Raw genomic sequence first — 57,671 nt, forward strand, 5'->3', positions numbered from 1 at the left:
TGCCATGTCCGTCGCTCCTTGCCTGCGGCGTACGTTCCGGCCCGGACCTCTGTGGGGGTCAGTAATGCGTCGTATGGACGTCCGGTGAGTCAGTCCGGCGCGCAGGTGTGGCCCAGGACACGGCCCTTCCGTGGCCTGCGCCATTTCGAGGCGGGTGCCGCACGACTACGTTGTGCCACGCGTTCCCCAGTACCCACACGGATGGTCCAGCGTGCTCGCAGATCTCTCCCCGCTCATAGCGGCTACCACCCAGTGGCTGACGCGCGCCTACCCGGCGGGCGGCGGCGCGCTGGACGGCGCCCTCAGCGAGGCGCAGGCCCGGCAGGCCGTCACCGTGGCCGCCTGGCTCCGTTATCCGACTCCGATGGACGCCGCCCTCGTCGGCATGGCCGGCCCCGGTGGCTCCGCCCGCCTCGACTGGATCACCGGCCACGACGAGCCCCCGACCCCCGACGAGTACGCCTGGCGGACCTGGGTCGACGAGGTCGTGGCCAGCTGGGCGGCCTGCCTCCTGGCCGACGCCGACCTGGCCCGCGCCGCCGTGGTCGCCCTCGACGACTCCCCGCACACCGCAGGTCCGGCCACCGCCTTCCGGCGCCTGCTCACCCCGGACGAACTCGACCGGCGGGCCGCCGCACTCCTGCGCCACCCCGACCTCCTCGCGCCCGTCGCGACCCTGCACCACACCGGCCTGCTCGACACGCTGCGGCCGGGCCGGCCCCTGCCGGCCTGAGCCCGGCCGCATCGGACGGGGGCCCGCCCGCATCGGACGGGGGCCCGCCCGCATCGGACGGGGGGTCCGTCCGCATCCGAGAGGGCCGGGCTACCAGCGCAGCGGCAGCCCCGCCAGGTGGGTGTCGAGCAGCCCGGAGATGATCCGGTGGTCTTGGAGCGAGGGATGCCAGTCGCAGCCCAGGAAGTCGAGGCCGGGGTCGTCGTAGTACCAGTGGCTCACCCGGCCGTCGCCCCGCCGGACCCGCTCCTCGACGATCCGCCGGGTGGCCTCCGCCAGCGCCGTGGTGTTCCAGAGGTGGGCGGCGGCCACCACCAGGAACGTCCCCCGGCCGTACCGGGCGCGCAGCTTGTCGAGGAAGCCGTGGTAGGCGCTCTCGTAGTCGGCGACCAGTTCGGCCGTCGTGCCCCAGCGCTCACCGGGGTTCAGGGGCGTCGAGAAGTCGTTGATGCCGAGCCCGACCACCACGACCTGAGGACACCAGCTGCGCGGCTTGAGCCAGACGTCGCCCTCGACATTCAGCAGAGCCCGGTCGTCATAGGTGCGGAAATCGGTTCCGGGCTCGCCGCCGTTGTAATTGCGCACCATGCCGCGCCCGGAGAAGGCGTTGATCTGGAAATCGGCGTTCAGTTTCCGTGCGGTGAGCGCCCCGAAGGCGAGATCGGCATTGCTGTTCCGGTTGACCCCGCCGTTGCCGGAACAGTCCCGGATCTCGGAGACATTTCCATAACCGGCGGTGTACGAGTCGCCGATGAACTCGATCTGCCGGTTCCGCGCCCGGGGTTTCGCGAGGATCCCGCCCCCGGGAGCCGCGACGAACCCGCCGAACCGGCCGACCGCCCACGGGCTCTCCGTGCGCTTCACGACCCGTACGCGATGGGCGCCGGCGGCGAGGCCGTCGACCCAGGAGACGGTACGGCCCGGGGTGACGAGCGTGGCGACGGTCTCCCCGTCGACCTGGACGTCGTAGTCGTTGTCGGCGTCGTCGAGGACCACGCCGACGCCGGTCCCGTGGAACCGGCCCTCGAAGGAGACCCCGGGCCAGCTGTACTGGACGGTCCCGTCGGCAGCTCTCTTGACCCGGCCCACCGTGTGGAACCGCGCCGTACGGGGCTCGGCGGCCCGCGCGGGCGATACGACGGAGGCGACGAGGCCCGCCGCTGCGGCGGTGACCAAGGTCCGTCGGGATAACTGGCGAGGTGTCGTCTGCATGGCCGTCCCTTCGACACGGGGAATGGGAGCGCTCCCATGGTGCGAGCGTTATCGAAGGTGACCGCCCCGTGCGCCACCGTCAACCCTCGTGACGACATCCGTCACGAGGGGGTGGTTTTCGGGGGTGGCTGGGGGGCTTTGTGCCGGGGGGTGAGGGCCGGGGGCCGGGGCTGGGTCGGGGTGGGACCTGAGCCGGGGAGGGGGCGGCGAGGGCGGGCAGCGGGTGATCTCCTCGAAGCGGACGATCCGGCCCTCCGCCATGCCCCGGAGCATCGGCGCCGGCACCAGGGAGCGGCGCGACGGGCCCTCGGCGACGAGCAGCGCGTAGTTCCAGCCGTACTTGATCTGGTCCTCGGTGGCGGCACCGCCCTGCACGGTCAGGGTCGACGTCCCGCTGACGGCGGCGGCGATCAGCTCCGACAGGAGGGACTTCGCCGTCCCCGCTCCCCGACGAGCATGAGCCCGCGATTGGTCGCCGGCGTCACCAGCGCCCGCTCGACCAGCGAGGGGTCTCCATCTGCTGGTGCTCGAAGTCAGGTGAGTGAGCGTAACCATGTATGAGTGAGTGTCGTTGTCGGAGTGTGAACCTGACGGAATGGGCGAAGACGCAGGGCGTGCATCCGCAGACCGCGTATCGCTGGTTCCATGAGGGAACGCTGCCGGTACCGGCTCAGCGGGTCGGGCCACGCACGATCCTGGTGAACATCGACGCGAACGCCAGGCCCGAGGCCATCGGCGGTCTGGGCCTGTATGCCCGCGTCTCCTCGCACGATCAGAAGACCGATCTGGAACGCCAGGTCGCTCGGCTGTCGGCGTGGGCGGCTAAGGCCGGTCACCGAGTCGTTCGCATTGAGGCGGAGATCGCTTCCGGCATGAACGGCTGCCGGTCCAAGGCCCGGCGTCTGCTGACCGACCCGAACGTGACCTGCGTGGTGGTGGAGCACAAGGACCGGCTCGGCCGGATGAACGTCGAGCTTGTCGAGGCCGCCTTGTCCGCGACGGGCCGTCGCCTGCTGGTGCTGGACGACGGCGAGGTCGAAGACGACCTGGTGCGCGACATGGTGGAGATGCTGACCTCGTTCTGCGCCCGCCTGTACGGGCGCAGGTCGGCGAAGATGCGCGCCCGCAAGGCACTGGAGGCCGCCGGACATGGCTGACCTCCGCCCGGTCGCCGCACCGGTCGTCGCCCACGGCCCGTCCGGTGTGGCGGTACGTGACCGCCTCAAGCACCTGACTCCCGAAGACGAGAAGGTGTTGCGTCTGGTCGGTGCGCACCTCGGGTCGCTCGCCTCGAAGGACCTCAAGACCCGCTGCCGTGACGGCTTGGAGCACTCCACGGACACGTGGGCGGCCCGGAAACGGGGGCTGACCGCCGAGTCGTCGTCCAGGTGGGCCGGTGCGATCACAAAGGCCACTCACGACCAGTGGGCGCTTGCCCGGCGCGGCCAGGCCGCGCACGTCCAATCCCTCGAAGCAGGTATCACGACGATTCGGCACCGGCTGTCGCTCCCGGTGGGGGAGAAGGGAAGCAAGCGCGCCCCCGGCGGATACCGCTCCACGCACGAGTGGTTCCACAAGACGCGACGACTGCATGTGCTTGAGGAGCGGCTCGACCAGGTTCAGACCGACAGAGAAGCCGGACGTGTACATGTGGTACGCGGCGGTAAACGTCTGCTGGGCACCCGCCACAACCTCGACACGGCGCAGCTCACCGAGGACGAGTGGCATGAACGCTGGGAAGCCTCACGCTGGTTCCTCCAGGCCGACGGCGAGTCGGGGAAAAGGTTCGGCAACGAGACGATCCGCATCACCCCCGAGGGCGAAGTATCGATCAAGCTCCCCGCCCCGCTCGCCGACCTGTCCAACGCCAGGCATGGCCGGTACGTACTCACCGCGAAGGTACGGTTCCCTCACCGGGCACAGGAGTGGGCCGACCGTGTGGAGGCCAACCGAGCGGTCGCCTACCGCATCCACCATGACGTGCAGCGCGGACGCTGGTACCTGACCGCCTCCTGGCAACACCCGGTCACCAAGACCATCCCCATGGCCACGGCCCTGGCCCAGGGCGTGGTCGGCGTGGACACCAACGCCGACCACCTCGCCGTATGGCGTCTCGACACGCACGGCAACCCGATCGGTCGGCCGCGCCGGTTCTTCTACGACCTGTCCGGCACCGCCCAGCACCGCGACGCCCAGGTACGGCACGCCCTCACGCGGCTTCTGAACTGGACTAAAGCCTGTGGCGTCAAGGCCATTGCGGTCGAAGACCTCGACTTCCAGGACGAGAAAACCAGAGAGAAGTACGGGCACAAGCGCCGCTTCCGGCAGCTCATCTCCGGCATGCCGACCGGCAGGCTCCGCGCCCGGCTGACCTCCATGGCCGACACCACCGGTATCGCGGTCATCGCCGTGGACCCGGCCTACACCAGCAAGTGGGGCGCCCAGCACTGGCAAAAGCCGATGGCCGGCCCCACCCGTAAGACCACCCGGCACGATGCGGCGAGCATCGCGATCGGACGACGCGCCCAGGGACACCCGATCCGGCGACGGACGACACCGCCCCGTGCACACCAGAGCGATGTGCACGGGCATCGGACCGTCCAGGCCGACCGGCGTGCCCCTGGGCGTGAGGGACCCCGCCCCCGCATTCCCGGACCACGGACACGATCCGTGCCGCCGGGTGCGATGAGTACGCGGGCGACCAGGACATCCAAAACCGTTCGGGGTGTCCGCAGTGACCAGGTATCGGTCCAAGACTCACTCCTGCTCACTGAATAGGAACGGTTCCCCACGAACTTCCGGCTGATGCCCGCGTCCTCGTCACCGACCACGAAACGGCGAGCGGCCCTGAGGCTCAGCTCCCAGCCGGGCGGCCGAGGCCCGCTGTCGTCGGCCCGCAGCACCGCCAGGTCGTCGGCGTACCGCACCTCGGCGGGCGGCCGCTGCAACGCCTCCGCCGTCCCGGCCCCCGTCGTCGTCACGGCGCCGTCAACTCCGTCAGGTCGGCCAGCAGTTCGGAGACGGCCACCGGGTCGATCTCCCCGAAGCGGGTGGTGTGGGTGTCGTGCGGCCAGTAGTCGGTGGGGCGGGTGCCGAGCCACAGGTGCTCCACCTTCTGCTGCTCGGCCGGATCGAAGTACCCGACGGCGATACCGTCGTCAGGGGTCAGCACCGCGTACCGGTTCGGGGCGAGCCGCTTCGAGATCCAGCGCTCGACCCCGTTGTCCAACGGCTGGCCGCGCCGCCAGCCGCGCCGCTCCAGCCCGACGAGCCGCCCGGTCGTCACCGTCAGCCCCTCGAAACGCTCCAGGCGCCAGTGGTCGGCCTCCTCCGGGGTCAGCTCGAACACCTGCCGCCCCAGCTGCGGGAACGGCTGGAGGATCTCGTGGTCCGCGAACAGCTCCGCCCAGGCGTCCAGTTCGTCCGGCAGCCGCAACGGGTGCGCGAGCCGCACGGCCGCCGTGTCGGGCAGGTCGAACGTGCTGTCCTCGACGTCGGCGAACGTACGGTCCTCCGCCACCCGGAACGAGGTCGTCGTACCGTCCGTGTCGCTCAGCCAGACCAGCCGCCGGACGAGGTGCCACAGCAGCGGATGCCCCACGAACAGCTCGCGGAACTCCGCCGCCGACCACGAACGGCCCTCCACCATGGCCGACTCCAGCCGCCGCACCTGGTCGGCGGCGACGGTCCGTACGTCCTTCTTCAGCGCCATGAACCGCTTGCGCTCGGCGGGGGCCAGCTCCGCGTCGTCCCGCGCGCCCGGCGGGGGCAGGTCCTTGCGGCGTCTGCCGTCCGGGTCCCGCACGAAGGGGCGCAGCTGTTCGTCGAAGCCGACCGTGAACGAACGGCTGCCGTAGTCGATGACCGTGGTGCCCCGCGGGTCCAGGCCGAAGTCGGGCACCAGCCGGTCGGCGAGCTGCTCACCGGTCAGCCCGAGGCCCTCCGCCAGCTCGGCGATCTTCTCCTGCGCGCGGGCCTTGAGACCCTTGAACTTCACCCGCTGGGCCACGCCGTGCAGATGCATCAGCGCCACCTCGGTGCCGATCGAGGCCAGCACGCCCAGGCCGTCCACCGCCCGCTGGTGCGCACCCTCACCGGGCCAGACCCTGATCAACGGGGTGAGCCGGCGGACCGTCCCGTCGTCGCCGAGCAGCCCCAGCGCGGTCAGCGCCCAGCTCTCCTGGCTCGGCGTCCCGGCGAGCCGCCACTGCTCGAACAGGGCCCAGACGAACTCGGCGAGCGACTGCGGCTCGCACCACTCCCGGACCACGGCCAGCCCCGGGTACGCCTCGTCCGGACGGGACATCGCGAGCATCGTCACCACATGACGGGTGGCCTCGGCGGGCAGCGCGCCCCCGGAGCGGAGCAGGATCTGCGGCAGCAGCAGCGGCTCCGCCCACTCGACGGGCTCGGGCAGCTTCTTCGGCAGCGCCGTCTCCAGCGGATCGGCGGACAGCAGTTCCCCGATCGCGGCCTCGGCCTCGGCGCCGTACCGTTCGGCGGCGGAGCGCACGACCTGCTCCCCGTGCAGGGCCACGATGGTGTGCAGCGCCTGCTCGGCGTACCGGCGGGCCGTGCCCGGCCTGCCCACGGCGTCCGGCACCAGCAGCGGCGCGGCGGCCGCTCCGTGCCGCCGGAACCAGGAACGGGTCGTCCCCCGTGCCGACTTCAGCCGCACCGCCCACTCCGCGACCAGCCGGGCAGCCTGCACGCTCACGAACGGCGAGAGCAGCGGCGCGAGCGCGGCGGGCCACTGCCGCGCGGTGCGCAGCACCACGCCCAGCGCGTCCGTGCCGAACCGGGCGACGACCGGCTTCAGTGTGGCGTCGCTGTCCATGCCCGTCGGGTTCCACTCGTCCAGCAGCGGCCGGACCAGCTCCTCGGGCTTGTCGAGGAAGATCCCCAACGTGCCGACCTTGTTCGCCCGGACCGCGCCCAGCAGCGCCTCCGGATCGTCCGGCCACTCCGAACGCCGGGCCCAGTCGCGCTCCCAGGACGACGCGTCCGCCCACTCCTGCCGCTCTCCCGGCAGCCAGTCGATCCCCGGGTCGTCCTCGGCGACCAGCCCGCTGACCCCGCGGACCTCGACGACCGTACGCGGCCGGGCCCACGGAGGGCTCGTGAACAGGTCGGGCAGGGACGCGGCCGGGGCGTCCGGCACCCGGTCCGGTGTGCTCAGCAGCGGTTCGACGGCGCCCGCCGCCCGCGGCGAGACGGAGGCGAGCGCCTTCTCGGCCAGGTCCGGGTGGGCCGACACATGCACCAGCAGGGCGTACCGCAGGGCGTCGGCGTTCGGTCCGCCCGCCGCGACGGCCTCGGCGAGCATGCGCAGGGCCCGCCGCGGACACCTGCGGGCCGCCTTCGCCACGAAGGGCTGCGTCCGCTTGTCGTCGAGCTGCTCCAGCAGCAGGCCGAACGCCTCGTCGGACGGCAGCTCGACCAGGACCGAGTTGACCTTCTTGACGGTGTCCGAGGTGACGTACGACCTTCGCAAGTGCTCCGCCACCACGGGCACCACCGCCGTGCCGATGCCCTCGGCGACGGTGGCCACCGTCGACATCGACCAGCCCGGATCGGTCAGCGCGGGCGCCCCGCCCAACTTCCGGGCCTGCTCGGGGTTGTCGAAGGAGCAGTACAGCATCGAGCGCAGGACGTGGTCGCGTGGACGGTCGGCCTCGGGGCCGCCCGCGCACTCGTCGAGCCAGGCCGTCTCGGTGGGGACGAGGTACGACACGACCACGCGTCGGCGGGCGCTGCTCCGCACGCCGGCGAGGGCCGCGACCACGGCACGGTAGGTGTCCTCGTCGGTGGCCGCGAGCCGCTCTCGCAGCCGGTCGGCGACACCACGCACCCGCCAGGCGTGCCCCGCGTAGGCGCCGTCCGGGGTGCGCTCCACGTACGGATCGAAGCGGCGGGGCCCGTGCTGGGTGAAGTGCGCCTCGATGTCGAAGAGTTCCACGGTGGCGAGGGCGGCGAACACCGCTCCGTGGGCCTCGACCCAGGCGTCGGCGCAGGACGTGCCCGACCAGGCCGTGTCGGAGGTGACGGCCAGCACGGCCGCGCCCAACGGGTCGGCCGCACCGGCGAGTCGCGCCTCGGCGGCCCGCACCAGGTCCGGGTCGCTCCGGGGGCTGTCGAGGTACTGCCGCACCCAGGTGTCGGCATCGCGCAGCTGCCGCTCGGCCTGCTCGGCGGCTCCCTTGCGCGGGGGCGTCGGCCGACGCGGGACACCCCCGCGCCGCGGATGCACATGGCGGTGCCAGGCCGCGGGCAGCACGAAGGTGTCCTCGTCGAGCACCGGGGCCTCCGACACAGGGGTGTCGCCCTCCTCGTCGGCGATCGCGGTCACGGCCTCGGCCGCAGTCTCGGCGACGACCGCGGTCCCGGCCTCCCGGTACCCCTTGCGCTCCTTGGCGGCGGCGGTCTTCCGCACGTACTCCGCGGCCTCCTCCGCCGAGGCGCACTCCTTGACCTGGGTCCGTCCCTCCGTGCCGATACGCCCGTACCGGACGGTCACCGTGGCGCCGTCCGTCTCGGCCTCCCAGAACTTCGAGGAGCTCCCCTCGGCACACTCCCAGCGGCGCACGCCCCCACCCCTTCCGACCGTGCCGGTTCCCCGGCCCACCCCACGCGGATCAAGCCGCTGACCGGCGGACACCCGCCACATCCAGCGACGACGACCACAGTAGGCGGAGCCACTGACAACGCCGTCGGAGAGCGCCGGCGAAGGCCGGCGGCAGCGGAGTCACCGAACGGTTCGGTGCCCTCGGCGCCGGCCGGCCGCCTCCAGTTCACGGCGCAGCCGCTCCGGGTCCCACGCCTCGCCGACGGCCTGCCGGAGCAGATCGGCCTGGGAGGGCGGGGCGAGCCCGTCGACGGGCGGGTCGCGGTCCAGGTCGGTGGGGAAGGGGTAGCCCTCGGCGGTGGCGGCGACGACTCGGCGCAGCCATGCGTCCGTGGCGCCCTCGGACCTGCGCCGCAGCAGAACGGGGAACACGGCGTTCACCATCGCCTCGCGGTCCACGGTCTCCATGGCCCGGCCGAACGCGGAGGAGATCTGGAGCAGGTTCGCCATGCGCCGGATGTCCGACGAGCGGTTGTGTCCGGCGGCGTGGAAGAGGGCGGGGTTGAAGAAGGCCGCGTCGCCCTTGTCGAGGGGGAGTTGGACGTGGTGCGCGTCGAAGTACGCGATGAACTCCGGCAGTCGCCACGCGAGGTAGCCGGGCTCGTACTTCTGCGAGTGCGGCAGATAGAGGGTGGGGCCCGACTCGACGGGCATGTCGCAGTGGGCGACCGCGCCCTGGAGGGTGAGGACGGGGGAGAGCCGGTGGACGTGCGCCGGGTAGGCGGCGGCCTGCGGCTGGGAGAGGAAGCCGAGGTGGTAGTCGCGGTGCGGGCTCTGGGCGGCGCCGCCGGGGTTGACCACGTTGACCTGTGAAGTGACCTGGTAGGCGGGGCCGAGCCAGGCCTCGGCGACCAGGGCCAGCATGTCGTTGGCGTAGTAGTCGGCGAAGACGTCCGGCGCCCGTACGGCCATCTTGTCCAGGGCGCTCCAGACCCGGTCGTTGGCACCGGGCTTGGCGAAGTGGTCGCCCCGGGCCGTACCCGAGGCGCGTTCCTCCTCGATCAGCTCGCGGAAGGTGGCGGACGCCCGGTCGACGACGGCCGGGTCGGTGAACGCGCCCTTGAACACGACGATTCCGGGGCCGTCCAGGAGCGTGCGCACCAACTCCGCCTGGACCTCCCGGCGGCCCTGGGGTGTGGCCGTCAGGGCGCGGAGCCGGTCGCTGTCGTAGAGCGGCACGTTGCGCTCGACCCGCTCGGCCGAGGGGTGGTCGGCGGGGTCGGTGTCCTGCTCGACGAGCGCCCGGAACGTGTCGAGATCACAGTCCGCCTCGGTCAGCCAGGTCCGTGACACCGCGGAGAGGGGGGACATCGCGGCTCCTTTCGCAGCCCTTGTGTTCCCGCCAGTCTGCGGACCACGGATCCCTCATTCAATGCGCGAAAACCCCTCAAAAACCCATCACGGTCGGTGGGGAGCGCCGGGCGCGAGCCAGTTCCGAGAGGCCGACCCGGGGCCGAGGACCCGGCCCGGGTGGCGTCGTGTCGTTCTCGGGTGGTCGTCGTGGGCGTCATAGCGTGGGCCGCGCTGGTGACGGGCGACCCCGGGGTGGCGGGACGTGCTGGAGTGCGACGGCCGATCTCGTGGCGGGTGCCGGTGCCGCCGCGGTCGGGGTGGCCGGTGTGGTGCTGGCGCGGGACCGACGGGACCTGCGCTTACTGGCAACTGCGGCTATCCGGACTTGCGGAATTGCCTGGATTCGGAATGTCCCTCTGCATGGTGAGGCCAGCTCACTTCGGTCCCACGATGTTGTCTCCTGCGGTCCGCTGCGGACGAGTGCGCTGTCTCGGAGGCATGGCGCCGAAGCACAGCCCGTGCGGCCGACCGGCGGATGGCGTGTGGACTCGATGCCGGAGGAGCGTGGTTCCGCCACCGCACCGGACACCGTCCTCTCGGTGTGCGAGGTGCCCGACGCCGGCTCAGGTCTCGGCGGGCAGATGGATCGAGGCCAGTTTGGCCGGGTCGACGACGATGTGGATGCCGGTGATCCGGCCTTCGGTGACGGTGAAGGCGATGAGGGAGAGAGGTGTTCCGTCGGGGCGCCAGGACATGTGGCCGGGGTTGCCGTTGACCAGCACGGGCCGTTGGCGGGCGACCTCGCCGGAGAACATGCGGGCCCCGGAGGCGACCTTGGTGGCGCCGAGGGTGACGACCACACCGTCGGAAGTGTCGACGGTCAGCTCCACGTTCGGGTCGAGGACACGCAACAGTGCTTCGAAGTCGCCGCTGCGGGCGGCGGCGCCGAATGCCTGGACGACCTCTCGGTGCTCGCGGCCGGAGCCCGCCGGTCGGTCCGTGGCGTGGACCCTGCGGCGGGCGCGGCTGGCGACCATCTTGGTGGCGGCGGTGGACTTGCCCAGGATCCGGGCGATTTCGTGGAACGGGACTGCGAACATGTCGTGCAGGACGAACGCCAGGCGCTCGCTCGGGGTGAGCGAGTCGAGCACGACGAGCAGGGCGAGGCCGACCGAATCTGCCAGCGCCGCCTGCTCGTCCGGCGCGGGGTCATCGTCGGGTATCACCACGAGGTTCGCGAACTCCTGCTCGTAGGCGATTTCGGGGTGGGCTCGGCGGGATCTCAGGAGGTCCAGGCTGATTCGGCCGACCACCGTGGTCAGCCAGCCCGCCAGGTTGCCGATGGTCGCCGCGTCCTGACGGACGAGGCGCATCCAGGCTTCCTGGACCACGTCCTCGGCGTCGGCGTGCGAGCCCAGCACGCGGTACGCGACGGCGCGCAGCCGATCGCGCTGGGCTTCGAACGCCTCGGTCACAAGGCCGGACGGGTGGGCGGTCACGGCTTCCGCTGCTGACGCAGCGAGACCCGGTTGCCGTCCGGGTCCACCGCCTCGATGCGGACCCCGAACGGATAGTCCTCGGGCTCGGACTCGGCGAAGACGACGCCGCGCTGACGCATGATCTCAAAATCCTTTCGCAGATCGTCGGATTCGAGGATCAGCGGACCGGGCGCGCCCGCTTCCCCCGGCTGTCCCGCGGCCGCCGCATGCGACCACAGGATGATCTGCACCGGGCTGTCGGGAACACCGACGGTGAGGAACCGTCCGTCGGGCCCCGGGAAGTCGAGCCGTTTTTCCAGGCCCAGTCCCTCGGTGTAGAACTCCAGTGCGCGGTCCTGATCGGTGACGTAGATCGTCACGTACATGATCTTGTTCAGCATCCTGCTCTCGATTCACTCGTTGATGCGACCGTTCGTATGCGGTCGTCGCTCTCATGACGAGTGCCGACGGGAGAAGGTAACAAGACCGGTCCGCGGGAGCGGAAACGGAACACGCCTCACCGCTGATGCCTGAGGAGCATCGTGCGGGCTTCGTCTCGCTCTGCCGTCCTTTGGGCCGGACAGAGGCCACGTGGCACGGCGGGAAGAGGGCATCAGAAACGCGAACCCACAGGAATTCGCGACGTGCGAAGTCCGCTGCGTAGCCGAGCCGTGTGTTGCCAGCGTCGTGGGACCAGGCCATCGCGCAGGTGATGGAGATGCCCAGTACGTCGCTCAACACCGACGCCGGGATCTGAGCTGCAAGGTCCAGCAGGGCCGTGTTGCGGCTGGCACGAGCGCGGGTGCCGACCCTATTGAGCCGTACTGTCAGGTGGCTTGCGGTCATGGCCTGTCCGGCGCGACCGCCCGGGAAGAGCCACGGCCTGGCTCGTTCTGTCCCAGGACAGCGAAAGCCTGGCGACTGTCGGCGAGTTCGAGGAGCAATGACCCCAGCGGCTCGGGAATCTCCACCGGGCGGGATCCCAGCTGGAGCTGAACCCCTTCAGCGCCAGTAAGGATCTTGTCGGTGGTGAGCCGGGCGATGCGAGATACCGGCTGGCCGTACAGCACGGCGAGGCAGCCGGCCACCCGGTCGGTCAGGGCGAGATCTGCGTAGTGGAGAAGGCGTTTGCTGATACGGCCTTCGCCGCGCTGCCGCTGCTGCTCGGGGCCCACCAGATCGTGGAGTCGGTGGTCTGGTCCTCCGGCGGCGGCAGCGGACCGGCGACCGTCGCGTGGGCCGTCGTCGCCCTGCCGCTGCTGGCCGTGTGGGTGCCGGCGGGCGTGTGGTGCGTGGCCCCGGCGCGGGCCCGCCCCTGGCTGGCCGTCCCGCTCGCCGTCGGGGTCGCGACCGCCGTGCCGCTCGTCCACGCTCTCGCCACCCGCCCGGTGACGGCCGAGATCCGCGGTCGCACCGTCGGCTACATGATCGACCTCGCCCATCCGGCGCTCCTGGTCGCCGGTTATCTGCTCGCCACCGTCGGTTCCCTGCTCCTCTCCGGCGACCGGCGACTGGTCGTGCTCGGCCTCCTGGCCGCCGTCGGAGCCGCGGTCTGCTGGACGCTGTGGCGACTGGAGTTCATCTCCACCTGGTGCGCCTTCGCGGCCCTGTGCTCGGTGGTCCTGCTCGACTGGGTCCGCGCACGCGCCAAGTCGTCCGCACGGCCGCACCAGAACGCCTGAGGCGGCACCGCACAGCCTCGGTGAACCGGCGACGCGTCCCGCCTGGTGAATCAATCATCCATCGAACTGTTGACTTTAGGCTTGGTCAGCCAGAGGATTCGAGAGGTGACACACTCCGCCGCCGGGCCCCTCGGCCCGGTTCTCCCCGCGGCCCTCGACGAGGCAGCGCACCGCTGCCTCGTCGCGGGCTTCGACGGTACGACGACCGTCCCCGACACCCTGAAACGGCTGATCGACCGCGGCCTGGGCGGGGTCATCCTGTTCACCCGCAACATCCGTGACGCCGGCCAGGTCCGCGAACTCACCGCCACCCTGCGGACGTTGCGGCCGGACCTGCTGATCGCCATCGACAACGAGGGCGGCGGCATCGGCCACCTCGTCGCCGCGGGCGCCCCCGAGGTGCCCGGCTCGTGGGCGCTCGGCGTCGCCGACGACCCCGGCCTGACCGCCGCGTGCGCCGACGCCCTCGCCGGCCACCTGCTGTCGCTCGGGATCACCGCCTCCTACGCCCCCGTCGCCGACGTCCAGAGCCGGCCCGAGAACCCGATCGTGCGCACCCGTGCCTTCGGCGGCGACCCCGAGCTGGTCTCCCGGCACCTGCGCGCCTGGATCGAGGCCACCGAGCGGCGTGGCGTGGCCTCCTGCGCCAAGCACTTCCCCGGCCACGGCGGGACCGTCACCGACAGCCACCACGAACTGGCGGTCGACCCGCGGCCGTACGAGGGCCTCGACCTCGCGCCCTTCCGGGCCGCCGTCGAGGCGGGCGTGCCGATGCTGATGAGCGCCCACGTCGTCTTCCCGGCCCTCGACCCGGAGCTGCCCGCCACCCTCAGCCCGCGGATCCTCTCCGGCCTGTTGCGCGGCGAACTCGGCTTCGAGGGCGTCCTCGTCAGCGACGCGCTGGAGATGAAGGCCATCGCCGACCGCTACGGCGAGGCGGCCGGCGCACGCCTCGCGCTCGCCGCCGGAGCCGACCAGGTCATCGTCGCCGTACCGGATCTGGAGGTCACCCTCGCCTGCCGGGACGCCGTGCTCGACGCCCTCGGGACGGGCGACCTCGCGGCGGAGCGGGTCACCGAGGCCGCGGAGCGGGTACGGCGGCTCGCGCTGCGGTACGCGGTGCCGTACCGGCCGGGTCCCGTGGCCGCGTGGGACCCGGGCGCCGGGCCGAGGGCGGCGCGGCGGGCCGTACGGAGCGCAGGGCCGTTGCCGCCACCGGTGCCGGGGGCCCATGTCGTCGACTGCTTCCCGCCCCCGCACCCCGCCCTCAACTGGGGCGGCGAGGACCTGCTGACCGAGATCCGCGCGCTCGACCCGACCGTCACGGGGACGGCGGTCGCCGGGGAACCGGAGGATCTCGCGGCGGTGGCGGGGCAGGCGCTACGGGCTGCTGAGGGGCGGCCGCTGGTCCTCGCCCTGTGCGACGCGGAGCTGTACGTCTGGCAGGGGCGCCTCCGGGACGCCCTGTTCGCGGTGCGACCGGACACGCTGGTGGTCTCGACCGGGCTGCCGGAAGCGGGCGAGGCGCTTGCCGCGCATGGGAGGGGGCGGGTGAATCTGCGGGCCCTCGCCGAGGTCCTGGCGGGGCGGACGGCCTGAGCGAGGCCGGTTCCCGGCGGGGGGTCTCCGGCGCGGCCGGTCGCGGCGGGGTGGTCTCCGCTGTGGACGGGCCTCCGGTCCGTGGGGCTTCTCGCGCAGTTCCCCGCGCCCCTGCAACGTACGGGCTGCGCCCCGTGCGTTGCAGGGGCGCGGGGGCTCATGGCCGTCCGGCACCCCTGCCCCGCCCCTCACTTCCCTTCGATCACCTCTGTGATCCCCCGCGCCGCGAGATACGTCGTGTCCTCCGCGCGCTCCGCCAGGACCACCGCCGGGCGGGCGCCCTCCTGCCGCAGGCGCATCCAGGCGTCGAAGAACGCGCCGCCCGGGCCGGAGACCGAGCGGGTGGACGGGGTGCAGTCCAGGACCAGGGCGGTCGTACGGGGAGCGGGTCGGGCGGCGGCGGAGCGCAGCTCGGCCACGGTCGTGGACAGGGCCTCCGCGATCGGCTTGGGCCGCCCCGTGGAGTCGAACAGGCCGAGCGTGTACTCCAGTTCGGGGAAGTCCGCCAGGGCGCGGTCGACGTCGTGGGAGCACCACCAGGTGACGCCCCACAGAGAGGGGCAGCCCGCCGCGTTCAGCAGCGTCGCGCGGGCGAAGTCGGGAGCGTCGGCCGCCGGGATGTGCGGCTCCGGGGCGCCGGTCTCCTGGACCCAGACCGGGCGGGCCGGGTCGGTGGCGTAGGCGGCGGCCAGCTCCGTGCCGTACTCCGCGAGGTGGTGCACCTCGGGCGAGCGCGGGCCGTAGCGGCGGGCGCAGTTCGCGGAGAAGACCCAGGGGTGGACCGTGGTGAGATCGCCCTTGCGGGCGGAGGCCTCGGGGGTGAACGGGTGGTCGTCGCCGTACCAGGCGGCGTCGTACGCCGAGTGGGTGACCAGGCCGCCCGCCCCGCCGAGTCCGTCCCGCGCGGCGCCGAGGAGGGTGTCGAGGTAGTGGTCGACCTCGACCGGGGTCACCGGGTTGTGTTCGACCAGGTTGTTCAGCTCGTTGCCGAGCTGGAGGCCGATGAGGCGGGGGTGGCCGGCCAGGGCGCGGCCGAGGGTGCGCAGCAGCAGGGCCTGGGCCTCGATCGCCTCGGGGTCGGTGAAGACGTTGCGGTGGTGCCAGCTACGGGTCCACTCGGGGTAGAAGTCGAAGCTCGACAGATGGCCCTGGACGCCGTCCACGAGGACGTCGAGGCCGCACTCGCCCGCCAGGTCCACCAGTCGCACGAGCTGGTCCACCGCCGACGCCCGCACCAGGGCGCGGTTCGGCTGGAGCAGGGGCCACAGGTGGAAGACCCGGACGTGGTCCAGCCCCAGCCCGGCGATCTGGGCCAGGTCCTCGCGCGCGAGCCCGGGGTCGAAGTCGTGCCAGGCGTGGAACCAGCCCCTGCGTGGGGTGTAGTTCACTCCGAAGCGGAGCGCGGGCGCAGGTGAGGGTGGCGTGCTGATGGCGTCCTCCTCGAGAGACGGACCTTGTCTCCGGCGAATGTATCAACCACCATGGACGGCAATGAATAGTGATTTGAACCAAGCTTCTCCGGGCGTCACGGCCCTCCCCGCCTGTGTGGTCGGCATCGACGCGGGTGGCACCCGTACCCGTGCCGTCCTGGCGGAGCTCGACGGGGGGCGGGTCCGGGGCGAGGGCTCGGCGGGGCCGGGCAACGCGCTGACCGTCCCCGGCCCGCTGCTCGCCGACCACCTCGCGGAGGCCGTCGCGCGGGCCGTGCCGGAGGGACTGCGCGGACGGGTGGTGGCCGTGGCGGGCGGATTCGCGGGGGCAGGTCACCGCGGCCAGGGCGCCGACGAGCCCGGTCGGCTGCGGGCGGGCGCCGCCCTGTCGGCCGCGCTCGACCGGCTCGGTGTCACCGTCGCCTCGGTCGGCGTCCACAGCGACATCGAGACGACGTTCGCCGCGGCCCCCGGCCATCCCGCCGACGGACTGGTCCTGGTGGCCGGCACCGGCGCGGTCGCGGCCCGGATCGCCGGACGGGTGCCGGCCGCGACCTCGGGCGGCGACGGCTGGCTCCTCGGGGACGACGGCGGCGGCTTCTGGATCGGCCGCGCGGCCGTACGGGCGGCCCTGCGCGCGGCCGACGGCCGGGGCGCGCCCACCGCGCTCGTCCACGCCGTCGGCCGGGACCTGGGGCTGCCGGAGGAGGTGCTCCCGGCGGAGGGCTACGGAACGACGGGCGCCGCCGAGTGGAGTGCCGAGCGGCGCACCGCCTACCGGGCACGGCTGCTGCCCGCCGTCATGGACCGGTCGCCCGTCCGTCTCGCCGACCACGCGCCCGGGGTGGTGCGCACCGCCGAGGAGCGGGACGCCGTGGCCGCGCGGATCCTCCGGGAGGCCGCGCGGCGTCTGGCGGAGACCGTCGCCGCGCTCACGCCCCGGCCCGGCGAACCCCTCGTCGCGACCGGGGGCCTGCTCGCCCCCGACGGCCCCCTGCTGCCCCCGCTGACCGAACGCCTCGCCCCCCTCGGACTCACCGTCACCCCGGTCGCGGACGGCTCCCCGGGCGCCGTGGCCCTGGCCCGCCTCGCCCACGCCCCGGACGCCTGACCCGACCGGAAACCACCTCTCCCGAGCCACCCGAGCCGCCCGCCTCGCCAAGCCGCCCACGTCGCCCGCCTCCCCGAGCCGCCCACCCATCAGCCGCCCGCCTCCCCGGCCGCTCAGCTCCCCCTCCGCCCCCGCCGCTCGCCCCCGCCGACAAGGACGACCCATGCCCCCTCAGGACCAGCCGGTCGCCCCGGCCGCCGCCCCCGCGCTGCCGCCGTACCGCGACCCGGCCGCCCCGCTCGACATCCGGGTCGCCGACCTCCTCTCCCGTATGACCCGGCGCGAGAAGGTCGGGCAGCTCAACCAGCGGATGTACGGCTGGGACACCTACCGCCGCACCCCGGCCGGGGAGTTCGAGCCGACCGAGGCCCTGTCCGCCGAGACCGAGCGCTTCGCGGGCCTCGGCGCGCTCTACGGTCTGATGCGGGCCGACGCCTGGTCCGGAGTCGACCACGGGGACGGGCCCGGCGCCGAGGACAGCGCCGACCTCGCCGACCTGGTCCAGCGGCACGTCCTGGAGCGCAGCCGGCTCGGGATCCCCGCCCTCTTCGTCGAAGAGGTCCCGCACGGCCACATGGCCCTCGACGGCACGGTCCTGCCCGTCAACCTGGCCGTCGGCGCCACCTGGGACCCCGACCTCCACGAGCGGGCCGCCGCGCACGCCGCCGCCGAACTCCGCGCCCGCGGCGGCCACGTGGCCCTCGTCTCCGCGCTCGACATCGCCCGCGACCCGCGCTGGGGCCGTACCGAGGAGTGCTTCGCCGAGGACCCGTACCTCGCGGCCCGCCTGACCGAAGCCCTGGTCACCGGCATGCAGGGGCCGTCGCACGCCCAGCGGCCACCCGGCACACACGGGACGACCGCCACGCCGGGAGCCCCCGCCACGCCAGGAGCGCCGCCCCCGCAGGAAGCCCCGCGCTTCGCCCCCGACCGTGCACCCGTCGTCCTCAAGCACTTCGCCGGGCAGGGCGCCACCGTCGGCGGCCGGAACTCCGCCGAGTCCGAACTCGGCCTCCGCGAGCTGCACGAGATCCACCTCCCGGCAGCCCTGGCCGGCGTCCGCGCGGGCGCCGCCGGCGTCATGGCCGCCTACAACGAGGTCGACGGCATGCCCTGCTCCGGCAACCGCGCCCTCCTCACCGGGCTGCTGCGCGAGCGGTGGGGCTTCGACGGCCTGGTCATGGCCGACGGACTCGCCGTCGACCGGCTCGCCCGCATCACCGGCGACAAGGTCTCCGCCGGCGCCCTCGCCCTGGACGCGGGCGTCGACCTCAGCCTCTGGGACGACGGCTTCACCCATCTGGAGGAGGCCGTCGAGCGCGGCCTGGTCGACGAGGCCGCCCTGGACACCGCCGTCGCCCGCGTCCTGCGCCTGAAGTTCCGCCTCGGCCTGTTCGAGAACCCCTACACCCGCCGCGCCTCGATCCCCGAGCACACCGGACGCGCGCACAGCACCGACCTCGCCCGCGCCTGCGTCACCCTCCTGCGCGACCCGGCCGCCGCCCTGCCCGTCGGCCCCTCCGTACGCCGCCTCGCCGTGCTCGGCCCGCACGCCGCCGGCACCGGCCACCACCTCGGCGACTACACCGCCCCGCAGCGCCCCGGCGCCGGCACGAGCGTCCTCGACGCCCTGCGCCGCCTCGCCCCGCCCGGTACGGACGTCCGTCACACCGAGGGCGCGGCCCTCACCGGCGCCGACCTCACCGGAATCCCGGCCGCGGTGGCCGAGGCCGCCGCGGCCGACCTGGCCGTGCTCGTGCTGGGCGGCAGCAGCGCCCGTACCCCCGACACGGAGTTCGACGCCAACGGCGCCGCGCGGACGGTGGTGTCGGAGATGACCTGCGGCGAGGGCGTCGACCTGGCGGGACTACGGCTCGGCGCGGCGCAGGAGGCCCTGCTGGACGCCGTCGTGGCGACGGGCACGCCCACCGCGGTCGTCCTGATGCAGGGCCGTCCGCACGTGCTGCCCGAGGCGCCTGCCGCGGCACTGCTCACCGCCTGGTACCCGGGCCCGTGGGGCGGCGAGGCCGTCGCCGAGGTGCTCCTCGGACTCGCCGAGCCCCTCGGGCGGCTCCCGGTCTCCGTCCCCCGCTCGGTCGCCCAGCTCCCCGTCCACTACAACCACAAGGACACCGAGTACGGCGGGTACGTCGACGAGAGCGCCGAGCCGGCGTACTCGTTCGGGCACGGGCTGTCGTACACGACCTTCGACCGCGGTGCGCCCCGGGTGTCGGGGCGCACGGTCGAGGTGGAGGTCACCAACACCGGGAGCCGGCACGGGCGTTCGGTCGTGCAGGTCTACCTCCGCAGGCTGGTCACCCGCACCTGGCCGCGCACCCTCGAACTGTGCGCGTTCGAGGGTGTCGGCCTGGCGCCGGGGGAGAGCCGTACGGTCCGTCTACGGTTCGACGTGCCCGTCGGGACCGACGCCCTGGAGCTGAGGGTCGCGTGGTCCGCGCGGGAGGCGCTGGACGTCGCACCCGTCGTGGTGGACCTCCGAGACATCAGAGCTTGACGGCCCCGGAGGAGACCCCCTTGTAGAACCACCGCTGGGTGATCACGAACAGCACCAGTACCGGGATCACGGAGATCACCGAGCCCGCCATCACCATCCGCTGGTCGTAGCCGAAGGAGGAGGACGTGAGGCGGGAGAGGCCGAGCGTGAGGGTGAAGTGGTCCTCGGTGCGCAGCACGATCAGCGGCCACAGGAAGTCGTCCCAGGCGCTGATGAAGGTGTTGATGGTGACGACCAGGATCGCGCCCCACGCGGACGGCAGATACAGGTACCGGAACCGCTTCCACTCGCCCGCGCCGTCCAGCATCGCCGCGTCCTCGACCTCGCGCGGCACGGCGAGGAACGCGGCCCGCATGATCAGGACGTTGATGGCGGCGACGAAGCCGGGCAGCCAGACCCCCACCAGGCTGTCGACCAGGCCGAGGTCACGGACGCTCAGGAACAGCGACACCATGATCGACTCGAAGGGAAACATCATGGACGCCATCAGCAGCACCCAGACCAGCCTGCGTCCCTTCCAGCTCGGCTTGGAGAGCATGTAGCCGGCGAGCGTGGAGAAGACCAGCTGGCTGGTGACGGAGAGCGCCACGACCACCAGGCTGTTGCGGATGTACGTCCAGACCGGGACCTGCGCGAACACCTCGCGGTAGGCCCGCAGCGTCGGGTCGTGGGGGAGGAGGGAGGCGTTCTCGCCGAACACGTCCTCGCCGACGCCCTTCAGCGACGACAGCAGCTGCCACAGCAGCGGGCCGACGGTGATGCCGAGCACGAACAGCAACAGCAGGTAGCGGACGACGAGTTCGCGGGGGCGGCCGTAGTCCCGCCAGCGCGGCATCAGCCGCCGCCGCCCGGCCGGGAGCGCGGCCGTGGCCGTCTCTTTCGCGGCGGTGGTCACGACTCGTCCTCCTTCGTCAGTCGCTGTGCGAGCAGCGTGAGGCCCAGGGTGAGTACGAAGAGGGCGACGCTGACCGCCGAGCCGTAGCCGGCGTTCCCGGTGAGTGGGTCGAGGGCGACGTCCCGGATGTAGAAGGGGAGGGTGCGGTCGGCGCCGCCGGGGCCGCCGGTCGCGCCGCCGAGCATGTAGATCTCCGTGAACACGCGCAGCGAGCCGATGCCGGTGAGGGTGCCGACCAGCATCATCGAGGTGCGCACGCCGGGCACGGTGACGTGCCAGAAGCGGCGGACCGCGCCCGCGCCGTCCACGGCGGCGGCCTCGTGCAGTTCCTTGGGCACGTTCCCCAGCGCGGCCAGGTAGAAGATCATGTACCAGCCGAGGCCCTTCCACAGGGTGAGCCCCATCGCGCACAGCAGGATCAGCCACGAGTCGGACAGGAACGGGATCGCCGACCGGATGATGTGGGCCTTCTGCAGCCAGGTGTTGACCAGGCCCTGGTCGCTGAGCAGCCACTGCCAACTGAGGCCCACGACCACGCTGGAGGCGAGGACCGGGGTGTAGAACGCGGAGCGGAAGAAGCCGATGCCGGGCACATTCTTCTCCACCAGCACGGCCAGCATCAGCGGCAGCAGGACCATCAGCGGGACCACGATCACCGCGTACAGCACGCTGTTGCGGGTGGCGAGCCAGAAGTCGGAGTCGCCCAGCATCCGGGTGTAGTTGTCCAGGCCCACGAACGAGGCGGCGCCGCCGAGCGGTTTGGCGTCGGTGAACGACAGCAGGAGCGTGTTCAGGAACGGGTACAGCCCGAAGACGCTGATGCCGATGATCGCCGGGGACATCCACAGCCACGGCAGCCACCAGCGGCGGTAGAGCGCGGCGCCGCCCGCGTCGGCGGACGGGCCCGGCTTGAGGGCCCGCAGCAGGCGGCGCCGGCCGGTCGGTTCCCCGGGGCGGGGGTCGCGGGAGGAGACCGCGACCCCCGGTCCCTTGGTGGGGGGAGAGAGGGTGGTCATACTCAGCTGCCCTGCTCGATCAGCTCGTTGGCCTTCTTCTGGGCCTCGTCCAGGGCGTCCTGGGCGCTCTTCTTGCCCTGCATGGCCAGCTGGATCTGGGCCGTGATGGCGTTCAGCTCACCGGGGGTCAGGGCGATCTCGTCGGCGGTGGAGGTCTTGCGGTCGCTCGCGACGATCTTGCGGGCCTCGGCGAACGGGTCGTCGCCCTTGACCGACTGGAAGAACGGATCGTCCAGGGAGGCCGTGGTGGAGGGGAAGATGACGACGTTCGGGTCCTTCGCCCACTCCAGTTGGTTCTTCGCGTTGGTCAGGAACTGCGCGAAGGACAGCGCGGTCGCCGCGTTCTTGCTGGTGGACGCGACGCCGATGTACTGCGGGGCGCCGACGGTGTGGCCGAGGTCGTCCAGCATGAAGCGGGCGACACCCGTCTTCTTGTAGACGCTCGGGTTGTTCTGCTGGATGAAGCGCAGGAAGTTGGGGTTCGTCGGGCCGTAGACCAGCTTGCCCTGGCCGTAGACGTTGGCCGGGTCCTGGGTGGAGGAGAGCGAGTCCCTCGGCATGCCGCCGGCCTTGTAGAGCTTCGTCATCGCCTCGACCCACCGCGCGGTCTTCGGGTCGTCGGCGAAGGTGAACTTCTTGCCGTCGGAGGAGAGGATCTTGATGTCCATCTGCTGCCAGTCGGCCGGGATGCGCAGCTGCGGGTTGGCGAGGAAGGCGTAGTACTTGCCGTCGGAGACCTCGGCTATCTTCTGCGCGTCCTCGAACAGACCGAGCACGGTCGTCGGAGGTTTGGCGGGATCGAGGCCGGCCTCCTTCATCAGCTCGGTGTTGAAGGTCTGCACGATGCCGCCGGAGTACCAGGGAAGCACGCTGTGCACCTCGGCGCCGGTGGAGTCGGCGTACCTGCTCGACTTCCACAGGTTGGGCACGAACGGCTCGCCGGCGTTTGGGGCCTTCTTGTCCAGGTCGAGCAGATAGCCGTTCTTGGTGAGCGCGATCGCCGTGTTGACGTTGATGTTCACCACGTCCGGCAGCGTGCAGCCCTGCGCGTCCGCGACCAGGCGCTGGGTGAACGTGGCGTCGCCCGGGTCGTCGACCCACTTCACGGTGGTGTCCGGGTGTGCCTGCTCGAAGGCCTTGATGACGCCGTTGAAGTAGCCGCCGAAGTCTTTCTTCAGATTGGTCGTCTGGAAGGTGATCGTGCCCTTGACGTCGCCGGTGAGCTTGCCGGAGCCGACGTTGCCCTTGTCGACCTCGCAGCCGCCGGCGGTGGCGTCCCCGCTGTCGGAACCGCCGCCCGACAGGCCGCAGCCCGCGGCGGTCAGGGTGAGGGCGATGACACCCACCACACATCCGGTCAGTCTTCTCGCGCGCATGTCGCCTCCTGCGATCAGTCAGCTGCTGGATCGAGTAGCTGGTTCAAATCACCAACTTGGACTTCGATTGATGAAAAGGTGGACCAGAATTCATCGGAGGTCAATGCCTGGCCGTGTTGCTTTTCTGTTCCGAGTCGCTCGCCGGGTGTCCGGGCGGGCCCGAGCCCCGGCACGCGCGTCAGTGCCGGTGCTCGTGGTCGGGGTGCGACGGATCGCCGGGGTGCTCGTGCCCCGGCGCGTACTCCACATCGGCCCGTGCCCGGTCCAGCCAGTCGAAGAAGGCCTGCCGGCCCATGGCCCGCCGCAACTCCCGTGCGACGTCCTCGTGGACCTCGTCGTAGGGCAGGAAGTCGCCCTCCACGGCCCCGCCGTACGGGTCGACGCCGCGCCGCAGGGCCTCCGGGGTGAGGAAGCGGTCCGGATTGCGGTCGTAATAGCCCCGTACGGCCTTCTCCGGCACCCGCTGCTCGGCCTCCAGCGCCGCCAGCAGGGCGCGCGCGGCGGGGGAGTGGGCGAGCGCCACGGCGATGATGCTGCCCAGGTCGGCGACCTCGGTCCCGGCCACCGCGAGCGGGCGGTCCGGCGCCTCGTCGGGCGGCGGCGCCAGCCCGCGCGCGGCGCACGCCCGCCGGGCCAGCTCGTCGGCGACGACCACCTGCGTCGCCCACCGTCTGCGCTGCCGCTCCGCCCGCGCCTGACCCTCCGGCCGGACCTCCCGGTCCCGCGCGGGCACGACGGCCAGTACGCCGTCCACCCGCTCCCGCCCGACGGGCACACCGCCGACGAACGCGGCGTGCGGGGTGTACGCATCGTGCGCCGCGTGGGCGGGGGCGTGTGCCGGGCGCCCGCGTGGTGCGGCGGGGTGCTCCGGCACCGTGCCGTCGCCGACGTGTGCCGCCCGTCCGTTCACGGGGTCACCTCCAGGACGACCGCCTCCGTGTAGGCGACGCAGCCGTGCCACCCGGCCTTCGCCATCAGCCAGTACGCACCCGCGGGCACCGCCGAGCCGTCGACCTCGATCGTGCACTCGGCGCTCTCCCCGGCGGCCAGGGAGAAGCCCTGGAGGCCCGGTGCGACGCCCGCCCAGGTCCCCCACGACGACAGGGCCCAGAGCGCCCCGCCCACCGGACCCCGGGTGGTGTTCCGCAGGCGCACCGGCACCCGCACCCGCTCGCCCCGGCGCACCTCGACCCGGTCGACGCCCAGCTCCATCACCAGGCTCGGCCCGGTCCGCCCGTCCGGCTCGCCCTCCACGGCCGCGCCGGGCACGTCCAGGGCGACCACGTCCTCGAACGTCTGCCCGCCGTGGGTCAGCCGCGCGGCGAGCGCGTAGCGGCCGGGCACCGGGTCCGGCGGCGGCGCCACGGTGACCTCGGTGAGCGAGAAGCCGCCGGCGCCGAGCGCGTACGGCAGCTCGGCGGGTTCGGCGCTCCAGCCGGGCGGCACCTCCAGCGCGACGGTGCCCGAGACCGGCGCGTCCGTCAGCTCGGAGGAGATCCGGACCGTCGCCGTGACCGGGCCGTCGGCGGTCAGCGCGGCCGGCGCGAGGTAGACGGCCACGGGCATGTTCCCGCGCGGCGCCGGACCCGAGTTGTGCAGCCAGTACCGGGTGGACACGGGCTGCGCGGGTTCGTGCGCGGCGACACCGGCACCCTCCTCGGGGAGCCCGCACACCGGCGAGGGCTCCGCGGCGGCGCTCCCGTCCGCCGAGGCGTCGGCGGCGGGCCCGGCGGACCGTACGGGCGCGGCGGCGGCGACCGGCGAGGCCAGCACGGTCGCCACCTCGAACCCCGTGAGGTCCAGCTCCAACGCCCCGTCCGCAGCGGGGGTGAGCGCCTCACCGGCCCGCTCCAGGACGTCCGCCCGGCGCCCCTCGGCCCATACCGACGGCCCCGTCACCCGCGCCCGCACCGGCCGCCCGTCCACCTCGTGCGCCCGTACGACGACCTCGCGCGCCGGGTCCACGGGGACGGTGCCGCCCCGGGCCAGCGGCGACCCGGCGGGCTTGAGGGCGTCCAGCACCACCCGGCCCTCGGGCTCCAGCGCCAGCAGGGTCGCGGTCCTCGGCAGGCCGGCCGCCGTCCCGGCGGGCTCCCGCAGCCGGGCCGTCAGCGGATGCTCGGGCGTCCGCAGCCGTCCCGTGAGCGGATGGTTGAAGGCGTGCCCCGCGCGCGGCCAGCCCAGGTCCCGCCAGTCGCCCTCGCCCGCGACGACCGCGTACTCGAAGGTGTGGGACCAGCGCTGGAGCTGGAAGCCGGAACCGTCGGGTGCCGTGCGGCGGGGCGGGTCGACCCAGATGCCGGAGGGCCAGCCGGTGCAGGAGCGCATCAGCGACATGTAGAGGTCGCCCGAGGAGGTGACGACACAGCCCGGGGTGCCCCGGTTCAGGATCGCGAAGCCCCGCCCGTCCCAGGCGTCTCCGGGCGGCAGGGCCTCGCCGCCCCCGGCCGCGGTGGCCCGTACGGTCGCGTCGTCGAGATCGGCGATCAGCGCGTCGACCGCCTTCGCGTCGTCCTCGGGGCGGGCGCCCGCCACCACGAGCAGCGGCAGCCGCTCCAGGTCGCGCAGGTCGGCGCCGGGCACCCATTCCTCGCGCAGGGAGGCGCGGGGTGCCACCCACACCGCGGCGAGGCCTTCCTCTGCGAGCTGTCGGCGCAGTTCGCGGGCGGCCGCCGGGTCCCAGCCGAGGACCTCGGCGACCAGGGCGTTGCGCTCCGGGCCGCCGACGGCGATCCGGATGTCGGGCAGGTTGGAGTCGACCTCCAGATCGCCGTAGCGGGGGCCGCCCGCGATCGTCGAGGTGGCCGTGACGCCGGTGCGGACCAGGGCGGCGGCCAGCGGGGTGCCCAGTTCGCCGGCGGCGTCCCAGTCGTCGAAGACCAGTTCGGCGACGCCGATCGACCGGTGACCGAGCAGGGCGCCGGTGTCGTCGTGGGCGGCGACGCGGGCCGTGGAGCCGAGCCCGAACCAGGTGTTGGCCGGGTTGTCGAGCGTCCACGGGAACTGCTCGCTGTCCACCTCCACGAAGCCGAACCCTCGTCCCACGACCGCGTCCGCGACCTCGTGCACCGGAAGCCCGCCGCGCACGTCCGAGGGCCAGCGCACCCGGATCAGCCGGTCGGCGCCGTCGTAGCCGTCGACCGTCGTCGTCACGTCCAGCCGGTCCACACCCGCCCAGAGCGTGAGCCGTTGGGTGTACCGGAACGGGCCCAGGTCGGCACGGACGGTGATGCGGGAGCCGGCCGCCGAGTGCTCGACATCGATGTCAGCCGTCACGTCCCGGCTCCGGGCCGCCGTGGTGCCGGTCGGGGTGAGGTGCCAGGGCCCCTCGCCGAAGCGCGGGTGCCTCGGATACTCCTCCTGCACCACCAGCTCGTTGCCGATGTCCCCGGGCCGCAGCAGCTCCCGCCCGCCCCCGGCTCCGGTGAGCGCGCGCAGCCCGCTCACGCCGCCGCCGCGCGCGGGGTCGACGGTCACCTCGTAGAACTCGTTGCGGATGGCCGTCCCCTCGCCGGCCGTCCAGCCGGGGACCGAACCCTCCGCCAGCGGGAGCGCCTTGAGGCCCATGCCGGGCACCTCCGGCACGACGACGCTCAGTTCGCCGTCCTCGGACACGGCGGGCAGCGGCAGCCCGGTGTGGTCGAGCGGGATCCGGCCGGGGTCGGCGACGGTCAGCACGTCCCCGCGCCGCCAGGTCGCGGAGTTGAGGACGACGAGGTCGGCTCCGTCGCCCGGCAGCGGCGTGACCCGGTCGGCGAGCGACTGGGTGGCGTCCGTGTGCACCTCCCGCGCCAGGTCGTACAACTCCCGCCAGCCGGTGAGCAGATCGATGTACACCTGGTCCGACTCGGAGCCGGTGATGGCGTCGTGGTGCGCGCCGTAGATCAACTGCCGCCAGGCCTTGTCGAGGGCCGCGTCGGGATAGGGGTGCCCGGTGACGAGGGAGGCGAGGGTCGCCCAGGCCTCGGCGTCGGCGAGCAGCGTCTCGCCGTACCGCTGGGCCTGCTTGGTGTCGATGTAGGAGACGTCCTTGCCGGTGTAGACCGGGTTCATGTCCCGGGTCTGCGGGGAGGCCGTGCGCCCCTCCCGCTCCAGCTCGGCGCGGACGGCGGCGAAGAAGTCGCGGGGGATGCCGCTGACGAACCGGGGCCAGACGTACCGCTCGTTCCAGTCGCGGTGGATGCCCATCACCCAGCGGCACGGCGGGGCGTAGTCGCCGCCGACCGGCAGCAGGACGTTCCGGGTGAGCGCTACCTTCTTCAGCCCCCGGAAGAGCTTGAGCGCGGCCGCCTCCGCCTCGGGGAGCGTGGGCGCGTTGTCGATGGCCCAGCCGGCGCCGTAGTGGTTGACCATGTACGCGGTCAGCAGGCCGCGTCCGGACGGGGCGATCCAGCTGAACTCCGCCGGGAACTGCATCCGCCGAGGATCGCGCGGCTCCTCCCCGAACACCGACAGGGTCGGCCCCCACTGGTGGAAGGGCCCGCGCGCCCACGAGCTCGACGTGACCCCCGCGTCCGCCATCAGCCCCGGGAACTGCGGGTCGTGCCCGAAGGCGTCCAGCTGCCAGGCGGTCTCCGGCGCGGCCCCCATGATCCCGCGCTGGAAGCCGTCGCCGTACAGCGCGTTGCGGACGGTCGCCTCGGCGCCGGTGAGGTTGGTGTTGGGCTCGTTGTAGGTGCCGCCCATGATCTCGACGCGGCTGGTGCGGATCAGCTGCCGCAGGAAGGCCCGCTCCTCGGGGAAGGCGTCCCAGTAGGGCTTGAGGTAGTCGACCTCGGCGAGCACGAAGGTGTACGCCGGATCGCGCCGGGCAAGGTCGCAGTGGGCGCGGACGAGACTCATGCCGGACTGGCCGCGCGAGTCGAAGGTCCGCGCGGACAGGCCCGTGACGGCGGGGTCGTCGGCGACGTCCCAGGTCTCGGTGTAGGCGGCCTGGGTGTTCCACCAGACGGGGTCGTAGTGGAAGTGGCTGACCATGAACATGGTCCAGCCGGGCTCGGCGACCGTGAACCGCGCGGTGCGCCGGGCCACCAGGTCCCCGTCGGCGGCCGTGACGGTGATCTCCCGCTGGTCACCGGGGGCGAGTCCGTCCGTGGTCACGGGTATCTCGGCGCGGGCGGTGCCGTCCTCGCCGGTGGTGACGACGGTCTGCCCGACGGCGCGGAGACCGGGGCCCTCCACGCTCAGCCGGACCGGCCGGCCCGAGGCGTGCTCCACGTCCACGGCGACCACCTGGTGCGGCTGGTCCTCCGTCCCGACGAAGAGCTCGGTCGACTCGACAGAGATGACGCGCATGGGGCTCCTACGAGTGCTCGGGGGGAGCCCCATCCTGGCAGCGCGGGATGGTTCAATCAACCATGCATCGGAATATTGGTTGATTCATCCATGCAGAGTCGGCCGCCGGTGCGACCGTGCCGCGGGCCGGTCAGCGGCTGCGCCGGGACTTCACCGCGTGCGCCCCCGCGATGTGGTCGGTCAGCGCCAGGGAGGCGCTCGCCCGCTGGTAGGAGAGCTGGCCGACGCGGACGTAGAGGCAGTCGATGAGCATCAGCACGGAGTGGCGGGCGCCGATGCTGCCGGTGCGGAAGCTGGTCTCCGACGAGGAGGAGATCAGCCTGATGTCGGCCGCGCGGGCCAGCGGCGAGCGGGGGTCGGCGGTCAGCGCGACGGTGGTGGCGCCGCGCTCCCTGGCCAGCTCGAACGGCTCGATCACCTCCCGGGTGGCGCCGGAGTGGGAGATGCCGATCGCCACGTCCGCCGGGGTGAGCAGGGCGGCCGAGGTGGTCGCCGCGTGCACCTCGGTCCAGCCGCGCACCGCGCAGCCGATGCGGAACAGCCGGGTCTCCGTCTCCTGTGCGACCGCGCCGCTGCCGCCGACGCCGTACACGTCCGTGCGCCGCGCGCGGGCCACGGCCTGCGCCGCCCGCTCCACGGAGTCCAGGTCGATCCGGTCGATGGTCTGCTGGATCGCCCGCAGATCGGCGGTGCCGACCACCTGGACGACCCGCTCCAGGCTGTCGTCGGGGGAGATGTCCGGGCCGATCTCGGCGCTGCCCCACTCGGAGGACTCGCCCCGGCCCCGCTCCTGGGCCAGCTCGATCAGCAGGTGCTGATAGGAGTCGAGGCCGATGGCCCGGCAGAACCGGGTCACGGTGGCCTGGGAGGTGCCGGTGCGGCGGCCCAGCTCCGCGGCCGAGCAGTGGGTGACGGCGGCCGGATCCTCCAGGATCAGCTCGCCGACCTTCCGCAGGGAGCCGGCCAGCCGGGGCAGCTCGGTGCGGATGAGGGTGGTGACATCGGTCGAGGGCATGCAGAGAAGGTATCAGCCACCCGTTGGCGCGACGGCTGAATACCAGGACCGAGCTGGGGCGACCGCACTCGGGGGTGAACTGCGCCATTGCCCCGGGCGCCGGCCCTGTGATTCAGTGATTCACAGGTAAGAGTGTATGGGGTGGTTCAATCCACCAGTGGGGAGTCTCAGGTGTCCGTCGAGTCCGCCAACGAGTCCGTGACCGAGCCGGTGAGCGCCGACCGCTTCGCGCGCGAGGGCCTCGCCGTCCTGCACCGTCTCACCGAGTCCGCGCGCGCCGACGTGAGCGCCGCAGCCGAGCTGATCGCCGACTGCGTCCGTGCGGACGGCGTCGTCCAGGCCTTCGGCACCGGCCACTCCCAGGCCATGGTCCTGGAACTCGCGGGCCGTGCCGGCGGCTTCGTGCCCACGAACCGGATCCAGATGGCCGACCTCGTCCTCTTCGGCGGCGACCACCCGAGCGGCCTCGACGACCCGCTGCTCGAACGCGAGCCCGGCATAGCGGTCCGCCTCTACGAACTGGCCGACCCCCGCCCCCAGGACCTCTTCGTCGTCATCTCCAACTCCGGCGTCAACAACGTCATCGTCGAGATGGCCCTGCACGCCAAGGAACGAGGCCACCGCCTGCTCGCCCTCACCTCCCTCGCCCACACCCGTTCCGTCCCCGCCACCCACCCCAGCGGCAAGAAGCTCGCCGACCTCGCCGACGTCGTCCTCGACAACGCGGCCCCGCGCGGCGACGCCCTGCTGGAACTGCCGGGCGGCGGTGCCGTCTGCGCCCTCTCCACGCTCACCGGCGTCATGCTCGTCCAGATGACCGTCGCCGAGGCCACCGCCCAACTCCTCGCCTCCGGCGACCGCCCCCCGGTCTACGTCTCCGCCAACGTGCCCGGCGGCTTCGAGGGCAACCTGGACCTGGAGAAGCGGTACGCCGGCCGCATCCGACGCACCGCCAGCTGACCACCAGGCTGCCCCCGCGCCCCGTCAGGGGCGCGGGGAACTGCGCGACAAGCCCCCACCGGACCTGCGGTTGAAGTTCCTCGCCTCCAGCGGACCTGCGGTTGAAGTTCCTCGCCTCCAGCGGACCTGCGGTTGAAGTTCCTCGCCTCCAGCGGACCTGCGGTTGAAGCCCCTCGCCTCCAGCGGACCTGCGGTTGAAGTTCCTCGCCTCCAGCGGGCCTGCGGTTGAAGTTCCTCGCCTCCAGCGGGCCTGCGGTTGAAGTTCCTCGCCTCCAGCGGGCCTGCGGTTGAAGCCCCTCGCCTCCAGCGGGCCTGCGGTTGAAGCCCCTCGCCTCCAGCGGGCCTGCGGTTGAAGCCCCTCGCCTCCAGCGGGCCCGCGGTTGAAGCCCCTCGCCTCCAGCGGACCTGCGGTTGAAGCCCGGCCCCCACCGGACCCGTGGTCGAAGCCCCCGCCCCCACCGGACCCGCAGTTGGAGCCCCCGCCCCCCAGCGGAGCGCTACGGCACTGGTACGGGCGTCAGCGCGACCGCCAGCGGATAGGCGCCCGTGGGCAACGGCGTCCCGGCGGTGCCGGAGACGGTGTCGACCGGCACCAGCTCGTTCCCGTCGGCCGTGGTCACGTACGCCGTGCCGCCGTCCCAGCCGAGGCCGACGTCGAACGCGGACCTGCCGACGGTGATCTGTTCGCCGGGCGCACCGGTCACGGTGTCGACGGGCGTGACGTAGTCACCGGTACTGGGGCTCACCCACAGCGTCCGCCCGTCCGGTGACAGTCCGAGCCCGTACGCCTGGCCCGACACGAGCAGCGTCGGCCCGGTGTCGTTGCTCGCGGTGTCGATCGGAGTGACCGTCGACCCACCGGAGTTGGACACGTACACCGTCTTCCCGTCCGGCGCGGCGACCACGTTGAACGGACGGGGCCCGACCGGGATCGCCGCCCCGGCCCTCCGGGTTCCCAGGTCGACCGGCGAGACGGTGTTGTCGTGGATGTTCGCCACGTACAGCGTCCGCCCGTCCGGGGTGATCGCCATGTTCTCCGGCCCCGACCCGACCGCGACCGTCGCGCCCGCCCGCAACGTGCCCGTGTCCACCGGCTGCACCGTCCCGTCCGTGTAGTTGGCGACCCACAACGTGTCGCCGTCCGGCGTCAGCGCGAGCCCGGCGGGGACCCGGCCCACCGCGACCGTGGCGGTGACCTCGCCGCTCGTCACGTCGATGACGCTCACCGAGTTCGAGCCCTGGTTCGCGGCGTAGGCGGTACGCCCGTCGGCGCTCGTCACCACCTCACCCGGGTTGGCGCCCACGGCGATCTCCGTGCTCCTGCCCGAGGACAGATCGATCGAACTCACCGACGCCCCGCTGAAGTTGGCCGTCAGCGCCCGGGGCGTGCCGTCCCCGTCGGTGACCCGCACCGGGAGCGCCCGGTCCAGGACGCCCGCCCCGGACACCACCACGGAGTGCACGCCCTCGGAGACACCGGTCAGGGTGACCTCGGCCGACGCGCTGCCGCCGGCCGGTACGGTCACGGTCCCCTCGGCGGGCGAGGCGGTGACCCCGTCCGGCAGATCGAGCTTCCAGGTGACCGTCCGCGCCTCGGCGGAGGAGAAACGGAGGGCCACCGCCCCGGAGGCTCCAGGCTTCAAGGAGAGCGAACCCGGGACGAAGGAGGCGTCGACGCCGGGATCGGGCGCGTGCCGCAGCATCGCCTGGTACAGGAACTGGTCCATCACCCCCGGCGACACCTGCTGCGGTATCGCGTCCAGCGCCTTGCGCTCGCTCCGCAGCCGGTTCCAGTACGTCGACACCGCGTCCGCGTCACCCCGTCTGCCGGCCAACAGCAGGTCGACGGCGGTCAACCCGGCGGTCCCGTACGCGCCGGTCTTGTCCAGCCACGGCGAAGTCTCCTTCAAGAATCCGGGGTTGGCGAGACGGGCCCGCAGCTCGGCGGGGGTGGCGGCCATGTCGGTGAAGTACGACCGGAGCGCGGCGGACGCCCGGTCGAGGCCGCTGCCCTCCTCGTAGGCCGTGCGGAACGCGGCGATGAGCTTGCCGAGGGCCGGGGACTCGGTGGTGTCGAGCTGGGACGAGTAGCTGTTCTCCGCGAGGATCCGCAGCCATTTCGCGGCACCCGGCCCCGCCAGGTCCCGGACGGATGCGAGGAAGGCGGCCCTGGGGTCGTACGCGTCCGCGTTCCACAGATAGGCCGCCGACGTGAACAGCGCGAGCTTGCTCGCCTCGGCCTGCACCATCGGGTTCGCGGTGACACCGACGGACTCCCGCGCCACCCCGGCCTCCCGGCCCGTGTAGGGGCCGAGCAGGAGACGGCTGGTGACGTAGTCGTTGACCGGGTAGTTGTCCCAGACAAGGATCGGATGCCCGTACACCTCACGGGCCTGCCGCAGCTGCGCGGCGGTGATCGTCGGCGCGATCACCCCGACACCGGTCCACTCCACGACCACGTCCGGGTCCAACCGCTCACGCAGCGCCTTCTTGTACGGGGTGTCCGCGAGGTCCGAGTACTCGGTGGGGACCATCTCCAGCGGATCGAGCTCGGTGCGGCCGGCGGAGAACTCCTCCCACACCCGGTTCAGCAGATGGGCCTGAGCCGAGCCGGCGGCCCCGCCACCGCTACCGAAACGCTCCTCGTCCGCTGCGCAGTTCCACTTGGTGTAGCTGATGTCGTCCAGCGGGATCGCGAAGGACCGCACCCCGATGTCGTACAGCGAGGCGAACTTGCGCACCAGCGCGGTGATGTCGTCGTCCGAGGAGTAGCAGACCGACAGTCCGGGCGAGAGGGCGTAGGTGAACCGGACGTGGTTGGCGGCGGCCCGCTCGACGAGTTCGCGTACCTGGGCGAGCCGGGCGGCCGGGTACTCGTCGCGCCACCGCTCCCGCAGATACGGGTCGTCCTTGGGGGAGTACACGTACACGTTCTGCTTGGTGCGGCCGTAGAAGTCGAGCTGGCTCAGCCGTTCGGCGTGGGACCACGGGGTGCCGTAGAAGCCCTCGACGACACCGCGCAGCGCGGCCGTGGGCCAGTCGCGGACGGTCACCTCGGGCAGGCGCCCGCCGGCGAGGAGTTGGCGGAGGGTCTGGGCGGCGTAGAAGGTGCCGGTGGTGTCGGTGCCGGAGAGCGCCAGCAGTGCGCGGCCGGAGCTGCGGCCGGAGGCCAGGACGTATCCCTCGGCGGGTAGCCCGGCCGGGGATCCTGCGCCGAGCCGCCGCAACGCGCCCCGGGTCGCCGGGTTCTCGTCGGGACCGCCGACGTAGACGGTGAGCCCGGCGGCCGGCGGCCGCTTCCCGGCCGGCACGGTGACGATCCGGTCGGCCCCGGCGGCCCGCAGCGCGGCCTCGACGACCTCGCGCGCGGAGGGGTCGGTGCCGGGTCCGACGACCTCCACCACCCGGTCGGGAACGGTCAGCCGGCGTCCGTCGCCCTCGATCTGCCGGGGCGTCGGCCACACCTCGGGCACCGACGGGGACCCGGGGGCGGACGGTGCGGCGGCGGCCGACGGGAACGAGGGGAGGCTCAGGCTCAGGGCCAGCAACAGCGCCCAGGGGAGACGCCGGGAGCGTGGGAGGAGAGAGGTGATTGAAGCCATCGAAGGAGGCTAGAGCTGCTGAATCAAGCATTCAATAGGGCGGGGGTGGTCTGGCGTGGAGCAAGCGTTTCCTGTGCGCCGGTCACGAGGGCGGGGCTGCTCGGTCATGGGGAGGGAAAATCTGTGCGGATCCGCCGACGGTCCCCACGGTGGGCCGGGATAGAAAGGGACCATGACTGAACGCGAGGGTCCGGCGGGTGGCGTGGACGACGTCGATGAGGTGACGCGCGCGGTGCTGACCGCGTCACGGCTGTTGGTCGCGATCTCCGCCCGGTCGCTCGCCGCCGTCGAGGAACGGGTGACGCTGCCGCAGTTCCGGATGCTGGTGGTGCTGTCCGTGCGCGGCGCCACGAAACTCGTCGTCCTCGCCGACCAGCTCCAGGTCGCCCCGTCCACCGCGATGCGCATGGTCGACCGGCTGATCGCCGCCGGACTCGCCGACCGGCAGACCAATCCCGACAACCGCCGCGAGACCCTGCTCCGGCTCACCGACGAGGGCCGGCGGGCCGTCGAGGAAGTCACAGCCAGGCGGCGCGTCGAACTCGCCGCCGTCGTCGAGCGCCTCGCCCCGAAGCAACGGGCGGCGCTGGTCGAGGCGTTGACCGCGTTCAACACGGCGGGCGGGGAGCCGGTGGCCCCGGCGGCGGACGGCGCGGAGCCGTATCCGCTCGGCTGGGTCGACACGGGGGTGGGCTGAGGCGCCGGGTCACGGGGGTGGGCTGAGGCGCCGGGTCACGGGGGTGGGCTGAGGCGCCGGGTCCGCGCGAACCTCGCTCCGGTGTGCGAAACGGCCATAAGGTGCCTAAGGGGTGTCATATCCATCCGTGCGGGCCTCGCCCTCCCGCCCTGGTGCCGACCCGAAGCGAGGACGTATGAGTGCGCATCCCCCCGTCTCCCGTGAGGATTTCGACGCGCTCTTCGACGCGGTCCGGGCCTGGGGGCGCTGGGACCGGCCCGATCGCGGCGCGTGGAACCGGGTGACCGAGGAGCATGTGCGGCGGGCCGTGGGCGGGGTGCGGTCCGGTGTGGTCGTCCCGATGGCGCTGCCCTGGAACACCCGCTCGGGCCCGGACAACCGGAAGCCCGCCCTGCACCACATGACCGATCTCGGGGACGTGGAGGGCCCCGAGCCCACGACCCACAAGGACTTCATCGCCGCCGACTACCACGGCAAGGGCGTCACCCATCTCGACGCCCTGAGCCACATCGCCTACGCGGGACTGCTCTACGACGGACGGCCGGCCCGCGAGAACGTCGGTGCCGCGGGCGCCCGCTTCGGCGCGGTGTCGGCGCTCGGCCCCCTCGTCACGAGAGGGGTCCTCCTGGACCTCCCGGCCGTGCTCGGCGTCCCCTGGCTGGAACCGGGGCACGCCGTGCGCGCCGGGGACGTCCGTGCCGCGGAGGAGGCGCTCGGTGTGACGATCGGCGAGGGCGACGCCGTGCTGCTGCGCTCCGGACACGTCCGCCGCCGCGAGGAACTCGGCGCATGGGACCCCGGTGCGGCGAGCGCGGGGTTCCACGTGGACGCCGTACCCCTGCTGGCCGAACGGGGCATCGCGCTGCTCGGTGGGGACGGGGACAGCGATGTGCGGCCGTCGCCGGTGGCGGGCGTGCACTCGCCGGTGCACGCCCTGGCGGTGGCCGCGATGGGGGTGCCGCTGCTGGACAACCTGGACCTGGAGGCGCTCTCCGCCGCGACCGCCGAGGCGGGGCGGTACACGTTCCTGCTCGTCGTGGCCCCGCTGAACGTGCCGGGCGGCACCGGTTCACCGGTCAATCCGGTCGCCGTCCTGTGAGGCCGGCGGCGGCGGCCGTGCGCCGGATCGGCCCCGCCCTGCCCGGTCACCGCCAGTGAGAGAACCGGTGAACCGTGACTCGTGTTGCGGATGCCCGTATCCTCGTCAATGCCAGATATTTCCGATAAGCGGATTGTCCAGGGCGCGAGTGAGGCCAGCGTGGTGCGGTCCGACGGCGAGCCGATACCCACGGGGCGTGCGACAGACGGCACGGGCCCCACCCTTTTCCGTGAGCGGTTTCTGCAGGGCGAACCGCTGGAGTCGGGCGTGCGCGCCTCGATCCTCGACTCCTGGCGGCGCTGTCGGTCCCTGGGGCTCTCGCCGGACCGCTCCGACCTCCCTTTCCGGGACGACTTCGACCGCGACGACCGCGTCGCCCGTGCCGCCGCCCCGGTGCTCGACCGGCTGGAGGCCCGGTTCGCCGGCAGCGCCATGAACATCTCCGTCGCCGACGCGAACGGCACGGTGCTGTTGCGCCGCTTCGGCGAGGCGTCCCTGGCCAGAGGGCTCCCGGACATCCAGACCACGCCGGGGTTCGTGTTCGCCGAGCGGTTCGCCGGCACCAACGGCATCGGCCTGGCCCTCGCGGAACGGCGGCTCATCCGGGTCTACGGCGCCGAACACTTCGCCGAACGCTCCCAGGGCAGCGCCTGCCGCGCGCTCCCCGTACGCGACCCGCTGAGCGGCCGGATCGAGGGCGTCCTGTGCTTCGGATATCCGCGCGGCTTCGAGAACCCGGCACTCTCCACGGTGATCCGCAAGGCGGCCGCGGCCATCGAGCGGCGGCTGCTCGGGCAGAGTTCCGCGCGTGAGCGCTCCCTGCTGCGGGCGTATCTGGACGCGGGGCCCGAGGCGGGCGTCGCGGGACCGGGGCACGGCGTCGGCGTCGACGAACTGGCCCTCGGACTGCGCCCCGCCGACCGGGCGACCCTGCTGGAGAAGGCCGCCGAGCTGATCTCGCGCGCGCAGCGGGCGGCCGTCGAGGTGTCCCTCACGGACGGCCGCCGCGTCACCCTCGTGAGCCGCCCGATGACCAGTGCCTCCGGGGTGGAGGGCGTCGCCGTCGAGGCCGTCGTGCACGACTCCTCCGGGCAGGAGACCTTCGCCGCCCCCCGCCGGGTCGAGCCGGTGCTGAGCCTCACCGCCGGGCCCGCGAGCCCCGTCACCCCCCTCGCCCCCGTCGGGCCGCCGCTCGTCCATCGCCTCCGGAACGCACCTCTCCCCGTGGCCACCGGTCCTCTCGCCTCCGTTCCGGCCCCCGGCCACCTGCGCGAAACCGCACCCCTCGGCAGGACGGGCACCGGCATCGACGGCGCCACGGCCGACGCCTCCACGGAACCCCGGGCCTCCGGCGTCCCGTCGACCACCGAGGGCTCCCGCCCTGCGGCGGACGGCTCGCTCCCCGCAACCGAGGGCCCGGCCGCCGAGCCACTGCACACCCGTGAGGGCGTCACCACCGCCCCCGGCGCCCCGCCCGCCACCGACCGTCCCGCTTCCGCAGTCGACGACCTCCTGCACACCCCCGAGGGTGTGGCCTTCACCGCCCCCGCTGCGCCGTCCCCCGGCCAGGGCCCGCCCGCCGCCGTCACTCCTCCGGCCCCCGCCGACGGCCACCCCGGCACTCGCCCTCGCCCCCGCCCGCGCGCCCCCGAGAGGGGCCTGCTGATGGTGGGGGAGCCGCACGTCGGTGGCTACGCGCTGGCCGCGCGCCGTCGGCTGGAGCTGCTGTCCGAGGCCAGTGCCCGGATCGGCACCACCCTGGACGTGCGCCGCACCGCCCAGGAGCTCGCCGAGACCGCCGTCCCGCGCCTCGCCGACTTCGTCACCATCGACCTGGCCGAGCCCGTGCTGCGCGGCGAGGAGGCCGCCGACCCCCGGAGCGACCTGCGGCGCACCGTGGTCCACGGCATCCGTGACGACCTCCCCTTCAGCCCCGTCGGCAAGCAGGTCGACTACGGCCCGACCGTCCCGCAACTGCGCTGCCTGACCAGCGGCGAGGCCCTGCTGGAGCCGGACCTGAAGACGGCGGCGGGCTGGCTCGCGCAGGACCCCGAGCACACCGAGCGGCTGCTGAGCCACGTCCACTCCCTCATCGCGGTGCCCCTGGTCGCCCGCGGTGTCGTCCTCGGCGTCGCCGCCTTCTACCGCGCCCAGGACCCCGCCCCCTTCGGCGACGACGACCGCTCACTGGCCCAGGAACTCGCCACCCGCGCCGCCCTGTCCATCGACAACGCCCGCCGCTACACCCGCGAACGCACCATGGTGCTCGCCCTCCAGCGCAGCCTGCTCCCGCAGGGACTCCTCGACCGGGACTCCGTGGAGGTCGCCCACCGCTACCTGCCCGCCGAATCCGACGTGGGCGGCGACTGGTACGACGTCATCCCGCTCTCCGGGACCAGGATCGGCCTCTTCGTCGGCGACGTCGTCGGCCACGGCATGCTGTCCGCCGCCACCATGGGCCGTGTCCGCACCGCCGCCCGCAGCTTCGCCGAACTCGACTTCCCGCCCGACGAGGTCCTCACCCACCTCGACAACCTGGTGGGCCGGCTGGACCGCGAGGACCCCGTCTCCGACGGCGGCGGCATCATCGGCGCGACCTGTCTGTACGCCGTCTACGACCCGACCTCGCAGCGGTGCACCCTGGCCCGCGCCGGCCACCCGCCGCCCGCCCTGGTCCAGCCCGACGGCACCGTGTCCTTCCCCGAACTGCCTGCCGGCCCCCCGCTCGGCCTCGGCGGCCTCCCCTTCGAAGCCGTCGACGTGCATCTGCCCGAGGGCAGCACCCTGGTCCTCTACACCGACGGCCTCATCGAGGACCGCGAACGCGACGTCGACGTGGTGCTCGACCAGCTGCGCGCGGCCCTGGCCCACCCCGAGCACACCCCGGAGGAGACCTGCCGGGTGGTCCTGGACACCGTCGCCTCCCCCCACCCCGGCGACGACATCGCCCTGCTCGTCGCCCGCACCCACGCCTTCGACCCGAGCCGCGTCGCCACCTGGGAGCTGCCCGCCGACCCGGCCCGCGTCAGCGAGGTCCGCGCCGCGGCCCTGCGCCAGCTGGCCGACTGGGGGCTCGACGAGGCCGCGTTCGCGGCCGAACTGGTGCTCAGCGAGCTGATCACCAACGCGATCCGCCACGGCGCCGGGCCCATCCGGGTACGGCTGCTCCGTGACCGCTCCCTGATCTGCGAGGTCGCCGACACCAGCAGCACCGCCCCGCACCTGCGCCGGGCCGCCACCACCGACGAGGGCGGACGCGGCCTGTTCCTCGTCGCCCAGCTCTCCCAGAGCTGGGGCACGCGCTACACCACGGAGGGCAAGGTCATCTGGGCCGAGTGCGGGCTCGACGGCGGCTGAGGCGAGCAGCGTCCCTGCGGCGGCCCGCCCTCCGGCCCCGTACCCGTCGGGGGCGGCGATCGTGACCCGATATCACCAAAGGGGTGAAAGACGCGAATAACGCGTAAGGGGCGGTTAGCATCGCTGGCGCAAGTCGAAGTCGGGAAGAACCCGCCAGGCCGACCCCGGAGCTGTCCGTGCACGACGCTCACGACACCTCTGCGCAGCCGGCCCCGCTCAGCGGGGCCGAGCCGCTGGTGCGTGTCCGCGGTCTCACGAAACGTTTCGGCGGAACGGTCGCCCTGGCCGGGGTCTACCTCGACGTCCACGCGGGCAGCGTGCTCGCGCTGCTCGGCCCCAACGGCGCCGGCAAATCGACGCTCATCAAGATCCTCGCCGGTGTCCACCACGCCGACTCGGGGTCGATCACCGTGGACGGACACCCCCTCGGGAGCCCCGCCGCCTCCCACCGCATGTCCTTCATCCACCAGGACCTCGGACTCGTGGAGTGGATGACGGTCGCCGAGAACATCGCCCTGAGCAACGGGTACGCGCGCCGGGCCGGACTGATCTCCTGGCGGCGCACCCGGGACCGCTGCACCGAGGCCCTGGCGCTCGTCGGCGGCACCGTCGACCCCGACGCGCCGGTCGCCCGCCTCGCCCCCGCCGAACGGTCGCTGGTCGCCATCGCCCGCGCCCTGGCCACCCGGGCGGGCCTCATCGTGCTCGACGAGCCGACCGCCCGCCTTCCCTCGGCGGACTGCACCCGCCTCTTCCGCGTCCTGCGCGGCCTGCGCGACCGGGGCCACGGCATCCTCTACGTCAGCCATCGCCTCGACGAGGTGTACGAGGTCGCCGACACCTTCGCCGTCCTGCGCGACGGCCGCTTCGTCAGCCAGGGCTCGACCGAGGGCCACAGCCCACTGCGCCTGGTGCGCGACATCACCGGCGAGGAACCACCGGGCCCACGCCCCACCCCGGCACGGCCCACCGCACCCACCCCGGCACGGCCCACCGCACCCGGACCGGCCGCGGCCCCGGCACCGCCCGCCGCCGCGGCCACCGGCCCCGTCCCGCTGACGACCGGCGCCCCGGCGGTGCTCGTGCTCGACGGCGTACGGACATCCGGTGCCGGACCCGTCGACCTGGAGCTGCGGGCCGGGGAGGCCCTCGGCCTGGTCGGGCTCTCGGGCGCCGGACACCTGGACCTCGGCCGCGCCCTCGCGGGAGCCCGCCCCCTCATCGGCGGACAGGTCCTGCTGGACGGCGCCCCCTACCGACCCCGGTCCGTCACCGACGCCGTCGCCCGCGGTGTCGCCCTCGTCCCCGGCGACCGGCAGCGGGAGGGCTGCCTCCCCGGGCTGACCGTACGGGAGAACCTCCTGGCCAACCCCCGTGCCGGGGACGGGCCCACGCCGCGCTGGATCGCCCCCCGCCGGGAACGCGCCGAGGCCGCCGCCCTGACCGAACGGTTCTCGGTGCGGCCCCGCGACAGCGAGAGGACCATCGCCACCCTCTCCGGCGGCAACCAGCAGAAGGTCATGATCGGCCGCTGGCTGCGGACCGGGCTGCGGCTGCTGATCCTGGAGGAACCGACCGCGAGCGTCGACGTCGGCGCCAAGGCCGCGATCCACCGCCTCCTGGACGAGGCCCGGGGCGAAGGCCTCGCGCTCCTCCTCATCTCCACCGACTTCGAGGAGGTGACGGGCGTGTGCGGGCGCGCCCTGGTCTTCGTCCGGGGAGCGGTGACGGCCGAGCCGAGCGGCCCGGCGCTCACGGTCGCGGGCCTGACCCGGGCGGCCTCGGCCATGCCCCCCTCCGGCACCGCGACGCATCCGTGACGGCCCCGCCCTCCCCGCCCGCGCCGCGCCCGCGCCGCCCGCGCCCGCCGCACCGGCTCCGCGTCCGGGGCGGCCCCGGCGGGCACCTCGTCGGCGCCTACGGTCTCCTCGGCCTCACGGTCCTGCTCGTCCTGGTCTTCTCCCTGGCCCTGCCGCGCACCTTCCCCACTCTGGACACCCTCGACGCGATCCTCTCCACCCAGTCGATCCCGGCCGTCCTGGCGCTCGCCGCCATGGTGCCGATCGTGACCGGCGCGTTCGACCTCTCCATCGGCTACGGCCTCGGGCTGGCGCACGTCATGGTCCTGTACCTCATCGTCGAGGCCGGCTGGCCATGGCCGCTCGCCTGCCTCGCCGTGATCGCCGGGGGGACGGTCGTGGGCGTCCTCAACGGGGTCATCGTCGAGTTCGGCCGGATCGACTCCTTCATCGCCACCCTCGGCACCGGCAGCATGATGTACGCCGTCACCGGCTGGATCACCGACGGCGGCCGGATCGTCCCGGGCCCCCAGGGCCTGCCGCCCGCCTTCACCGACCTCTACACCTCCACCTTCCTCGGTCTCCCGGTCCCCGCCTTCTACGTGCTGGCGCTCACCGTCGCCCTCTGGCTGGTGCTGGAGCGGCTGCCGATCGGGCGGTACCTGTACGTCGTCGGGTCGAACCCGCGCGCCGCCGACCTCGTCGGCATCCCCGTCCGCACCTACACGATCTGCGCCTTCGCCACGTCCGGCCTGATCGTCGGCTGCGCGGGGGTACTGCTCGCGGCCCAGCAGCAGATCGGCAATCCGAGCGTCGGCCTCGACTATCTGCTGCCCGCCTTCGTCGGAGCCCTTCTCGGCTCCACCGCCATCAGGCCGGGCCGTCCCAACGCGCTGGGCACCCTCGTCGCCGTCGCCGTCCTCGCCGTCGGCCTCACCGGCATCGCCCAGCTGGGCGCCGACTTCTGGACGGTGCCCCTGTTCCACGGCGGCACGCTCCTCCTCGCCGTCGGCCTGGCCGGGTACGCCGCCCGCCGCCGGATGCGCACCGGAGTCTTCGCGGCCCGGGCCGCTCCCGCCGCGACCCCGGACACACCGTCCGCACCGCCTCCCGACGGCGCCCCGAACGACCGTGGCCCCTGAACGAGTCGCCCGTCCCGGCCACCCGTTCGGCGGCCACCCACCCGGCCGGCCATTCGCCGGCCACCCACCCGGCCGCCCCATCCGGCGGGCCCCGCCCGGCCCCCCTCGCGGCCGCCAGCTCCCGACAGCGTCTCCCCGCTCGTCCCTCCGCAAGGAGTCCTCGTGCACCACCACCGCACCGCCCGCTCCGGCGCCCTCAGGGTCCGCCGCGTGGCGACCGCCCTGCTGACCGCGGCGGCCACCGTCGTACTCGCCGGCTGCGAACGCGGATCGTCCGGCGACCCGGACCCCTCCGCCACCGGCACGAGCGGCTGCCCCGAGGCACAGGCCGAGGCCGCGGCCGCCGTCAGCCGCGCGGAGCGCGACGACGTCCCCTGGAACGGCCCCACCGGCGGACCCAGGGCCGTGACCGGCAGAACCCTCGTCTACGTCGCCCAGACCATGACCAACCCCGGAGTCGCGGGCGCCGCCGAGGGCGTACGGGAGGCCGCGCGGGTCATCGGCTGGAACCTGCGGGTGATCGACGGCGGAGGCACACCCGCCGGCATCCAGGCCGCGATGAGCGAGGCCGTGACGCTCCGCCCCTCCGGCATCGTCATCGGTGGCTTCGACCCCAACTCGACCTCGCAGCAGCTCGCGCGCGCCGAACGGGCCGGCATCCCGGTCATCGGCTGGCACGCCGTCGCCGCCCCCGGCCCCAGCCGGAGCCCCGCCCTCTTCACCAACATCACCACCCAGGTCGAGGACGTGGCGAGGATCAGCGCCCGCTGGGTCATCTCCACCTCGAACGGCGACGCCGGGGCCGTGATCTTCACCGACGCCTCGATCCCCTTCGCCAAGAACAAGTCCGAGCTGATCAGGGACGAACTCGCCACCTGCGAGGGCGTCGACCTGCTGTCGTACGTCAACATCCCGATCTCCGACGCGAGCAGCCGGACGCCCCGCGAGGTCTCCTCGCTGCTCTCCCGCTTCCAGGACCGCTGGACCCACTCGGTCGCCATCAACGACCTGTACTTCGCCGATGCCGCCCCCGCCTTCCGTGCGGCCGGCAAGGACGGGGCGGGGCCGCCGTTCAACATCGGTGCCGGGGACGGCGACCCCTCCGCCTTCCAGCGCGTGGACAGCGAGCAGTACCAGGCGGCCACCGTCCCCGAACCGCTCACGCTGCAGGGCTGGCAGATCGTCGACGAGTTCAACCGGGCCTTCTCCGGCAGCCCCGCCAGCGGCTATGTGGCGCCGGTCCACATCAGCACGGCCGACAACAGCGAAGGCGCGACGAGCTGGAACCCGTCGGGCTACCGGGAGGGGTACCGGAAGATCTGGGGCAAGTGATCCCGCCGCCCTCCCCGCCGCCCTGTCGTCGGCCGGTCAGAGCCGGAGGACGATCAGCGCGGTGTCGTCGGTGTTGCCGGTCGGCGGCAGCAGATCGGCCAGCAGGGCGTCGGCCAGGGTCTCGGGGTCGTGCCCGCGGTGGTGGGCCAGGGAGGCGGCGAGGCGCTCCAGACCGGTGTCGATGCTCTCGGTACGGCGCTCGATCAACCCGTCCGTGTACAGGACCAGGGTGGAGTCCTCGACGAAGGGCGTGCGGGCCTGGGGGCGCGGGAGCCGGGTCGGCCGGGCGGCGAGCGGTGGGTCGGTGGCGCCGTCGAGGAAGGTGACGGTGCCGTCGGGGTGCACCAGCGCGGGCGGCGGGTGGCCCGCGCAGCTGTAGGTGATGGTGCGGTCGTCCCAGTCGATGAAGGTCGTGACGACGGTGGTCGACTCGGCCCCGTCGACGGAGCGGGCGTAGCGGTCGAGGGCCTCCAGGGCCTGCGCCGGACCGTCGGCGACGCGGGTGGCCCCGCTGAGGGCGCTGCGCAACTGGCCCATGGCGCAGGCGGCGGCCAGACCGTGCCCGACGACGTCGCCGACGGCCACCGCGAGGCCCTCGTCGTCCAGTTCGACCAGGTCGTACCAGTCGCCGCAGACGTTCAGCGCGCCGATGGCCGGCCGGTACCGCACGGCCGCGTCGTGGGAGCCGGTGGGGCCGGGCGGGGGCAGCATCGCCGCCTGGAGCGCCAGGGCGACCTCGCGCTCATGGGCGTGGGCGGTGCGCAGCCGTTCGTTGACCTCCTGGAGTTCCCGGGCGCGGGTGTACAGCTCGGCCTCCAGCACCCGGGCCCGGTCGGCCTCGCCCGGCGTGCCCCGGGGGTCCTCGTCGGCGGCGCCGCGGGCGCGGATGAGTTCGGTGACCTCCTCGACCCGGTGCACGATCATGGCCACCTTGCCGTCGGGGCCGAGGACGGGGGCGTTGACGGGGCTCCAGTAGTGCTCCTGCCAGAGGCCGGGCCGCTGCGGGTCCTCGATGTCGTAGCGGAGCAGGGCCATCGTGTCGCGTTCACCGGTGGCCACCGTGCGCAGCATCGACGCCTCCGTCTCCCGCATGCCGGCCGCCGCCGGTTCGTTCGGGTTCTCGGGGAAGACGTCGAAGATGTAGCGCCCGATCAGCTCGTCGCGGCTGCGTCCGGCCAGCCGTACGAAGTCGTCGTTGGCGTCGGCGTACACCAGATCGGGCGTGAGCAGCGCCACCATGCCGGGCAGGGCCCGGAACACCTCCGCATAGTCGATATGCGGTTCCCTCATGTCCAGCCTGCCTTGGCGCCGAGCGTCGGTGTGCCGTTCCACGATAGGCGCGAACCGACCGCGGGACCCGGCAGTCCGCGCCACGGATGCCGAAACCTCCGCGATCCGCCACGTGGGTGTCCCACGAAAGAGTGACGCCGCCTTGTGTACGGGCCCGGTCCGCCGCCTTCGCGCGGGGGACGGACCGGGCCCGGTCCGACCGGTCAGAAGATGCCCGGGCCCGGGGTCAGGACCCCGTGCGGGTCGTAGCGGTTCTTCCAGGTGGTGAACGTTTCCCACATCGGTCCGTAGTGCGCCCGCCAGTCCGCCTCCGTGAAGGCGCACGCGCCGTGCGGGTAGCGGACTCCGCCGACGGCCGCCGCCTCCTGGTAGTAGCGGTAGTTGCGGTCCGTCATCCGTGACGCGAAGTCGGGGTCGGGGCCGGAGCGGGCCGCGTCCGTGAGCACGCTGACCAGCCAGACCCAGGGGCCGCCGGTGCCGTCGGGCAGCCGCAGCAGTGGTCGGCCGTAGCTCGCGCGCAGCATCGGGAAGACCAGGCCGAAGCCGGTCGGCCCCAGGTCCTCGGCGGTCAGCGACGGGAACACCGACGCGACGTACTCCTCGACCGCGCCGTCCGGCAGGAACAGGTCCGACCAGGGCTTGACCTTCGCGTCCCAGTCCAGGTTCGCCGCGAACGCGTCGTACAGGTCGGTGACCAGGGACATGTAGTCGAGATAGGAGTAGTCCTCGAAGGCGGCGGAGGCCGCGGCGGGGCTGAGTCCGCGCAGCAGACGGGACCCGTCGGGGGTGTCGCCGGGGTTGTGGAAGACGGTGGCCCACAGGACCAGGGGCTGTGCCGTGCCGGGCTGCGGGATGCTGCCGAGCGAGTCGAACTCGCCCCGGTCCGCCAGGACGCGGATGTCCTGGAAGAACGTCGGGATGTCCGGGTAGCCGATCCGGTAGGTGCGGGCCCGCTGCTTGGCCGGCACCAGGTCGACGGTGGCCCGGGTGATGACGCCGCACTGCCCGAGCCCGGCGAGCGCCGCCTCGAACAGATCACTGTTCTGGGATCCGGAGCACCACCTCATCCGGCCCTCACCCGTGACCACTTGGAGCCGGCGGGCGTGGTCGACCTGTGCGCCGACCCGGTAGGACGACATCATCCCGATCCCGCCCATGGACAGCGTCCCGCCGACGGTCGTCCTGGTGTAACTGGTGATCGACGCCGGTGTGAGGCCCTCCTCGTACGCGGCCTCGATCAGGTCCTTCCACAGCACACCGGCGTCGACGTCGGCGCCGTCCGCGCCGATCGAGTGGATCGTGTCCAGCGACCGCATCTCGACGACCAGGCCACCGCTGACGAGCGGTTGGCCGAACATCGCGTGGTGGGCGCCGGCCGGGGCGACCTCGATGCCGTGGTCGGCGCAGAAGGCGACCATTTTCCTGATGTCCTGCACCGACCCCGGCCGCAGCACCGCGCACGGCGTCCGGAACATGATGTTGCCCTGGTCGTGGGCGTTCGCCGCGAGTGACTCCGCGTCGAACACGAGGGTCCCGTCGAGGGGTGGGGCCGTGGCGAAGGACGCGACGTCCGCGGCCGCCGCCTCGGTCACCCACTGCCGGGTGAGCAGGTCGAAACCGGCCACGAGCGCCAGGCTCCCGGCGCCGAAGCGGGCCAGGAACTGCCGTCTGCCGACGGGACCGCTCTGTCTCTCTGTCATGACAGCCTCCGTGGTGTCGGCGCGGCGGATGATCGGCACGCCGCGCCGGGTCTGTCGTCCTGTCCGGGGGAGGAATCGGTGCTCGACCGGTACTCGACCGAACCGGACCGATGACTCAGCGTGGTCATCACCAAGCGCGATCTCCCCCTGACATTCCGCTTACGGCTCATCATGACTTCCCGGGGGCCCGCCGCGCGACGGGGTCGGGGCGTCCGATCTGTGCGGTGGGGCGGTGGAAGCGCGCGCCGAAGTGGATTTACCTCACGGCGCGACAGAAGCCCTGATTCGGCCTTGCCCGTGCAGGTGCGGCACGCCTCAACCGTCGCAAGGACCGCGCAGGTTGACGATCCGTCATCAGGTCGAGTGATGATACGATCACCGCACTTACCGAACGGACGGATGGGTGCAAAAGGAGCATCTCTCGCCATTCGTGGAGGCCTGGGTGGCAACCCCGAAGTGGCTGGCCTTCGGTCTGTGTGAAGTGACGGAAATTCAGTAGCTGGCCATCGGCCGCCTGAAGAGGGTCTCATGACGCAATACATACAAAATCCGGCGCTCTGGGCACTCATTGTCGTAACCCTTGCCGCCGTCGCCCTGATCATTCGTCAGCGTCGGGCGGCGCGAGCTTTACGACAGGAGATCGCAGGGCTCAGAAATCACTACGGTGAATTGGAGAGCCAATACTCGGATTCCGTCCGCGCGGCCCAGCAGGAAGCCGAAGGTGAGACGAGGACGGCCCTGAAGGCCGCGATGCGGACCCTCCAGGGTCTCGCCGCCGAACAGCAGCGCATCATCTCCGGGCTCCAGCGCAAGTACGGCGACTCCGTCATGCTCCAGGACCTCCTGGAGATCGACCACATGAACGCGCAGTTCGGCCGGCGTGCCCAGTCCATCGCCGTGCTGTGCGAGGGCTGGCTCGGCCGCCACCGCGACGTCGCCTCGGTGTACGACGTGGTCCGCAGCGCCCAGGGCAGGATCCGCCACTTCCAGCGGGCGCACATCCTGTCCAAGGTCGACTTCGGCGTCACCAGCCGGGCCGTCGAACCGGTGGCGCTGGCCCTCGCGGAGCTGCTCGACAACGCGACCAGCTACTCCAGCCCGGACACCGTCGTCGAGATCAACGTCCGCTCCGTGCCCAAGGGCGTCTGCATCATCGTCGACGACGCCGGAGTCGGCATGAACGAGGAGGAGAAGGCGAGGGCCGAGAAGCTCCTGACGAGCGAGCGCGTCACGGGTGTCTCGGGGCTCGGCAACCCTCCGCAGTTCGGCTTCGCGGTGATCGGTGTGCTCTGCGAGCGGTTCGGCTTCACGGTGTCGGTGGACTCCACCTCCCCCTACGGAGGTGTGCGGGCGGTCGTGCTGCTGCCCGACGAGCTGCTCACCACGATGCCGGAGCCCAAGCAGCCGACGGCGTCGGTGGAGTCCGTCGCGCCGCGCGACGTCCCCGCCCCCGTGGAGGCACGGCCGGCCGCGTACGACAGTGCCCCCGACTCCTCGCTGCCCGTGGGCACGACCGAGGACGGTCTGCCCAAGCGGCGTCGCAAGCGGCCGATGGCCCTGGTCTCCAACGGTCCGTCCGCCGCCCCGGCTCCCCGGCGCCGCAGCGAGGACACGGCCGCGATCATGGCCGCCTTCAAGCAGGGCACGGACGCGGGTCGCGCCACACACCCGGAGGCGGGGGAGCGGCCGAGCGGCTCCCACGACGCTAGCAGCGAAGGGCACGAGGTCCAATGAACAACGATCTTTCATGGATGCTTGACAGCGCCCTGGAGATCCCCGGAGCTCTCCACGCGGTTCTGGTCTCCTCCGACGGGTTGCTGAGGGCCCGTTCGCGGGGAGTGGACAAGGACGACGCGGACAAGGCCGCCGCCGCGATGAGCGGTATGCAGTCGCTGAGCCGGTCGCTGGCGTTCTTCTGCTCCCGCTCGGATCTGCGGTGGCAGCAGACACTGGTCGAGTTCGACGGCGGCTGGATCTTCCTGATCTCGGCCGGTGACGGTGCCTACCTCGCGGTGTCGGCCTCCTCCGACGTCGACATGGCGGACATCACCTTCCGGATGCAGCAGCTCGTCGGCCAGCTGGGCAAGGTCATGACCGCTCCGCCCAGGGAGAGCAGCGTGGTGGGGCCATGAGCGATTCCGACAGGCATGAGCACGAGGCCGCCGAATTAGTGCGGCCGTACGTCATCACCGGCGGCCGCAGCCTGCCCGGGGAGAGCCAGTTCTCCCTGATCACGCTGGTCACGGCGGTCGCCGACCAGCAGCAGCGGCCCGCTCGCCTCTCGCCGGAGGAGCAGGACCTGCTGCGTATGTGTGTCGGCGGTTACCTCTCCGTCGCCGAGATCGCGGGGCACCTCCAACTCCCGGTGGGAGTGGTGAAGATCCTGCTGGCCGCGCTCTCCGAGGCCGGCTATCTCGTCACCCGCCCGCCGGAGACCCGTGCTCCCGTCGCCAACCTGAAGATTCTCGAGGAGGTGCTCAATGGTCTCCAGTCCAAGTTTGGATGAACGGGCGTACGTCCCGGGCGGAGAGACGCAGACCGCCGTGAAGATCCTGGTCGTCGGGCACTTCGCCGTCGGCAAGACCACGTTCATCGGGTCGATCTCCGAGATCTCGCCGCTCTCCACCGAGGAGACGATGACGCAGGCGGGCGAGGCGATCGACGACCTCAAGGGCGTCCAGGGCAAGACCACCACCACGGTCGCCATGGACTTCGGCCGCCTCACCGTCAGCGACCGCGTCGTGCTGTACCTCTTCGGCACACCCGGCCAGCAGCGCTTCGTACAGATGTGGGAGGACATGGCACGCGGCGCCCTCGGCGCGCTGGTGCTGGTCGATCCCGAGCGGCTGGCCGACTCCTTCGCCGTGATCGACCTGATCGAGCAGTACGGACTCGACTACGCGATCGCGGTCAACCATTTCGACGGTACGTCGATACGTGATGCGAGGGCGCTGCGCGAAGCGCTGGATCTCCTCGACGACACCCCCATCGTCACCTGCGACGCGCGGGACGAACGGTCGTCGGCCGAGGCTCTGATCACGCTCGTCCGCTACTTGATGGACCGCGCCCGTTAGGAGCAGAGCAGACATGACCCCCGACTCCCCTCTTCCCTCACCCCCGCCCGGCTGCCCGGCGCACGGCAGCGGACTGCGGATTCCGCTGTACGGACCGGAGTACGCGGCCGATCCGCAGGCGTACTACGCGTACATGCGGCACTACGGGCCGAGCGCTCCGGTCGAGATCGCGCCCGGCGTCGACGCGACCCTCGTCACCGACCACGCCACCGCGCTGAAACTGCTCCAGGACCCCGGCAACTTCCGCAAGGACGCCCGCCGTTGGCGAGACGTCGCCGAGGGCAAGGTCGGCCCGGACAGCCCGGTCGTCCCGATGCTCGGCTACCGTCCCAACGCCATGTTCACCGACGGCGCCGAGCACGCGCGGCTGCGGCAGGCGATCACCGACAGCCTCGCCAAGGTCGACTCCCGCCGCATCAGCGACATGACCAAGCGGGCCTCCGACTACCTCCTCGCCCAGGTCTCCGGCCGCGGTTCCATCGACCTGATGAACGACTACGTCAAGCAGCTGCCGCTGCTCGTGTTCAACGAGCTCTTCGGCTGCCCGGCGGACATCGGCGACCGGGTCGTCTTCGGCATCTCCGGAGTCTTCGAGGGCGTCAACGCCGAGAAGGCCAACCAGGTGCTGGGACAGGCCGTGTTCGAACTGGTGGCGCTCAAGCGCGCCAGGCCGGCCGACGACGTCACCTCGTACCTGATGCGGCACGAGGCGCGCCTGACCGACGAGGAGTTGGTGCACCAGCTGATCCTCCTCCTCGGCGCGGGCGCCGAACCGCTGCGCAACCTCATCGGCAACACCCTGCACCGGCTGCTCCTGCACGACCGGTACGCCGACGGCGGTCTGATCGAGGAAGCCATCGACGACACGCTGTGGGAGAACCCGCCCATGGCGAACTACGCGCCGCACTACCCCGCGGCCGACATGGAGTTCGGCGGCGCCAAGCTGCGGGCGGGCGACCTGGTGCTGGTCAGCATGACGGCCGCCAACACCGACCCCGCGCTGGTGGCGTCCGGTCAGACCGGCGGACGGCGGGCCCACCTGTCGTGGAGCGCCGGCCCGCACGCCTGCCCCTCCAAGGAACTCGCCCGGCTCGTCACCATGGTGGCCATCGAGAACCTGCTCAACCGTCTGCACGACATCGAACTCGCGGTCCCCGAGGACAGCCTGACCTGGCGTCCGGGCCCCTTCCACCGCGCGCTGGCCGCGCTTCCCTGCCGCTTCACCCCGCAGGTCGTCCAGCGGCCGATGCCGCCCCGCGTCGCGGAGCCCTCCGCAGGCGAGGAGAACGCCCCGGCGGGACGCAAGGCCGAGCGTGGCGTGTGGGGCTCCTTCCTGCAGTGGTTGAAGGGGTGACGCAGACAACAGTCTGTGACAGCGGTTACTGCATGAGTATTCAACCAAAGGGGTAGTAACGCGGCGGCATTCGTGGTGACCAATGAACCAAGGGAGGTGTCGTGGACCACATATCCATCGGCGCCGCTTCTGCTCGACATCCGGATCTCTTCCGCCGCTCCCGACGAGACATCGACTTACACCGCGCGGAGACCAGGGGCGTGACCCGCCACCAGTCGCCGCGAGACGAGATACCCGCCCAGGCCGGCGGGTATCTTTCTGTGTCCCCGCACCCGCTCCGCCGCCGGGGGACAGCGGCTCCACCTCCGTACTCCGAGCAGAGGCGGGAGGCGTGGTGAGCCCTCTCGGGTCCGGCACCGGGAGCACCCCGGGGGACCGGACGCTCGGCGCCCTCGTGACCGGCCAACTGCTGCGGCTCTGCGAGGTGTCGGGGCTCGGCCCGACCGACGCCCGGAACTACGCGCGTCTACTGACCGACTCGCTGGGGGCGGTGGCCGAACGGCCCCTGAACCTGCCGCCCCCGTCCCTCAGTTTCCTGTCCGACGACTCCACCCCGGTGGAGTACTCGCTCTCCCTCACCCCGGACGCGTCCCCCGCCGTACGGGTGCTGCTGGAACCGGGGTGCGGTGCCGGTGATCTCCGGGAGAACGGCCGCGTCGGACTGGGCGCCGTCCGTGCGATGGCACGGAGCTGGGGCTTCGCCACCGACCAACTCGACGCACTGGAGGACCTGTTCCTCCCCGCCGACCCGCAGGGCCCGCTGGCGCTGTGGATCGCGCTGGAGCTGCGTCCCGGGGGCGTCCCCAAGATCAAGGTGTATCTGAACCCGTCGGCGTCCGGCGGGGACCGGGCCGCCGAGACGGTACGGACGGCACTGGACCGGCTGGGCCACCGGGACGCCTTCGACGCGCTGCCGCCGGCCGACGGCTACCCGTTCTTCGCGCTCGACCTGGGCGACTGGGCGGCACCCCGGGTGAAGATCTACACCACCCACCGCGACCTGGCGGTGCCGGACGTCGGCGCCCTGTGCCGGATGGAGAACGGCCCCGACAGCGCGACGCTGGAGGAGTTCCTCCGTACGGCGGGCGGCGTCGACGCGGCAGCGGACGGCACCCGGGCCCTGCCGGAGGCCCGGTTCGACCGGCGGCCCGTCCTGTCCTGCCACTCCTTCACCCGGACCACCGGCGGACCCACCGGCTTCACCCTCCATGTCCCGGTCAGGGACTACGCCCGCGACGACGCGGAGGCACTGCGCCGGGCCGGGGCCGTCCTCGGCCGTCACGGGATGGACCCCGGCGCACTCGACCGCCCGCTGGCCGCCGTCACCGGACGCAGGCTGACGGACGGAGTGGGGCTCGTCGCGTACCTGGCGCTCGTCCACGAGCAGGACAGACCGGCCCGGGTGACCGCGTACCTCTCGTCGGAGGCCTACGCGGTGCGGCCGCCCAACGGCCACCCGCACATCGAACACGAACCATTCAGCAGCACGTCAGGAGCAAGAACCCTTATGGAGCCCTACCGCATCAAGGTCGTCGAGCCCATCGCGCTCACCACCCGTGAGCAGCGCGAGGCGGCGCTGGAACGGGTGCATTACAACCTCTTCGACCTGCGCGCCGAGGAGGTGACCATCGACCTGCTCAGCGACTCGGGCACCGGCGCCATCTCGGCCGCCCAGCTGGCCGCGGGGATGGAGGGCGACGAGTCGTACGCGGGCTCGCGCTCCTTCTACCGCTTCCACGAGACCGTGACCGAACTGACCGGCTACCGGCACATCCTGCCGGCCCACCAGGGGCGGGCCGCGGAGCGCATCCTCTTCACGAACCTCCTCGAACCCGGTGGCATCGTCCTCGCCAACACCCACTTCGACACGACCCGGGCCAACGTCGAGCTTTCCGGATGTCAGGCGCATGACATTCCCTGCGCGGAGGCCCGCGACCTGGACAGCGTCCTGCCCTTCAAGGGCAACATCGACCTGGACAGACTCCGGCAGACGCTGGAGGGACCGGACGGCTCCCGGGTCCGGGTGGTGATCATGACGATCACCAACAACGGCGGCGGCGGCCAGCCGGTCTCCATGGAGAACCTGAAACAGACCGCCGAGATCTGCCGCCGGCACGGTGTCCCGATGATCCTGGACGCCGCCAGGTTCGCCGAGAACGCCTGGCTGGTGACCCGCCACGAGGAGGCCTACCGGGGCCGCACCCCGCGCCAGGTCGCCGAAGAAGCGTTCCGTCTCGCCGACGGCTGTGTGATGAGCGCGAAGAAGGACGGCATCGTCCACATCGGCGGATTCATCGGGCTCAACGACCCCGAACTCGCCGAGAAGTGTGAACGCCTCCTCATCGCCACCGAGGGCTTCGCCACCTACGGCGGTCTCGCCGGCCGGGACCTCGACATGATGGCCACCGGCCTGCTGGAGGTGACCGAGCCCGCCTACCTCGCGGAGCGCGCCGACGTCGCCTCCCATCTCGCCGACCGCGTCCGCGCGGCGGGCGTCGACCTGCTCGAACCCCCGGGCCTGCACGCCCTCTACCTCAACGCGGGCCGCCTGCTCCCGCACATACCGCCCCACCACTACCCGGGCCACGCCCTCGCCTGCCGCCTCTACCTCGAAGGCGGCATCCGCTCGGCCGAGCTCGGTTCCCTCTACCTCGGTGAGGAGGACGAGGACGGCAACCCCATCAAGAGCGCGCCGTACGAACTGGTCCGGCTCGCGCTCCCGCGCCGGGTCTACACCCGCAGCCACTACGACCACGTCGGCAGGACCCTGGAACGCATCGCGAAGGAGCGGGAGTCCGTCCGCGGCTACCGCATCGTGGAGCAGTCCCCGATCCTGCGGCACTTCCGCGCCAAACTGCAGCCGGTGACCGCGTGACCGCGTGACCGCGTGACCGCGTGACCGGCCGCGCCGGCGGTGGTCGCCCCGTGTGTGAGCGGAGCGGCCATCGCCGGGCGCGGCGATGGGGCGAGAGGAGCGGACGGTCCGGCCGGGCAGCCCGGAGCAGGTCGGACCAAGTCGGCTCAGCCCAGCCGGATGACGGAGAACGTCTCCCCTTCCGCGGGTGGCCGAGTCCAGGAGCGGGTCGTGAAGGTGTGCAGCCGCCCGCGGGTGATCGCGTGCCGCGGCAGGTGGACACCGAACTCCCCGGCCACCGCCTCCAGCAGCGCCCGCTCGGTCTCGGCACCGCGCCTCGGCCGGCCGAAGAACCGGCTCGGGTCCAGCGCCCGCGGTATCTCCCCGCTCTGCCGGACCTGGCCGTCGACGTAGGTGAACCCGTACTGCTCGGTGCCGTCCCGTGCCACCGAGAGATGGAAGTACGCCTCCTCGTGCTGCCTCCTGAGGCCGCTCCACACCACCACCGCGCGGGTGCCCGCGCTGGCCCGCGCGGCCGGGGAGACGAACCGCTGCCGGCCGAAGGAGGAGGGTTCGCCGTCGAAGGCGAAGCTCCAGCCGGGGCCGGCCCGCCCCACCGACACGAGGGCCCTGTCGTCGTAGGACGAGAACTCCCTCCGGCCGTGCAGCCATCTGCGGCGGGCCTCCCAGGAGGTCAGGGGTTCGCTCAGCACGGCGCCGCCTCCGCCCCCGGCCTGGCCGCCGCCGGCGCCGCCACCCTCGTCGCCGTCCGCGAGACGGCGGGGCAGGTCCTCCGGGTCCACCCCTTCCACCAGGACGAACCGGAAGCTGCTGCGGTTGTTGCCTGGGTCCGGCTCCGCGAGCCAGGCCAGGTCGTCCGGGTCGAGCCGGTCCGTCGGCTCCGGCGCCGCACCCACCTGCCCCCCTCTCGGCGTGGAGAGCAGCTCGCGGCCCCGCTCCAGGGTCGCGAGCGGCCCGAGCAGGGGGTCGGCCACCCACCCGAGCGGCGCCAGATGGTCCGGCCCCAGCGGCTCCCACCGGGGCAGGGCGTCCCGCAGCGTCCGCCAGGCCCCGTCGGTGTCGCCCCACCGCGCCGACTCCCGCGCCCGCTCGACCGCCTCCCCGAACGGTCCGGCCGCCGTGTACCGGTACGTGCCGTCGCGCACCCGCTCCAGCGTCGCGTGGGCCAGCGCGACCAGGTCGGCGTCGGCGCCCCGCAGGTGGTAGGTGAGCGTGGAGTCGTCCCGGTACGAGTGGGCCGCGTGCTCGGCGACCAGCGGGGGCAGCAGCTCGGGCGCGTACCGCGGATCCGTCGCCAGGCCCTCGAAGTACACCCCGGTATGTCCGAGCAGGCGGCGCAGCTGGTCACCCAGCCCGGCCGCCCGTGGTCTGCCGTACCGCTGGGCCTCGTCCAGCGCCTTCGCGGCCCGCTCCCAGTCGCCGCGCAGCGCGTCCTGCCGGGCCTGCTCCATCCGGGCGTCCAACCGCCGCGTCGTGTCGTTGACGAACTCCGGCTCCCCGCCGCTCCCGCCCGCCCGCAGGCTGTGGAACTCCCGGTGCATCTCCCGCATGAACGCGGTGAAGTCGGCGTGCCGCTCGGGCGGGGCGGCCCGCCAGCTCGACCACGTGTAGACGGCCCACTCACCGCGCTCGTCGACGTCCTCGGGATCCAGTAGGACGTGGGTGACGTCGGATTCCACATCCAGCTGCAGGCCCCGCCGCCAGAGGTCGGCCTCGTGCCGTTCCTCGGGGTCGGCGTCCTCGTCCAGGTACTCCTCGAACATGTCCGCGAGCCCCGACTCGTTCTCGTGCCAGCGGGCGTCCCCCGTCCCGGCCAGCAGCCACACGAAGCCACCCGCGTGCCGCCAACCGTCGCTCACCGCGAGGAACTCCCGGTACGACGGGGGCATCCGTCGGCCGAGGCGCTCCTCCATGGCCGCGATCCGTTCCTCGGAGGCGGGCGGGAACCCCAGCCACCGGGCCTCCCGGGCGGCGTCGTCGTCCCTGCTCCGTGGCTCGTCGTCCCGCAGGGAGTCCGCCCACTCCTCGCTCCACCCGCGTAAGAAGGACTGCCAGTCGAATGCCGCGCTGTCCGTGTCGGTCATGCGTCCGATGCTGTCACCCACCACTGACAACGAGAGCCTGCCCGACCGGCCCCGTCAGGGAGCGTAGCGCCGGGGGACCGGCTCCGACCTCGGTGAACGGAACGCGTTCCGCGCACAAACGTGCGTCAGCACGTCGTTGACCGGTGTTCCGCGCGGGGGCCAGGGTGGTGGAGCCGGAACGGATGCCGATCTCCCGTTCCCGGCCACCGACATGCGTGCAGGAGGCCGTGATGCTCCCGATCGACACCCTCGAACACACCGCCCCGGGGGAGAACCCCGCGGCGGCCCCCGCCGCCGTGCCGGCGGAGCGCGGTGAGCTGTTCTTCCAGCGCTGCCTCTGGTGCGGCACCCCGGCCTACCGGCGCTCGTTCTGCCGTGCCTGCGGGTCCATGACCTTCCGGCGGGAACGCAGCGCCGGCGACGGGATCGTCCTGCGCCGCCACGGCCATGTGCCGCACCACACCTGGTTCGTCGCGATGAACGAGGGCTTCAACCTGCTCTGCCGCGCCACCGGCACGGTTCCGGTCACGGTCGGGTCGAGGGTGAGTGTCGTAGGGGCCGGGGCCGCGCTCGGCCAGGAGCTTCCCGCGGTCGCGGCCACCCGCCCGCCGTCGGCTTCGGAGCGTTGGTGGTGAACGGAAACCGCCCGTCGGCAGGGACCCCGCACACACGGGGCGAGCAGAGAGGAGGGTGCGTGGACACCCAGCCCACACCACCGTCGCAGGCACAGGCCGGCCCGCCCGGGGGAGCGGGGCGCGCCGCCTTGGAGGGGCTGCGCGTCGCCGACTTCTCCCGGGTCCTCGCGGGCCCCTACGCCACCATGCTCCTCGCCGACCTCGGCGCGGACGTGGTGAAGGTCGAACGCCCGGGCACCGGGGACGACACCCGGGCCTGGCACCCACCGGCCGACCACGACGGCACATCGACCTACTTCCTCGGCGTCAACCGCAACAAGCGGTCCGTGACGCTGGACCTCACGACCGACGTCGGCCGCGAACAGGCCCGCGCCCTGGTCGCCGGGTGCGATGTGCTGGTGGAGAACTTCCGCCCGGGCACGATGGAGCGACTGGGCCTCGGACCAGCTGAACTCCGCGCCCGGCAGCCGGAGTTGGTCTACTGCTCGATCAGCGGCTTCGGCAGCGGCGCGGGCGCGGCGATCCCCGGGTACGACCTGCTCGTGCAGGCCGTCGGCGGGCTGATGAGCGTGACCGGGGAGGCGGCCGGGGAGCCGGTGAAGGCGGGCGTGGCCCTCGTCGACGTGATCACCGGTCTGCACGCCTCGCTCGGCATCATGGCCGCCCTGCGCCACCGCGACGCCACCGGGCAGGGCCAGCACGTGGAGGTGAACCTCCTCAGCTCCCTGCTGTCGGCCCTGGTCAACCAGGCGTCGGCGTTCGCCGTCGCCGGCGTGGTGCCGGGCCGGATGGGCAACGCGCACCCGAGCATCGCCCCGTACGAGACCTTCCGGGCCGCCGACCGGCCGATCGCCGTCGCGGTGGGCAACGACCGTCAGTTCGCCGCGCTCGCCGACCTGGTGGGGGACCCCGGGCTCGCCCGCGACGACCGGTTCCGCACCAACACCGACCGCGTCGCCCACCGTGCCGAACTGCGGGACATCCTGACGGCGCGGCTCGGCGCCGCCGGCGCGGACCACTGGTCCGCCCTGCTGCTGGCCGCGGGCGTGCCGGCCGGGCCGGTCAACACCGTCGAGGAGGCGTTCGACTTCGCCCGGAAGCTCGGCCTTCCCGGCATCGTCGACATCCCCGCCGATCCCGCCGATGTGGCCGATGTGGCCGATGCGGCCGATCCCGCAGACCCCGCCGATCCGGCGGGGGCGAGGCCCGCCCGCCAGGTCGCGAACCCCATCACGCTCAGCGCGACACCGGTCCGGTACGACCGGCCACCGCCCCGCCTGGGCCAGCACACGGCGGAGATCCTGCCCCCCTCCGCACCCCGCGCCACCGAGCCGGACACGACCGAGCCGGACACCACCGAGCCGGACATGACCGAAGCTCACCCGACCCACGCGAA

The 57,671-nt window shown here is 72.7% G+C and carries 38 protein-coding genes and 2 pseudogenes (1 of these 40 cut by a window edge); 23 read left to right on the top strand and 17 right to left on the bottom strand.

The window, feature by feature from the left end:
- Positions 1-211 precede the first annotated feature (211 nt).
- Positions 212-733 carry a hypothetical protein gene (locus HW837_RS33250; RefSeq protein WP_045562259.1) on the top strand — a complete coding sequence of 174 codons (522 nt, stop codon included), beginning with the start codon at positions 212-214 and terminating at the stop codon, positions 731-733.
- A gap of 90 nt (positions 734-823) precedes the next feature.
- On the opposite strand, the gene HW837_RS33255 is transcribed toward HW837_RS33250, so the two are convergent.
- Positions 824-1,909 (bottom strand): SGNH/GDSL hydrolase family protein, encoded by a 1,086-nt coding sequence (locus HW837_RS33255; protein WP_045562260.1) that lies wholly within the window; start codon positions 1,907-1,909, stop codon positions 824-826.
- 246 nt (positions 1,910-2,155) lie between these two features.
- Positions 2,156-2,460, bottom strand: a pseudogene (locus HW837_RS33260) (AAA family ATPase); the annotation flags it as partial.
- A gap of 66 nt (positions 2,461-2,526) precedes the next feature.
- On the opposite strand from HW837_RS33260, the gene HW837_RS33265 reads away from it, so the two are divergent.
- Positions 2,527-3,102, top strand: coding sequence for an IS607 family transposase (locus HW837_RS33265; protein WP_193380892.1), 576 nt, complete (start codon positions 2,527-2,529; stop codon positions 3,100-3,102).
- Positions 3,095-4,723 (top strand): transposase, encoded by a 1,629-nt coding sequence (locus tag HW837_RS33270; RefSeq protein WP_193380893.1) that lies wholly within the window; start codon positions 3,095-3,097, stop codon positions 4,721-4,723. Before HW837_RS33265 ends, HW837_RS33270 begins: the two co-directional genes overlap by 8 nt.
- A 199-nt stretch (positions 4,724-4,922) precedes the next feature.
- On the opposite strand, the gene HW837_RS33275 is transcribed toward HW837_RS33270, so the two are convergent.
- Together HW837_RS33275 and HW837_RS33280 are read right to left on the bottom strand one after the other, a co-directional pair.
- Positions 4,923-8,531, bottom strand: coding sequence for a DUF4132 domain-containing protein (locus HW837_RS33275; RefSeq protein ID WP_313895601.1), 3,609 nt, complete (start codon positions 8,529-8,531; stop codon positions 4,923-4,925).
- A 159-nt stretch (positions 8,532-8,690) separates the two neighbouring features.
- Positions 8,691-9,881, bottom strand: a complete 1,191-nt coding sequence (locus tag HW837_RS33280) for a phytanoyl-CoA dioxygenase family protein (RefSeq protein ID WP_093789744.1) — start codon at positions 9,879-9,881, stop codon at positions 8,691-8,693.
- A 203-nt stretch (positions 9,882-10,084) separates the two neighbouring features.
- On the opposite strand from HW837_RS33280, the pseudogene HW837_RS50110 reads away from it, so the two are divergent.
- A pseudogene (locus HW837_RS50110) lies at positions 10,085-10,219 on the top strand (DUF6629 family protein); the annotation flags it as partial.
- Positions 10,220-10,486: 267 nt separating this feature from the next.
- Here the strand turns inward: HW837_RS50110 and HW837_RS33285 are convergent.
- Both HW837_RS33285 and HW837_RS33290 read right to left on the bottom strand, forming a co-directional pair.
- Complete coding sequence (locus HW837_RS33285) at positions 10,487-11,362, bottom strand: sigma-70 family RNA polymerase sigma factor (protein WP_045562265.1); 876 nt, start codon at positions 11,360-11,362, stop codon at positions 10,487-10,489.
- On the bottom strand, positions 11,359-11,742 hold the full coding sequence (locus HW837_RS33290; protein WP_045562266.1) for a VOC family protein: 384 nt from the start codon (positions 11,740-11,742) through the stop codon (positions 11,359-11,361). The genes HW837_RS33285 and HW837_RS33290 overlap by 4 nt, the downstream gene beginning before the upstream one ends.
- 705 nt (positions 11,743-12,447) lie before the next feature.
- On the opposite strand from HW837_RS33290, the gene HW837_RS33295 reads away from it, so the two are divergent.
- Entirely contained in the window at positions 12,448-13,023 is a 576-nt protein-coding gene (locus tag HW837_RS33295) for a DUF6629 family protein (RefSeq protein ID WP_313895607.1), read from the top strand.
- Positions 13,024-13,128: 105 nt separating this feature from the next.
- On the top strand, positions 13,129-14,622 hold the full coding sequence (locus HW837_RS33300) for a glycoside hydrolase family 3 N-terminal domain-containing protein (RefSeq protein ID WP_045562269.1): 1,494 nt from the start codon (positions 13,129-13,131) through the stop codon (positions 14,620-14,622).
- Between the two features lie 188 nt (positions 14,623-14,810).
- Here HW837_RS33300 and HW837_RS33305 read toward each other — a convergent pair whose 3' ends face one another.
- Positions 14,811-16,091: a glycoside hydrolase 5 family protein gene (locus tag HW837_RS33305; protein ID WP_390623596.1), complete on the bottom strand. Its 1,281-nt coding sequence runs from the start codon at positions 16,089-16,091 to the stop codon at positions 14,811-14,813.
- A 22-nt stretch (positions 16,092-16,113) separates the two neighbouring features.
- Between HW837_RS33305 and HW837_RS33310 the strand changes: the two genes are divergently transcribed.
- Positions 16,114-17,163 (top strand): BadF/BadG/BcrA/BcrD ATPase family protein, encoded by a 1,050-nt coding sequence (locus HW837_RS33310; protein ID WP_193380895.1) that lies wholly within the window; start codon positions 16,114-16,116, stop codon positions 17,161-17,163.
- A 163-nt stretch (positions 17,164-17,326) separates the two neighbouring features.
- Positions 17,327-19,678, top strand: coding sequence for a glycoside hydrolase family 3 N-terminal domain-containing protein (locus tag HW837_RS33315; protein ID WP_193380896.1), 2,352 nt, complete (start codon positions 17,327-17,329; stop codon positions 19,676-19,678).
- Here HW837_RS33315 and HW837_RS33320 read toward each other — a convergent pair.
- From HW837_RS33320 to HW837_RS33345, 6 genes are all read right to left on the bottom strand, one after another.
- Positions 19,668-20,513 carry a carbohydrate ABC transporter permease gene (locus HW837_RS33320; RefSeq protein ID WP_045562317.1) on the bottom strand — a complete coding sequence of 282 codons (846 nt, stop codon included), beginning with the start codon at positions 20,511-20,513 and terminating at the stop codon, positions 19,668-19,670. The two genes, HW837_RS33315 and HW837_RS33320, sit on opposite strands and share 11 nt — an antisense overlap.
- 56 nt (positions 20,514-20,569) lie before the next feature.
- Positions 20,570-21,589 carry a carbohydrate ABC transporter permease gene (locus HW837_RS33325; RefSeq protein WP_093789750.1) on the bottom strand — a complete coding sequence of 340 codons (1,020 nt, stop codon included), beginning with the start codon at positions 21,587-21,589 and terminating at the stop codon, positions 20,570-20,572.
- Positions 21,590-21,591: 2 nt separating this feature from the next.
- Positions 21,592-22,965 (bottom strand): extracellular solute-binding protein, encoded by a 1,374-nt coding sequence (locus tag HW837_RS33330; protein WP_193380897.1) that lies wholly within the window; start codon positions 22,963-22,965, stop codon positions 21,592-21,594.
- Between the two features lie 178 nt (positions 22,966-23,143).
- Positions 23,144-23,740: a peptidyl-prolyl cis-trans isomerase gene (locus HW837_RS33335; protein ID WP_193380929.1), complete on the bottom strand. Its 597-nt coding sequence runs from the start codon at positions 23,738-23,740 to the stop codon at positions 23,144-23,146.
- A 131-nt stretch (positions 23,741-23,871) separates the two neighbouring features.
- Complete coding sequence (locus tag HW837_RS33340; RefSeq protein WP_193380898.1) at positions 23,872-28,260, bottom strand: glycoside hydrolase family 38 N-terminal domain-containing protein; 4,389 nt, start codon at positions 28,258-28,260, stop codon at positions 23,872-23,874.
- 130 nt (positions 28,261-28,390) lie between these two features.
- Complete coding sequence (locus tag HW837_RS33345; RefSeq protein WP_045562275.1) at positions 28,391-29,275, bottom strand: MurR/RpiR family transcriptional regulator; 885 nt, start codon at positions 29,273-29,275, stop codon at positions 28,391-28,393.
- A gap of 171 nt (positions 29,276-29,446) precedes the next feature.
- Here HW837_RS33345 and HW837_RS33350 point away from each other — a divergent pair, with 171 nt between their 5' ends.
- Positions 29,447-30,235 (top strand): sugar isomerase domain-containing protein, encoded by a 789-nt coding sequence (locus HW837_RS33350; protein ID WP_193380899.1) that lies wholly within the window; start codon positions 29,447-29,449, stop codon positions 30,233-30,235.
- Between the two features lie 497 nt (positions 30,236-30,732).
- Here HW837_RS33350 and HW837_RS33355 read toward each other — a convergent pair whose 3' ends face one another.
- A complete protein-coding gene (locus tag HW837_RS33355; RefSeq protein WP_193380900.1) occupies positions 30,733-33,837 on the bottom strand; it encodes a beta-N-acetylglucosaminidase domain-containing protein in 3,105 nt (1,034 codons plus the stop codon).
- 172 nt (positions 33,838-34,009) lie between these two features.
- On the opposite strand from HW837_RS33355, the gene HW837_RS33360 reads away from it, so the two are divergent.
- The 6 genes from HW837_RS33360 to HW837_RS33385 all read left to right on the top strand — a co-directional run bounded on the left by HW837_RS33360 (position 34,010) and on the right by HW837_RS33385 (position 43,263).
- Positions 34,010-34,534 (top strand): MarR family winged helix-turn-helix transcriptional regulator, encoded by a 525-nt coding sequence (locus HW837_RS33360; protein ID WP_045562277.1) that lies wholly within the window; start codon positions 34,010-34,012, stop codon positions 34,532-34,534.
- A 175-nt stretch (positions 34,535-34,709) separates the two neighbouring features.
- Positions 34,710-35,633, top strand: coding sequence for a cyclase family protein (locus HW837_RS33365; RefSeq protein WP_045562278.1), 924 nt, complete (start codon positions 34,710-34,712; stop codon positions 35,631-35,633).
- 159 nt (positions 35,634-35,792) lie between these two features.
- Complete coding sequence (locus HW837_RS33370) at positions 35,793-38,990, top strand: SpoIIE family protein phosphatase (protein ID WP_193380901.1); 3,198 nt, start codon at positions 35,793-35,795, stop codon at positions 38,988-38,990.
- Between the two features lie 176 nt (positions 38,991-39,166).
- Entirely contained in the window at positions 39,167-40,810 is a 1,644-nt protein-coding gene (locus HW837_RS33375) for a sugar ABC transporter ATP-binding protein (protein WP_093789755.1), read from the top strand.
- Complete coding sequence (locus HW837_RS33380) at positions 40,807-41,931, top strand: ABC transporter permease (protein ID WP_045562281.1); 1,125 nt, start codon at positions 40,807-40,809, stop codon at positions 41,929-41,931. Before HW837_RS33375 ends, HW837_RS33380 begins: the two co-directional genes overlap by 4 nt.
- A 162-nt stretch (positions 41,932-42,093) precedes the next feature.
- Positions 42,094-43,263, top strand: a complete 1,170-nt coding sequence (locus tag HW837_RS33385) for a substrate-binding domain-containing protein (RefSeq protein ID WP_045562282.1) — start codon at positions 42,094-42,096, stop codon at positions 43,261-43,263.
- A gap of 36 nt (positions 43,264-43,299) precedes the next feature.
- Here the strand turns inward: HW837_RS33385 and HW837_RS33390 are convergent, their stop codons facing one another.
- Positions 43,300-44,553, bottom strand: coding sequence for a PP2C family protein-serine/threonine phosphatase (locus HW837_RS33390; protein ID WP_045562283.1), 1,254 nt, complete (start codon positions 44,551-44,553; stop codon positions 43,300-43,302).
- A 203-nt stretch (positions 44,554-44,756) separates the two neighbouring features.
- Positions 44,757-46,253 (bottom strand): FAD-binding protein, encoded by a 1,497-nt coding sequence (locus HW837_RS33395; protein ID WP_045562320.1) that lies wholly within the window; start codon positions 46,251-46,253, stop codon positions 44,757-44,759.
- Between the two features lie 528 nt (positions 46,254-46,781).
- Here HW837_RS33395 and HW837_RS33400 point away from each other — a divergent pair.
- From HW837_RS33400 to HW837_RS33425, 6 genes are all read left to right on the top strand, one after another.
- Entirely contained in the window at positions 46,782-47,987 is a 1,206-nt protein-coding gene (locus tag HW837_RS33400; RefSeq protein ID WP_045562284.1) for a sensor histidine kinase, read from the top strand.
- Positions 47,984-48,385 carry a roadblock/LC7 domain-containing protein gene (locus HW837_RS33405; protein WP_045562285.1) on the top strand — a complete coding sequence of 134 codons (402 nt, stop codon included), beginning with the start codon at positions 47,984-47,986 and terminating at the stop codon, positions 48,383-48,385. The genes HW837_RS33400 and HW837_RS33405 overlap by 4 nt, the downstream gene beginning before the upstream one ends.
- Positions 48,382-48,759, top strand: coding sequence for a DUF742 domain-containing protein (locus HW837_RS33410; RefSeq protein ID WP_045562286.1), 378 nt, complete (start codon positions 48,382-48,384; stop codon positions 48,757-48,759). Before HW837_RS33405 ends, HW837_RS33410 begins: the two co-directional genes overlap by 4 nt.
- The gene (locus tag HW837_RS33415) at positions 48,734-49,327 is read left to right on the top strand and encodes a GTP-binding protein (protein ID WP_013005331.1); all 594 of its coding nucleotides are present in this window, start codon (positions 48,734-48,736) and stop codon (positions 49,325-49,327) included. Before HW837_RS33410 ends, HW837_RS33415 begins: the two co-directional genes overlap by 26 nt.
- 13 nt (positions 49,328-49,340) lie before the next feature.
- Positions 49,341-50,681 (top strand): cytochrome P450, encoded by a 1,341-nt coding sequence (locus HW837_RS33420; protein WP_045562287.1) that lies wholly within the window; start codon positions 49,341-49,343, stop codon positions 50,679-50,681.
- Between the two features lie 334 nt (positions 50,682-51,015).
- Complete coding sequence (locus HW837_RS33425) at positions 51,016-53,556, top strand: tryptophanase (RefSeq protein ID WP_193380902.1); 2,541 nt, start codon at positions 51,016-51,018, stop codon at positions 53,554-53,556.
- Positions 53,557-53,702: 146 nt separating this feature from the next.
- Here HW837_RS33425 and HW837_RS33430 read toward each other — a convergent pair whose 3' ends face one another.
- Positions 53,703-55,640, bottom strand: coding sequence for an SMI1/KNR4 family protein (locus tag HW837_RS33430; RefSeq protein WP_193380903.1), 1,938 nt, complete (start codon positions 55,638-55,640; stop codon positions 53,703-53,705).
- A gap of 230 nt (positions 55,641-55,870) precedes the next feature.
- Between HW837_RS33430 and HW837_RS33435 the strand changes: the two genes are divergently transcribed.
- The gene (locus HW837_RS33435; protein ID WP_052683145.1) at positions 55,871-56,275 is read left to right on the top strand and encodes a zinc ribbon domain-containing protein; all 405 of its coding nucleotides are present in this window, start codon (positions 55,871-55,873) and stop codon (positions 56,273-56,275) included.
- Between the two features lie 59 nt (positions 56,276-56,334).
- On the top strand, positions 56,335-57,671 hold the 5' portion of the coding sequence (locus tag HW837_RS33440; protein WP_193380904.1) for a CaiB/BaiF CoA transferase family protein. Its footprint extends 37 nt past the window's final position; 1,337 of the gene's 1,374 nt are visible here — the first part of the coding sequence; it begins with the start codon at positions 56,335-56,337; the stop codon falls past the right edge of the window.

Source organism: Streptomyces caniscabiei, assembly GCF_014930365.1.
GTDB lineage: Bacteria > Actinomycetota > Actinomycetes > Streptomycetales > Streptomycetaceae > Streptomyces > Streptomyces caniscabiei.

What these genes read in the sequence shown, in the direction of transcription:
- HW837_RS33280 (WP_093789744.1), bottom strand. Translation starts at nt 9,881, where the DNA reads ATGTCCCCCCTCTCCGCGGTGTCACGGACCTGGCTGACCGAGGCGGAC.
- HW837_RS33430 (WP_193380903.1), bottom strand. Translation starts at nt 55,640, where the DNA reads ATGACCGACACGGACAGCGCGGCATTCGACTGGCAGTCCTTCTTACGC.
- HW837_RS33420 (WP_045562287.1), top strand. Translation starts at nt 49,341, where the DNA reads ATGACCCCCGACTCCCCTCTTCCCTCACCCCCGCCCGGCTGCCCGGCG.
- HW837_RS33415 (WP_013005331.1), top strand. Translation starts at nt 48,734, where the DNA reads ATGGTCTCCAGTCCAAGTTTGGATGAACGGGCGTACGTCCCGGGCGGA.
- HW837_RS33390 (WP_045562283.1), bottom strand. Translation starts at nt 44,553, where the DNA reads ATGAGGGAACCGCATATCGACTATGCGGAGGTGTTCCGGGCCCTGCCC.
- HW837_RS33290 (WP_045562266.1), bottom strand. Translation starts at nt 11,742, where the DNA reads ATGCTGAACAAGATCATGTACGTGACGATCTACGTCACCGATCAGGAC.
- HW837_RS33395 (WP_045562320.1), bottom strand. Translation starts at nt 46,253, where the DNA reads ATGACAGAGAGACAGAGCGGTCCCGTCGGCAGACGGCAGTTCCTGGCC.
- HW837_RS33405 (WP_045562285.1), top strand. Translation starts at nt 47,984, where the DNA reads ATGAACAACGATCTTTCATGGATGCTTGACAGCGCCCTGGAGATCCCC.
- HW837_RS33410 (WP_045562286.1), top strand. Translation starts at nt 48,382, where the DNA reads ATGAGCGATTCCGACAGGCATGAGCACGAGGCCGCCGAATTAGTGCGG.
- HW837_RS33365 (WP_045562278.1), top strand. Translation starts at nt 34,710, where the DNA reads ATGAGTGCGCATCCCCCCGTCTCCCGTGAGGATTTCGACGCGCTCTTC.
- HW837_RS33330 (WP_193380897.1), bottom strand. Translation starts at nt 22,965, where the DNA reads ATGCGCGCGAGAAGACTGACCGGATGTGTGGTGGGTGTCATCGCCCTC.
- HW837_RS33400 (WP_045562284.1), top strand. Translation starts at nt 46,782, where the DNA reads ATGACGCAATACATACAAAATCCGGCGCTCTGGGCACTCATTGTCGTA.
- HW837_RS33310 (WP_193380895.1), top strand. Translation starts at nt 16,114, where the DNA reads ATGAATAGTGATTTGAACCAAGCTTCTCCGGGCGTCACGGCCCTCCCC.
- HW837_RS33340 (WP_193380898.1), bottom strand. Translation starts at nt 28,260, where the DNA reads ATGCGCGTCATCTCTGTCGAGTCGACCGAGCTCTTCGTCGGGACGGAG.
- HW837_RS33355 (WP_193380900.1), bottom strand. Translation starts at nt 33,837, where the DNA reads ATGGCTTCAATCACCTCTCTCCTCCCACGCTCCCGGCGTCTCCCCTGG.
- HW837_RS33360 (WP_045562277.1), top strand. Translation starts at nt 34,010, where the DNA reads ATGACTGAACGCGAGGGTCCGGCGGGTGGCGTGGACGACGTCGATGAG.
- HW837_RS33270 (WP_193380893.1), top strand. Translation starts at nt 3,095, where the DNA reads ATGGCTGACCTCCGCCCGGTCGCCGCACCGGTCGTCGCCCACGGCCCG.
- HW837_RS33315 (WP_193380896.1), top strand. Translation starts at nt 17,327, where the DNA reads ATGCCCCCTCAGGACCAGCCGGTCGCCCCGGCCGCCGCCCCCGCGCTG.
- HW837_RS33320 (WP_045562317.1), bottom strand. Translation starts at nt 20,513, where the DNA reads ATGCCGCGCTGGCGGGACTACGGCCGCCCCCGCGAACTCGTCGTCCGC.
- HW837_RS33345 (WP_045562275.1), bottom strand. Translation starts at nt 29,275, where the DNA reads ATGCCCTCGACCGATGTCACCACCCTCATCCGCACCGAGCTGCCCCGG.
- HW837_RS33325 (WP_093789750.1), bottom strand. Translation starts at nt 21,589, where the DNA reads ATGACCACCCTCTCTCCCCCCACCAAGGGACCGGGGGTCGCGGTCTCC.
- HW837_RS33435 (WP_052683145.1), top strand. Translation starts at nt 55,871, where the DNA reads ATGCTCCCGATCGACACCCTCGAACACACCGCCCCGGGGGAGAACCCC.